Source organism: uncultured Parabacteroides sp., from assembly GCF_902493135.1.
Lineage (GTDB): Bacteria > Bacteroidota > Bacteroidia > Bacteroidales > Tannerellaceae > Parabacteroides.
Genome location: NZ_CABUOD010000011.1, coordinates 1 through 57,671 on the forward strand (window position 1 = coordinate 1; position 57,671 = coordinate 57,671).

A 57,671-nucleotide genomic window follows, 5' to 3' on the forward strand; every position below is an offset into this window, starting at 1 on the left:
GTTTGAGCGAAGCGAGTTTCAGACGCGACAGCGAACGAAGGGAACGGAGTAGCGAAGCAGGTTCGGCCTTGATCTTTTGGTTACTTTTGGATCAAGCCAAAAGTAACGGATATGTATATATGAAACGACAGAGTTTGTAATAAATTGCGTTTGTTTCTTATCTTTGTGGCTTCGAAAGAGAGGACTTAGATGAATAAAGATAATAATTTCGGCAGGCTTTTGCTCCTGCTACTGATTGCGTTAGGTATCTGTTTGGGGCTTTATTACTTACCGGACCAGCTGTTCGGAATGAAAATAAAAAAGGTTGATTTGCTTTCCGATCTCAGGGTAAAGCCTGAATCCCTGTCTATGGATTCCTTGCGTATGCAACTGGAACAACCGGATACGGTCCGGATAGATTCGGCCGCCATGCGCGATTCGATCCTGAAAACGACCGGTATCGATTCCGTCGCCCTTGCACTGCGCGATTCGCTCTACAAGGTTATGTACGCGGACAAGGGAGCCGATTCGCTGGGAACGCGTATCGAGGATTACTCCGTCGGCCACATCGGCCTGAAACGGTTCTTTGCCGCTTTGAGGAATAGCAGGCAGGCGGATCGCCCGGTGCGTGTCGCCTTTTTGGGCGATTCGTTTATCGAAGGCGATATCGTGGTGGCCGATTTCCGTTCGGGAATGCAGGAGCGGTTCGGAGGGCGCGGAGTCGGTTTCGTCCCGGTTACGTCGGTAGCCGCCCAGTTCCGTCCGACGGTCGAGCAAAAGGCCGAAGGCTGGACCACCTGGTCCATGCTGACGGACCACCGTCACCGGTTTACGCTTTCCGGGATGACGTTCGAACCGAAAGGCGAGAAGCCGACTATCTCGGTCAAGACGACAGACCGCTATCCGGAATTGAAAACGGTTTCTTCCCTCAAGCTCTTGTATGAAAAGAATACCCGCACCCGGATGACGTTGGTTTGCAACGGCACGCAGGACACGATCCGCGAAACATTGGAGCCGACATCCGTCATCACGCAATATGAACAAACAGGGACCTTTACGGAAGCCGCTTTCAGCTTTGCCGATACGGCCGGTTTCCGGGCTCTCGGAGTCGCGCTCGAAGATAATTCCGGGGTGATCGTGGACAATTATTCGTTGCGCGGCAATTCGGGGATGATCCTTTCGAGGCTGGACAGCGCCCGTAGCCGGGAGTTGAACGCGATACGCCCCTATGACCTGGTCGTTTTGCAGTACGGGTTGAATATCGTCAGCGACAGCATGCTCCAGTACGGCTGGTACGCCAAGCGGATGGAAGAAGCCGTACGCCACGTGCGCGTCTGTTTCCCCGATGCCGATATCCTGATGTTGGGCGTTTCGGACAGGAGCCGGCAGGTGGACGGGACATTCGAAACGATGCCCGCCGTATTGGCCTTGCTGCACGCACAGCGGCAGACAGCCCGCCGTTCGGGCGTCGCGTTCTGGAATGTCTTCGGGGCGATGGGAGGAGAGAACAGCATGGTCCGCTTCGTGGAGAACAACTGGGCCAGTAAAGATTATACGCATTTGAGTTTCAGGGGAGGAAAAGAGATCGCTTCTGCCTTGTTGAAAGCAATATTATTAGAAAAGGAGTTTTATGATGAAGCAGACAAAGTGGCTCGTTAGCCTATCGGCTTACCTGGTTTTGATAGGCATCAGCGCCGCCGGTGCCAAAGGAAAGCTACCCGGTTCTGCGTTAAACGTGGAATTGCAGGGGAACCGGCTTTATCAGGATAAAGATAGTTCTTTGGCGAATCCGCGCCAGGCGCGGGAACCGGCCGGTTTCGACACGATCCCGCTCCCTTCCCGCACTTATTCGATCGGGAAGGAGATCGACTCGATCCTGTCGCCCTCGTCGTTGCAGCCCTTCTTTGCCGGACTGGATTCGCTCAGGGCGGGAAAGGACACCGTATTGACGATCGTCCATTTAGGCGATTCCCACATACAGGCCGGTTATTTTTCCGGCAAGATGATGCGTCTCTTGCAGGCGCAGTTCGGGAATGCCGGACGCGGATGGATCGCTCCGTTCAAATTGAGTAAGACGAATGAGCCGGACGACTATTTCATCTCTTCTTCCGTCCGCGAATGGGTGGCGGGACGTTGCATCCAGAGTAATAAAAAATGCCCGGTCGGGATCGGCGGGATCGGCATCCAGTCTGTTTCCCCCTCTATCAATTTGGATGTCCGGATAGCGCCTAACAACGGAGCCGGCTATTCCTTCAACCAGGCGATCCTCTACCGGGGGGAGAAAGCCATGCCGATGTTGCCGGCAGGCCCGCTCAAAGATTCCGTAAAGACCTCGTTGGCCACGGCTCCGGCTGTCGCAGGTGTCCTGGCCGATACGTTCCGTATCGCTTATCCGGTAGATACGTTGCAGTTGCACAGTACCCGGCGTAAACAGGGAACGGATCAGCTGCTTCCGGCCTCTTCCTTCAGGAATGTCTATTACGGTTTCAGCCTGACAAACGGCCGTCCGGGCGTCCTCTATCATTCGGTCGGTGTGAACGGGGCGATGTATGTCAATTACACGGATGAGTCCTACGTGCGCCAGCTGGCTTTGCTGAAGCCTTCCCTGCTGATCATCTCGATGGGAACGAACGAGACTTTCGGCCGCCGTTTTAACTCGGAAGAGTTTGGCGGGCAGGTACGCTCGTTTGTCTCTCTCGTCAAGAAATATATGCCTGGTACGGCCATCCTGCTCACCACTCCGCCGGAATGTTACAAACGGACGTATGTCAACAAGAAACGGACGTATGTCCGTAACGCGAACACCCAGCTTGCCGCCAGGACAATCGTGAGAGCGGCCCGTGAGGAAGGCGTTGCCTGCTGGGATTTGTTTGCCGCCACAGGAGGGAAAAGCTCTTGTGCCAAATGGCAGAAAGAAAAGTTGATGGGCCGCGACCGCATCCATTTCACAAAGGAAGGCTATCGCGAGCAGGGAATCTTGTTATACCGTGCCCTGATGCAGGGCAAATTGAAAAGTGAGAATTGAAAATTGAATAATAAAATGGACGGATTTATAAATATAAATATGTGGACGGGATTATTGGCGGATTGGAAAGTAATGGACATTCACTTTTCACTTTTCACTTCTCACTTTTCAGTTGATAAATTGAAAGACCTTTTAATTTATCAGCAAAATGCCCCGATATTATTCAGCAGCGGATTGTTTTTCTTTCTTTTCATCGGTTTCCTGATCATTTATATGTCGCTCAGGAAACATCTGTTGGCACGCATCATCTATGTCACGTTGTTTTCCATCTATTTCTATTATAAGAGCAGCGGATTGTTTTTCTTTCTCCTGCTGTTTGTCGCGACATCCGATTTTTGCATCGCGCGGTGCATGGCCGCGACGGCTTCCCGGTGGAGGCGCAAGGCGTGGGTCGTCCTGAGCCTGTGTATCGACCTGGGGCTGTTAGGCTATTTCAAATACTTCAATTTCCTCCGCGAGATCGTGGCTGCCGCCGCCCACGAATTAGGATACCAGTTAGGAAATACGTCGTTGCAGAGCATCACCTATCAACCCTTGGATATCTTCCTGCCGGTCGGCATCTCCTTCTTTACGTTCCAGACCATCAGTTATGTGATCGACGTCTATCGGGGAAGGATCGAACCCCTCCGGCGTTGGATCGACTATGTCTTCTACGTCTCTTTCTTCCCGCAACTGGTAGCCGGTCCGATTGTCCGGGCACGTGATTTCATCCCGCAGATTTACAAGACGCCGGTCGTCACGCGGGCGGAGTTCGGCGAAGGGCTTTTCCTCGTCTTGTGCGGGCTTTTCAAGAAGACGGTCATCTCCGATTATATCAGCCTGAACTTCGTCGACCGTATCTTCGATGCCCCTTTGCTCTACACCGGGGTGGAAAACCTGTTGGGCGTGTATGGCTATGCTTTGCAGATCTATTGCGACTTTTCCGGCTATTCGGATATGGCGATCGGGATCGCGTTGCTGTTGGGGTTCCGCTTTAACATGAACTTCGATTCGCCTTACCAGTCGGCGACCATCACGGAGTTCTGGCGGCGTTGGCATATCTCGCTTTCTTCGTGGTTGAAAGATTATCTGTATATATCGCTCGGAGGCAACAGGAAGGGGAAAATACGAACGTATCTGAACCTGCTGATTACGATGCTGCTGGGCGGTCTGTGGCACGGGGCTTCCGTCAGCTTCATCCTTTGGGGCGCCCTGCATGGGGTCGCGCTGGCCGTCCATAAGTTCATGATGAACCATTTCAGCAGCTTCAAGCCGTTGGGATCGGAAATGAAGCCCTGGAGAAGAGTGTTGGGCGTCCTGGTCACTTTCCATCTGGTTTGCTTCGGCTGGATCCTGTTCCGTGCCGACTCGATGCAGGCGGTAGGCGAGATGCTGACGCAGATTTTCACGAACTTCCATCCGGAGGTCTTCACGCAGTTCGTGATGGGCTATAAAGGCGTATTCGTTTTGATGGTGGTGGGGTATGTCCTGCATTTCATGCCGAAATCGGCGGAAAACGGCTTGCAGGCAGTCGTGACCCGTTCCCCTTTGCTTGTGCAGGCGGTGATGCTGGCGATTGCGATCTTCGTGGTCGTGCAGTTCAAGAGTGCCGGCGTGCAGCCGTTCATCTATTTCCAATTCTGAAAAGGGAGGATACCGATAGTTGGTTTTAAGGTGACGAAGGTGGGTTGGAAACATTCGGCATGAAAGAAAAAGAGAGTACATTTGTAGTTAAGTTATAATGATATGAAATTGAAATTTGTTTCATTCCTTTTGATCTCATTGTTGGCAACATCCGTCTGTGGGCAGGATAAAATGCCCGCAGATAATTGTTGTTGTGGCATGACGGAACAGACTGTTTCTGGTGTTTCGGATATCTCAGCGACGTTTGATCATCCTCAAATCCAACAGTCCGTCTATTGGAAAAGGCATAAACTCTTCAAGACCTTGGGATGGACCTCTTTGTTGGCCGGGGTTGGCGGAGTGGGGTATGGGCTTTTTTCAGATATGTCTCAGGACAAAGCGATAGGAGCGCTGATTGGTGGAGGCTGTCTGGTGTTAGCCAGTGTCCCGATGTTCGGTTTGGCCCGTTCCAACAAGCAGAAAGCCCGTTCGCTTTCTTTGCAAGGCCGGAGCCTCGTTTCGCCGTTGCCAAACGGTTCTGTTTCTTATCGTCCGGGACTTTCATTGTGCTTGAATTTTTAACGCTTTGTGTAAGAACGGTTGTAAGCATCCGTGCGCGTGAAACGGCAGCGGATTCAAAAAGTATATGATTTCCCTCTGTATTCCTGTGGCGTCATCCCTACATGTTGGCGGAAAAACTTATTAAAGAACGACAGGTTGCTGAACCCCAATCCGATCGCAATCTTTTTGATTTCGAGGTTCGTGCCTTTTAATTCGGCTTTGGCATCCGTGATGATGATTTGGACGATGATTTCCAACGGAGTCCTGCCAATCGCCTTTTTTACGGATGTACAGAAATAGGAAAGTGTCAGCCCTAACTTCTCCGCATAAAAAGAAACGTTATGCTGGGTGGTGTAAAATTTTAGCGCCAAGTCTAAAAAGTTCTGGAAGATCTCGGTATAACGGTTCAACTCATGTTCATCCAATGGCTCGTTTTTTTTGTATAGTCCCACGCTTCCCTGGCTGCAGATCATGAAAATTGCTTTTGTCATCTCTTTGTTGACCACCGTATGGAGACGGGTGGTATATCCTGATAGAACGTCATAAAAGTCTTTGAACAGACAAGCCGTGCTTGCAGGAACAGGCATGATCGGTTTCCGGTATATGTACGTTATGCAATTCATCGTGCTTCTTATGTAATTGACGCACCCCATGAAATCGGAAGAAAAAGCGACTAAATAGAGTTCGATATCCGGAGAAATCGTATGTACTTCTACAAAACTGTTCGGCACAAGCGTTATGACATTGTATTGTTTGACGATACATTCGGATGAATTTACGGAGCATTCTATGGTGCCTCCCATGCAGAGGATAAAAACGGCGGATCTGATTTTAAAGAAGGAACCGATATAGGGTCTAAGCTCACTGGCGGAAGTGTACTTGCTAACCATAATATCCGTAGGTGAATCGAGCCAGGTAATGTGCTTATCCATGTTTGAAATTTCTTTTTGGCGTCAAATATAGATATTATTTGATATCCCGGAAGTAAATGAAAAGAATGGAACATATAATGCCAAAAATGAATTTTGCATCTTATTGCCGATAATCCTTCCTTTGCAGAAGGATAAGAATCATAATTTCTTATGAGCTATTAATGGTGTGGTCAGAGGGATGTTCCCAAATACTTTATTAACTTATTTTATATGACAAGCGAATACAAACAAGAACTGGTCGGTGTGGGGGTCGATGTCGATAAAGCGTTAGATCGCTTTATGGGGAATGAAGCGTTATATGAAAAATTTCTGTTGAAATTTATTCAGGATCGTTCTTTTCAAAGAATGATCGGGTTTATAAATGCAGGAGATATTTCGCAAGCATTTATGCAGGCTCATACGATGAAAGGCATTGCTGCCAATCTTGAACTCGGATATTTATTGGAAGTCCTGGTCCCGATCACGGAACAGCTCAGGCATGGGGAATTGGGAAGGATACCGGAAGAACAAGAGGATTTGGAAATCCGTTATAACAAACTGTGTACTATAATCAGAAAATATCGTTGAATCATGCAATCGGAAACAAATCTCGAATATAGCCTGCTGATGGGGCTCACAGGTGTCAGTGTCAGCAAGCATCTGTTGGACGAACACTTCACCCTTTTGTGGGCGAATGATTTTTATTATGATCTGATAAAGTATTCCAAAGAAGAATATGAAACTCTTTTTCACAACAGGCCGGATTTATATTATAAGGAACATCAGGATCTCTGGAACATATTAGCCGGAAAAGTTTATGAAACGATTGAAAATAAAGCGGAAGGCTATGAACTTGTCACCCGGATGCCGGTGAAGGGCGGACTGAGATGGATCAAATTGACTTCGACCTTCACCGATCAGCTTCAGGACGGTATCCCGATGTCCTATACGGTCATGACCGATGTGGAAGACATCATGCAGGCGCGGCTGGAACAAACGATTGCCTACGAGAATCTTCCCGGTTTCATAGCCAAGCATAGGATCAGAAAAGACGGTGGTTTTACGCTGATGGAAGCAAATGACAAGTATAAGCATTTTGCGGGTGTAGACGAGGGATCTTTCTCCTCCTTTACGCCTTTTTCGAGGTTGGATAGGAAAAGCCGTAAGTTGCTGAATAAGTATGTCCCGCGTATGCAGAAAGGTGAATCCGTCCACTTTGTCATCCGATCGGAAAGCTGTTGCGGGAATGATGTCTGGTTGCAATTGAACGGGGAGTGCATCGGGTGGGAAGGGGAAGAACCGGTGTATCTGATCGTGTATATCGATATCACGGATATCACCGAACAGCGTGAGCTGCAGAAAAAGCTGGAAGAGCAGTCGATGCAATTGAAAGAGGCGCTTATTGCGGCAGAAAAAGCCAATCAGGCTAAATCCGATTTCCTGGCGCGTATGAGCCATGATATCCGTACTCCGATGAATGCGATAGTGGGGATGACGGCAATATCCGCTGCTCATATCGATGATAAGGAGCGGGTTTTAGATTGTCTGAATAAGATCACGGGCGCTTCCAAACTGCTGCTTAGCCTGATCAACGAGGTGCTGGATATGTCTAAGATCGAAAGTGGAAGGTTAAATCTGTCTGCCGATGAGTTAAACATCGGGGAACTGCTGCAAGACCTGATTGTCATGATGCAACCGGAAATTAAAAGCAAGCGGCATAAACTGGATATTCATGTGATGGGAATACAACATGAGAATGTAATCGGTGACACGCAGCGGATTAAGCAGGTACTGATGAATATTCTCTCCAATGCTGTTAAGTACACTCCGGATGGAGGAAGGATCCTGATAAGCATCGACGAGCATCCTTCGCAAGATGGAACGGGGAACTATGAGTTTGTGTTTGAGGACAACGGGAGAGGGATGGAGCCCGAATTTCTCGAAAAGATTTTCCAACCGTTTGAACGGGCCGATGACCGGTTGATCAAAGGCATACAAGGGACAGGACTTGGGATGTCTATCAGCCATAAGATCATACAATTGATGGGTGGAGAGATCCGGGTCGAAAGCGAATATGGAAAAGGTTCCCGTTTCACGGTCAAGATGCCTTTACGACTTCAGGAACAAGCTACAGCCGAGACAATAAAGATCCGGGGATTGTCCGTCCTCGTGGTGGATGATGACCGGATCGCTTGCGAGAGCACTTGCAATTGCTTGGAGGAAATCGGTATAGATAGCGAATGGGTTTGTTCCGGCCGGGAGGCGATCGCTATGGCTGAGAAGCGGCAAAAGATGAACGACGAATACTTTATCGTTATCATGGACCTGAAGATGCCGGACATGAATGGCATTGAAGCCACTCGCCTGCTTAGAAGAGCGATAGGCCCGGACGTACCGATCATCATTTTGTCTGCTTATGACATAGAAGAATATGAGGCTGATGCCAGGGAAGCGGGAGCCGACGGTTTCATCTCCAAACCGCTGTTCAAATCAAAATTGCTTCAGGTGCTGAATAAGTTTACGAGGAATGAGGAGATGAAATCCGTGGCAAGCCCCAGGAAACTGTCTGTTGCCGACTACACCGGCAAACGGATCCTGCTGGTGGAAGACAACGAATTGAACCGGGAGATCGCAGTCGAAATAATCGGAAGCACAGGTGTCACAATCGATACGGCGGTAAACGGGCTTGAAGCCGTAAACAGCGTATCCCGATCGGCAGAAGGCTACTATCAAATGATTCTGATGGATATCCAGATGCCGGTCATGGATGGCTACGAGTCGACTCGCCGTATCCGGACGCTTGCCCGCTCGGATGTCGCTAACATACCTATTGTTGCCATGACGGCGAATGCCTTCTCCGAAGATGTGATGAACGCCATCGAAGCAGGGATGAATTACCATCTGGCTAAACCGATCGATATCGCAACTCTGATGAAGGTGCTGGATAAATACTTATGAACCTTCTTGTGGCTTAAGGGCCTTTTTATTCTCTTCATTGACCGGGTTCTTTCCCTCCGGCGTGCGGTTCATGCCGCGGAACGTGTTCGGAAGGGCAAACGGCGTGCGGTTCATGCCTCGGAACAGGTTCGGGAGGGCAAACGGCGTGCGGTTCATGCCTCGGAACAGGTTCGGAAGGGCAAACGGCATGCGGTTCGTGCCGCGGAACGTGTTCGGAAGGGCAAACGGCGTGCGGTTCATGCTCCGAACCCCGGTTCGAGGTTAACCCCGCTCGATTGTCCGGACTTTTTCTATCTCATCGAGGTAGCCGCAGGCCGCCTCCACCGTCGGTACGTTCTTGATCACGATACTGCGTTTTCCGTTTTGTTCGCGAAGCGTGCATTCACGCGGATGCTTCTGGATGAAGCCGAGCAGTTTGTCGAAAGCTTCGCTCTCATAATAGGGACTTTCGGGATTGGTGACGAGGAAGATGCTCATCTGCCCTTTTTTCAGAATGATTTTTTCCATGCCTAACGCTTTTGCCATGCGGCGGAGGCGAACGACACGGATCAGCTCTTTCCCTTCTCTCGGCACTTTCCCGAAACGGTCTTTCAGACGCTCGGTGAAAGCAAGGATATCACGTTCTTCTTCCATCTTGTCCAATTCGCGATAGAGGGAGACGCGCTCGGAATCGTTCGGGATATAGGTCGGCGGGAACATCAGTTCCAAATCGCTTTCAATATAGGTCTCGCGGACATATTCGCTACCGGTGTCGGGCCGCTTTTCGGTGGCATCGGAATACAGGTCGGCAAATTCTTCCGCTTTCAGTTCGTCAACGGCTTCTTCCAGGATCTTCTGGTACGTCTCGTAGCCCAGATCGGCGATGAAACCGCTTTGTTCGGCTCCTAACATATTGCCGGCTCCCCGGATGTCGAGGTCCTGCATGGCGATATGAATGCCGCTTCCTAATTCCGAGAAGTTCTCGATCGCCTGCAAACGGCGGCGGGCTTCCTGCGTCAGGCTTGACAGGGGCGGAGAGAGGAGGTAGCAGAAGGCTTTCCGGTTGCTTCGCCCGACACGGCCGCGTAATTGATGCAGGTCGCTGAGTCCGAACTGTTGCGCGTTATTGATGATGATCGTATTGGCATTCGGCACGTCGATGCCGCTCTCCACGATGCTCGTGGCGATCAGCACGTCGTATTCGTAATTCACGAAATCCAGAATGATCTTTTCCAGCTTGTCCGGCTCCATCTGCCCGTGCCCGACGGCGATACGGGCATCCGGCACTTCGCGTTTGACGAGCGCCTCCATTTCATAGATATTCTGGATGCGGTTGTTGATGAAGAAAACCTGCCCGTTACGGCTCATCTCGAAGTTGATGGCTTCGCGGATGATGTCCGGGTTAAAACGTTCCACCTCCGTTTGGACCGGGTAGCGGTTGGGCGGGGGGGTCGTGATGCTCGACAGGTCGCGGGCTCCCATCAGCGAGAATTGCAGGGTACGGGGAATCGGCGTGGCGGTCATGGTGAGCGTATCGACGTTGGCTTTCAGCTGGCGCAGTTTCTCTTTGACGGACACGCCGAACTTCTGCTCCTCGTCGATGATCAGCAGGCCGAGGTCTTTGAATGTGACGTCTTTGCCGACGATGCGATGGGTACCGATGATGATGTTGACCTCTCCCTCCTTCAGGCCTTTCAAGGTTTCCCTTATCTCTTTCGCCGTACGTGCCCGGCTGATATATTCGATCCGGCAGGGAAAATCTTTCAACCGTTCGGAGAAGGTCTGGTAATGCTGGAACGCCAGCACCGTAGTGGGGACCAGCACGGCCACTTGCTTGTTGTCCGAAACGGCTTTGAAAGCGGCGCGGATGGCTACCTCCGTTTTTCCGAAGCCCACGTCTCCGCAGATCAGGCGGTCCATCGGGCGGTCGTTCTCCATGTCGGTTTTGACATCGGCTGTCGCTTTCATCTGGTCCGGGGTGTCTTCGTAGATGAAGCTGGCTTCCAGTTCGTGTTGCATGAAGCTGTCCGGGCTGTAGGCGAACCCTTTTTCCTGTTTCCGTTTGGAGTAGAGGAGGATCAGGTCGCGGGCGATATCCTTTACTTTCGACTTGGTGCGTTCCTTCATCTTCTCCCAGGCTCCCGTTCCGAGCTTGCTCAGCTTGGGCGGTTCCCCGCTGTCCTTGCCTTTATACTTGGACAGCTTATGGAGGGAGTGGATGCTGACGAATATGATGTCGTTGTTCTGATAGATCAGCTTGATGGCTTCCTGCATCTTGCCGTTCACTTCCGTGCGGACCAATCCGCCGAACTGTCCGACGCCATGGTCGATATGTACGATGTAATCGCCGGTCGTGAATTGGTTCAACTCTTTCAACGACAGGGAAAGCTTCCCGCTTCTTGCCTTGTCGCTTTTCAGGTTGAATTTATGGAAGCGGTCGAACAACTGGTGATCCGTGAAAAGGCAGACGCGCAAAGTCTCGTCGGCGAAGCCTTCATGGATGGTCTTGTTGACAGAGGTAAAGGGGAGATCGTCTCCCCGGTCCTCGAAGATGGCCCGGATGCGGGCGGCTTGCTTTTCTACGTCGCTCAGTATATATAGTGTATAGCCGTCTTCTAAATATTTGTGGAAAGATTCGCTTACCAAGTCGAAGTTTTTGTGATAGATCGGTTGTGCCTCCATTGAGAAAGCCAGGGTGGCATCGGCTACTCCCGTTGGCCGCGTACCGAAATGGAGCCGGCGGAAACCGAGCGCCGCACGCAGGAAATCTTCTCCGGTAATCAACTTGGCCCGTAGTTGTTCGATGTCGGCAAACGATTCTTCGTCCCCGATGACCGGCTCTTCATTCCAGATACTGCCGATGCGCTCTTTTACCCATGCCAGGTCTTTGCCGGCGAGCAGTGTCTCGGACGGCAATGAATCCAGCAGGGACGAGTTGGTCCGGTTCCCTTTTGTCATTTCGGGCACGATATGGATACTGTCCAGTTTTTCTTTGGATAGCTGCGTCTCCACATCGAACGAACGGATCGTCTCTACCTCGTTTCCAAAGAAGTCGATACGGTAGGGAAATTCATACGAGAACGAGAAGACATCCAAGATACTGCCGCGCATCGCGTATTGCCCCGGTTCATAAACGTAATCTACCTGCTCGAAGCCGTATTCGTCCAGTACGTCGGAAACAAACATATTGTCCAACTTCTCGCCGACACTGATCTTCAGCGTGTTTTCTTTCAAGACCTCCCGTGAAATCACTTTCTCCGCCAATGCTTCCGGATAGGTGACAATGACGAAGGGGACAGTCGGATCCTGCAATGTACTGAGAACTTCCGTCCGCAGGATCTCGTTGGCCGGGTCCACATGCCCGTACTTGATGGCACGCCGGTAGGCAGAGGGGAAGAAATAGATTCCGTCGCCTCCGGTGAGCTGCACCAGATCATGATAAAAGTAGCCGGCTTCCTCCAGGTCGTTCAACACGCACACATAGCTCCCCCTTCTTTTTGAAAAAAGAGAAGCTATTGTCATTGCGGCCCCTGAACCGTTCAGTCCTTTCAGAAATATATTGCGGGACGTTTCGCTTTTTAACAGGGTATTCAATGCCGCCACCTGCGGATGAGCGGCATATTGTTTTAGTAAATCTTGTACCTCCAATGTGATATGTTCTTTTCGCAAAGGTAGAGTTTTTGTTTAAAATAGTAGATATGTGCAGTCTTAAATCGATTAAAATATGCACTTCACCCAAGATACTGTTTCGGCATCTCGCGCTCCGCCTGCAACGGATTGACGTGGCGAAATGAAAAAATATCAGAGGTCGGTGAACAATATAAAAAACAAGACTGTTTATCTGGGTATATCAAGTAATGTAAATTCGAATAATCTAAAAAAACATGAAAAGTATGATATCGTACACAGACGCTGAAAACGGAAAGGTTGCTTTGATACAGGAGATATTGGGTGTTAAAGACATACAGGATATTGATTTGCTCTACGAATTGCATCAGGAGTTTATGGAGGCGCAAAAGAAGGCGGGAAATAGTGAAGAGCAGAATGAACTTTCATGATGCCTCAAAAAACAAGAAAAGAGAATGCTAATTGGTAACATTCTCTTTTTTTTGTGACCGCGACAGGATTCAAACCTGTAACCGGCTGATCCGTAGTCAGCTACTCTATTCAGTTGAGCTACGCGGCCAATCTTTATATTTTCGTTTAAACTTCATCTGAATGGTGACCGCGACAGGATTCAAACCTGTAACCGGCTGATCCGTAGTCAGCTACTCTATTCAGTTGAGCTACGCGGCCAATCTTTATATTTTCGTTTAAACTTCATCTGAATGGTGACCGCGACAGGATTCAAACCTGTAACCGGCTGATCCGTAGTCAGCTACTCTATTCAGTTGAGCTACGCGGCCATTATTTCGTGATTGCGAGTGCAAAGGTAGCACTTTCTTTTATATTTGCAAGCCTTTTTGATATCTTTTTTTTAACTAATCAAGCATCTTCGGGTTAAATATCAGATAACCAATATTCAAGCCGAAATTGAAATTTTTCGCCGGATAACTGTATCCGTTTGCGTACAGGCTGATGCTGGCGAAGGGCAATTGCAAAACAAGGGCTGCTTCTCCCATATACTTAAAAGAATGAAGGAATTTCCCGTAATAGGGGATGGCCGTGTATGTGCTGTTGTTCCATACTTCTTCTTTCTTTATCTCGTATAACGGCGCGAAACCGTACATGTCGAGGCGGAAGTGCAGCAGTTTGCTGAATTTCCAGATCGGCGATAATCCGAATGCCACGTACTGGTTGGCACGGAACGCTTCGTTGAAGACAATCTGGCTATGCGGCGTCGGCGTGAAGGCGGGCGCTTGCAAAACGGAAGCCGTGTAGTTGTTCATCAGGTTCTTGCTGGAGAGCACGAGCTCACTCATAAAACCGAGGTTGAAATGCGGGCTGATCGTCTTGTACTGTTCCCATTCGCCTTTCATTTGCAGCCAGCTATGGACTTTCCGGTCGAATGAGCCCATATCCGTAATGGGGGACGGCATATACTTTTCTGTGCCGGTTACATATTGCGCCACTAAGAATTGTTTTCGCCCGGAGATCGGATATTGTTTGTAGTCCAACGAGTTACGTTCGATGCTGAGAGAGCCGGCAAACAGATCGTACCAGCTGTGATCGGTGGTCGCGTTCGGAAATGTCATGTTGGAAGTCTGGAAATAGTAATCGTTCAGCCGGCCGTATGCAAAACCGATCTCCGCTTTGGCACGGTTCAGGAACGGGAATCCTAACTTGACCTTCGTGTACAATTCTTTCTGGTGGATGAAAGCCGGCAACACGTCTTCGTAGAACAAAGACTGGCTTTCGGAGTATTTCTTGTCCGAGAATACGCCTTGCCAGTTCAGGTAGGTCGGTATCCTCGTCTGCAAATAGATACGGCCGTTCAGCATCACGCCGCTGAAAGAATTGCCGACCTGGAAATTGGCATTCACATCGGCGGCATACCGTCTCAAATACTGGTATCCCAGTCCGAGGAACAGCTGGTTGGCCTGATAGGAGGAGATGTTGCCTCCGAATCCGACTGTGATCTCTTCCTTCATCTTGACATCGAGATACAGGTCGAACTTCTTTTCCTTCCGGTTATAAACGGCGTGGGGTAATATCTCTTTGATCTTTGAATAGGTCAGCATCTTGAAATAGGCCCGCTTGAATTCTTCCATCGAGAACTCATGGTTGATGTCGCGATGTAGTTGGGATTCAATGTACTTCTTCTGCGATTCATTCACCCCTGTCACATATATATTCTGGAAAATCAGCGGAGGGAGGCCTTGCTTATAAGCCTCGCGGCGTTTGTTGACTTCGTTTAGTTCCACACGCCGGGGGACACGCGCTTTGATGGAGTCGATCATCGCCATCGTCCGCTTGTAGCCGATATCCATCAAATCCCGCGCTTTTTGGAAATCGAGCAGGGAGACGGTAGGGAAGCTGAACTTGATCATCATCCCTTCGTCTTCCGGAACGTCGTATTCCGTCTTCTGCATGATCATCGTTTCAAGCTGGTTATAAGGATTGGACGAAGGTTTGTTGTCGCCGCCTGCCACTGTCGAACCGAAGATGAAGTCCGGGTGGAAAGCCTCTTTCATCGGGCCGACCGGGAAGTTGTCGTAGATGCCGCCGTCGAAAATGGGAACGCTGTCTTTCCAGATCGGCTGGAAAAAGAAAGGGAATGTCATCGATGCACGGACGGCGTCTCCGAGGTCTCCATTCTTGAAGATAATGGCTTTCTTGCTGTAAATATCCGAGGCCACGCAACGGAACGGGACGAAAAGATTGTCGAAATTCCAGCCGGCTTTTGCCGTAGCCTGCGAGAACAGGGCCATAAACGCCTGGTTCATCTGGATCGGGTTGATCAGGCTTTGCGGGAAGAAACTGGCTTTCACCTGCAACGAGTCGGTCATGTCGATGGAGAAATGTCCGAATTCCGGTGTCGGGTCGGGGCGTTTGAAATAGTATTTGTATTCGTTTTCCACCGTACCGGTCTGCCAGTAGCTGAACTCCTCGGAGAGCATCAGGTCTACCATTTCTTCGGGCGTATATCCCATCGCATAGAGGCTGCCGACGATCGCACCGGCAGATGTCCCCGTTATGTAATCAATTGGTATTCCGTTTTCTTCCAGTGCTTTGATCACTCCGATATGGGCGGCTCCTTTCGCACCGCCGCCGCTCAGAACCAATCCCACTTTCTGGGCATATCCTATTTGTAAGGCCGCGAACAACAGGGCTGTCAGTACAGCTATTCTTTTCATACTTGTATCTTCTCTGCTTAATGAATTCAAATGTAGTCGTTATTTCTCAGACTACAAGAGTTTGAGATATATAAAATACAACATAAAATGGGTCCGTTTTGTTAATCATGCGGATAAACTTGATTCCGGTTGCCGGCCGGAATAAAAAAGGGTGTCCGACTTCCCCTTCCCATATCAAGTGCGGAAATGGGGATTTTGACACCCTTTTGTTATTATTTTCCGGCTTCGGTTTAACCGATCATCTGAACGCTGCGTTTGATGAACCGGCTCAATGCCTCGCCTTTCAACATGCCGTTTGCCAACAAGGCAAGGTCGATCAACTGGCTGACCAGTTTGTTTTCACCGGCATATTCGGACAGGATGCTGTTGCGTTGTTCTACCAGTTCGTCGATCTTTTTGTTCGTATTCGTCATGTCTTCTTTTTCTTCGGAAGTGATTTCTTCTTCTTTCTTTTTGCTTTGAGCCTCACGCAGGTCGGACTGACGTGTCTTCCAGCCTTTCAGGTCCGAAAGAATCGGATTCAGTTTTTCGGCACAGGCCGCTTCTTCTTCGGTCAGGATTTTCTTAACCAGTTCATGGTCTGTGTTCACTACCAAGTTGTAGTTGTCCGGCAATTCGCCATAGAACGACATGCCGGGCTGCATGGCTGACATTTCACGCATACGGCGCATATACTCGCTTTGTGTCAGCATGACCGGGTTGGAACTTTCGCCCAATGCTTCGAATGTGACAATAAAGTCCGTCTTCTCGATCTTCGGCAGCTGGCTCTTGAACATCTCTTGCAGGGCATTCTTTTCGTCCTCGTTCAGCGTCACCTTGTTGACATCGTCCTTGCGGATCAGATTGTCGATCGTGTCACTATCCACACGGACGAAGCGTGTCTTTTCGAACTTCTGTTCCATCTGGCTGATGGCATGGACATCCAGCTGACCGTCCATGATCAGCACGCTGTAGGCTTTGTCTTTTGCAGCCTGGATATAGCTGTACTGGTCATTGGCATTTGTTGTGTACAGGTAGATCAGGTTGCCTTCCTTGTCTGTCTGGTTGGCTTCCGTCAGCGCTTTGTACTCTTCGAATGTATAATATTTGCCGTCTACATCCTTCAAGAGGGCGAATTTGGCTGCGCGATCGTAGAATTTTTCTTCGCTCAACATTCCGTACTGGATGAAGAGTTTCAGGCTGTCCCACTTTTCTTCGAATTGCGGACGGTCGTTCTTGAACATTTCTTCCAGGCGATCTGCCACCTTTTTCATTATGTGGTTGGAGATCTTTTTCACGTTCTGATCGCTCTGCAAGTAAGAACGGGACACGTTCAGCGGGATATCCGGAGAATCGAGCACGCCGTGCAGCAATGTCAGGAATTCAGGGACGATGCCTTCAACCGAATCGGTGACGAACACTTGATTGCTGTATAACTGGATTTTGTTGCGATGCAGGTCGATGTTGCTCTTGATGCGCGGGAAATACAGGATACCGGTCAGGTGGAACGGATAATCCACGTTCAGGTGAATCCAGAACAAAGGTTCATCGGACATCGGATACAGGTCCTGATAGAATTTCTTATAGTCTTCATCCGTCATATCAGTCGGCTTGCGAACCCATGCCGGCTGGATATCGTTGATGATATTGTCTTCGTCGGTATCGACATATTTGCCGTCTTTCCATTCCTGCTTCTTCCCGAATGCGATGGGAACCGGCAGGTAACGGCAGTATTTGGTCAAGAGGCTGTTGATCTTGTCTTTGTTCAGGAAATCTTTGTTCTCGTCGTCGATATACAGGATGATATCCGTACCGCGATCTTCTTTTTCAGTCTCTTCCAATGTATATTCGGGTGTGCCGTCGCAACTCCATTTCATAGGAACGGCTCCTTCTTTATACGATTTGGTGACGATCTCCACTTTCTTGGCAACCATGAAAGAAGAATAGAAACCAAGTCCGAAGTGGCCGATGATGGCGGCTGCGTCGTTCTTGTATTTTTCAACGAACTCTTCAGCGCCGGAGAAGGCGATCTGGTTGATATATTTGTCGATCTCTTCGGCAGTCATACCGATACCGCGGTCGGAGATTTTGATCGTATCGCTATCGAAGCTGACATGTACAGTCAAATCTCCCAGTTCTCCTTTGAACTCGCCGACAGAAGCCAGTGTCTTCAACTTCTGCGTTGCATCAACTGCGTTAGATACCAGTTCACGAAGAAAAATTTCGTGATCACTATACAAAAACTTTTTGATGATAGGGAAGATGTTCTCACTCGTAACACCGATGTTTCCTTGTTTTGCCATAATCCGATATAAAATATTTTGATGTTATACTTATTGTTACCTATAACTATAATTGTTCACGCAATGTTTAGTTACAAAAACAATGCCAAACGAACAAAATGACATTTTGACTGACAAGTTATCAGGGGTGGAGGGGAAAAGGGAAGGCATGTATATAAAAAATTAAAGGCTGTCTCACGACAACCCCTAACCAACTTTGTTAACCTTAAATCTAATACTATTATGAAAAAACCACATTGCAAATGTACGGATACTCCTGTAATTGTCAATAGGTAAAGTATTAAATTTTGTTCTTCCGATTTTAATAAAATCTAATATCTTCAAATATCTTGCTTTTTATATGTTATCAGGCTTACGAGAACCATCGCAAGGGTGGATAAAGGCAATGCGAACAGGATCGGATCGATGGCGAACCAGGGATAAACGTCGATCAGGACATCACGCCCAAACAGCATATTGCATAAACCGACCGCCCCGGCTTCCGCCTTGTGGAGGAACAGCATGGCGAACAAACTTGCCAGCGCTCCCGTCCATAAACTTGCCAGCGCTCCTTCCTTGGTCGCTTTCTTCCAGAAAAGGGAACAGAAGTAGGCCGGGAGGAAAGTGGCGGCACAAATCCCCATGAACAGGGCCGTTCCGCGTGCTATGACTCCTGCGCTCAGCGTATAGCAGATTATGTAGCTGACAAGGATGGAGCAAAGCACTCCGATACGTACGCCTATCGTCGAGTTGGCATTCTTCCTATGTCCCAGCTTGGGGAACATGTCTGCCCCGAAAGAGGCCCCCATCGTGTGGAACTGGGCACTGAGCGTAGACATACTTGCCGACAGGATGCAGAGCATGAAAACGGCACTGAACCATTCCGGCATTGCCCGGTCGATGAACAGCGGTATAATCTTGTCCATGTCCTTGATGGCTTCCGATGCAACCACGCCTTCCGTTTTCAGGAAAAAGAGGTTCGATAACGCTCCGACATGATAAATGGCTCCGACGGTCACGATCAGGAAAACACAACCGATCAGTACGCCCCGGTTCAATTGCTTGGTACTTTCCACCATCATGAAGCGTACGACCAACTGAGGTTGGGCAAGGCAGCCGATGCCGACTCCCAAGATCAGCGAGGTTACGAGGGTGTACCATTGCGGAGACCCGGTTACCGGCATGGCTGTCCATCCCTGGTGTCCTACCTCCTTGAACCGTTCAGGGACAAGCGGGGCGATTTCCGTCAGTTTCCGGTTGGCTTCGATAAAGCCCATATCCATCACCCGATAGAACCAGAATAGCAGGAACAGCATGCAGGCGAACATGATGACGGCTTGCAAAGCATCCGTATATAACACGCCTTTAATACCTCCCGTGATGACATAGGCCGCTACTATAAGCGTGAAAATAAGCAGTGCCAGATGCAGGTCTATATGGAACATCTGTTCGATGAACACCGCACCTCCTTTCATCACGACTGCTGCATACAGCGGCATGCCGATAAAGATGATGGCGGCAATGAATATCTGTATGGCACGCGAATTGTAGTGCAATCCCAATAATTGCGGGAATGTGCGGGCATTGTACTTTTCGCCTAACTTACGGGTGTTCCGCCCGAATATGATAAAAGCGATGACGACGCCCATAAACATATTCAATAAGCAAAGCCATTGGATTCCCATACCGAACGTGGCCGCAACCCCTCCGAAACCGACAATGGCCGATGCGGAGATAAAGGTCGCCCCGTAGGAAAGGGCCATGATGATGGGATTCACTTTCCGTCCCCCCAGCAGATAGTCGCTGGCATTTTTCGTCTGTTTGTATCCGATGTATCCCAGCCAGGCCAGGATGAACATATAGATGATTACTACGATACCTAAAGTCAGTGTGTTCATTTTTCCGGCTGTTGTGGGTTAGTACTATCCTCGTCGCCTTTATTCCAATGGGTTACACCGAACCAAATGGAATAGAACAGGCAGACGAGGGCTAACAGGTAGGCCAGCCATATGCCGGGATCGCTTATTCCGAACATGTATTGTTGCTTTTTATAATTTGATCAAATCACTTTCATTAATATATTCCAGATTCTGACGACGGATCACTTCGCGGGCGGCTTCCCGGTTGTTCGTCCGTAAGATCAGGATCGATTTCTCATTGGCTGAGAAGCAATACATATATTCGATACTGACGCCGGCTTTCGTGAAACAGGACAATGTCTGGGCAAAACTGCCTGCACAGGAGTTTGTGACGATTGCCAGCACATCGGTCAGGTTCGCGCTGACATTGTTGCTCTTCAGGATTTTATAAGCCTTTTGCGGATCGCTGACTATAATGCGCAGGATTCCGTATTCGGACGTGTCTGCTACCGTTGCGGCAATAATCCGTATCTTCTCTTCGGCCAGTAAAGCGAGGATTTCGCTTAACTTACCGTATTTGTTTTCCAGAAAAATGGAGATCTGATTGACTGTCATGTTGATTTATGATTTTAGATGTATGATGTATGATGTATGAGTTCAGCAAAGTTTACGCAAGTCTTTTACCCGGACGGCTTTTCCTTCCTGTACCGGCAGGGACCCTTTGGCCACCAGTTTGAGATGGGGAGTCAGAAGCAGCTCGTCTTTCAACTGGCGGGTGATTTCCTTTGTCAGACGTTGCAAAACGCTGTAATCATCGGTAAACAGGTCGCTCAATTCCACTTCGATCAGCATCTCGTCATTGTTTCCTACCGTTTCGATTGTAATCAGATAATTGCTGCCCAGTTCTTTAAACTGCATCAGTATCTTTTCGATCTGGATAGGGAAGAGGTTGACCCCTTTCAATATGATCATATCGTCGCTGCGGCCTTTGAAACGTGCCAGGCGTTTGTGCGTCCGTCCGCAGGGGCATTCGCCCGGAAGGACACAGGTCAGGTCGCGGGTACGGTAGCGGAGCAAAGGCATAGCCTCGCGATTGATGGTCGTCAGGACCATTTCGCCGACTTCACCTTCTTTTACCGGTTGCAGTGTGACCGGATCGATAATTTCTACGATTACATTATCTTCCCAGATATGGAGTCCGTTCTGTTCCGTACATTCGAATGCGACGCCGGGACCGTTCATCTCCGACATCCCGAAACAGTTGTATGCTTTTACGCCTAACAACTGCTCGATCCGGCGGCGTTGTTCTTCCGAGTGGGGTTCGGCGCCGATACAAACGGTGTGCAGTTTGGTGTCGCGTCGGGGATCGAGGCCCATTTCATACATCACTTCCGCCAGGCGGGTAGCATAGCTGGGAATGATGTGGAGGCAGGTCGTCCCGAAATCCGTGATGAACTTGATCTGCCGTTTGGTATTTCCTGCTGCAGCCGGTACGGTCAGGCAGCCTAATTTTTCAGCTCCGTATTGAAACCCTAATCCGCCGGTGAACATTCCGTAGCCGGAAGTGTTCTGGAATACGTCCGTGTCGCGAATGCCTACCATATACATACAGCGTGCCACCTGATTGGCCCATTGGTCCAGGTCTTTGGCCGAGTGCAACACGACTGTCGGGTTTCCGGTCGTGCCGCTCGACGAGTGGATGCGGACGCAGTCCTTGATAGGAATAGCCGCCATGCCGTACGGATAATTGTTGCGAAGGTCGTCTTTCGTCGTGAAAGGGATCTTTTGCAAATCGTCCAGTGATTGGATACTGTCGGCTGTTATGCCGTTTTCCTTGAAAACTTTGTTGTAGAAAGGAGAATTTCCGGCTGCTTCAATTGTCTTTTTTAATCGCTCCAACTGTAGTTTCTCCAAGTCTTCGCGATTCATGGTTTCAATATCTTTCTGCCAATATTCCATCGTTTTTTGCATTATAATGTGTTTGATTCATGTTATTAGGATGCAAATATATTGTTAATTTCGGAGAAAATCCATATTATTGGGATAATAGTTGAAGGAAGTTTGAAATATGAAACGTAAGCTTAACAAAAGCGACATCAAAATTTGTCAAACTTACGTTTCTACAAAAAGCTCTCTTGTTAATTGTCAAATCTCTTCACCATTGTCTGATGCCAATGTTGTGCATTTACGACTCCGCAAACCAATATCATCGTGATAAACAGTATTCCTGTTTTCTATTTTCTCGTTGTACACATAGTTATTGTTATTTCGTTATACATTCATGTTCCACGAACCTTTTTATGAACTCATTCGTATGGGCGTTCTATATAAAAGACTTTGCAAAGGAATAAAAGTAAAATGGAATAAATGATTTTTTTCAATTCACTCTATGAAAATTATCATCACATGAAGTTTTTCTTTTTGACATATTATTTTTTTAGAATGTCAGGCTACTTTCACTGTCTCTGAAAGAATTTCCATCCTCTACCTACAATTTTATTCCCCTATTCTCCATGATTCTCAAATTACAAACTTTCCAGCAGTTCTATCATTTTATAGATGGTAGTTGACGGATTATTATATGTCTCCAACACCTTGGCTCTTGCCGTTGCTTCTGATGTTTTTTCGGACAGTTGCTGTTTCTCATTTAATGCCAAAATTCCCTTTACATAGTGTTCAAGATGTCTTTTCAGTTTCTTGATGCAAGCGTTTTGAGTTAGTTCGGCATGACACTCCTCAAAGTGTAGCAAATACCACAACTCAATACATGGATTCGACACCAGCAATACTGCATCTGGAATACTTTGCAGGTGTTCCAGCATCCTGTCCACATCAAGGTCATACATTAGAAATGTTTTATCATTTTCGGTTACAATATATTCCCGCTTGCAATTCTCTATATACCGAACGGATATGTTTGAATCGCTCTTTCTTGGGATAATCTGAATAGGTGCACGGTATTGTGAACGGAGGTGACTGATATAAGCAACCTCAGACTCTCCTTCACAGAAAACAAAGAAGTTTGGCTTCATTGTTTTGCCTTTGGATTTTCTTATTTGTCGTCCCATATCAGTTTCTATTTTATAAAACTATCCGTCTGTTCGTCAATATACGGGATGGCATCGAAACGACCTTGCAGATATGCCTTCTCTGCATCCAGCCCGTCGCGGAAATCTTTGTAATCAAACAGCGAATACAAATCCGAGGACCCGTCATCCCGTTTGTTGACAAAATATATCTGATCCTTGCGCAACTTGTTGGTATTAAGCAGGTATGTATTGTGCGTAGTATATATCAGCTGCGCCGATTCGCTTTTATTGAACAAACCGATAATATACTCTACCAATTTTATATGCAGCTGCGTTTCGATTTCATCTATCAACAATATTTTATTATTCTTTACGATATCCAGAATTGTCAGCATCATACTGAATAAACGTTGTGTTCCATCAGACTCTTCTGCAAAAAAGTTGAAAGGAACATCTGGGTTATTCCTGTGATAGGTCGTAATGACCAGCTGTGGTTTCTGAATATCTTCTACTGACAATATTTGATTGTCTGCAGGGTCAATCACTGCAGTAGACAGGACTTTATTCTCGTGCCGGCTGTCGATTTTGACAATGTCGCTGTCGGCAATTCGCAGCACATTAAGGAACTGCTCTTTGTTCTCATTCAACAAGCGCTCGACAGAGAACGAATTATATCCGAAATAATTCAGAATAAAACGTTCATTGAAATATCGAAAAACATCTTTTGCAACATCACGATCCATCTGGCTGGCACGCGATACGAAAAGCGTTTTCTTGGACGTATTGGCAGCAACATCCAAAGGGCGGCGAATCACTGAACGGAATTCATAGATATCCTTTTTGGCGGGTCCCTTTGTCTCATCACGAGAAAATACCAGCGAACGCCGGCCATTCGGATAATAGTACAGTGCCTCTTTCAGTATCTCAACTTTATTGAGTTCAAAAGAATATTCATATTCGATACCGTCAAGAAGGAATCGAATGGAGAATGTACTTGGCTTCCCAATACCCCCGAATTTGAACGGAGTAAAGGCAAATATCGTATTCTCGTTGTAATTGTGAGATGAGAATATCATTCCCACGCAAGCGCGAATAGCCTTGATAATACTGCTCTTTCCGGAGGCATTTGCACCATAAATGGCAACAGTTTTAAGCAACCGCTCACCACCGCATACAAATGTATTATCTTCAAGTTCCTTTGCCTTTTTAGTCTGGATGCTTGCTGCCTGCATATCCAGCACCACCTCATCTTTAATTGAGAAGAAGTTGCTCAAACGAATTTCAAGTACCATTTTATTCTCAAAATTTGTAATTCATTTGCAAATATAACAAATTAAATGACAAAATCATAATTCGGACAACTTTTTTATGGATTAAAGGTAGCCTGCATAAAGTATTGTTATATAGGGATCGTTCGACAACCCAAAGAATGATGTTTCTATATCTGTGTGTCTATTCACTGCTTGCAACTCATAAACCTTTGAATTGGCTGACGCAATTTGACACACTTACAGTAGTTTATTATCTGCCATTTGCATGGTCGATACACGCTTGTCCGCTATACAGCCCGATAGCCTTTGGGGTAGCTAATACCCTGACTGTCATTTGTCATAGAGAGTAATGTCCATACAAGCAGCAGGCTGAAACATGAAAGATTGTCCGAAACAATACAAAATAGTATGGCAAATAGAAACACTTTAAATGCGACCAAGTGCAATGGATGAAACTAAGTGAAATGTGAAAAGCGGAGATTCGCCTAAAATATTGATTTTGTTCCTGTTTTCGTACTCGGTTTGTTCTTCACTTTTGTGGCTTTTGCCGAATCTTAGAACCAAATTGTTAAAAAGTACAATATCCCCTATTGCAACATCTTTCTAATTTGAATGAAATTTTGAATGATTTATGTATGACGTTTTTATTTTCTTTATAGAAATTCGTTGGCAATTAGTAGAATAAGATCGGCAAGAAATTGAGAAACAAAGAATATTTGTTACTGAAAAGCAAGGACTGCTAACATTGTGAAAAAGCTAAACTTCCGGAGAATCGTCTGTAGCAAACAAAAGGTGGACATGAGCCTGAATATCCAAAAAGCGATGTACCGCTTTTTTTGCCACGAAGACCGTCTTCATGCCTATGACGACCGTTCTTATCGCCGTGACGACCGTCTTCGTGGTACATGGTCTCGGCATCTCACGGCAACGACGACCGTCTTCAAGGTGAAAAACTGCGCAACTCATGGCAAAAAATCCTTTCTGTTGCAGAAAAAACCGGAAATGACGGCTATTCCTAAATAATATGTTTCGTTGTTAAAGAAACGATAATATACAATAAGTCCATCCGGATTAGTCACGAAGATAGCCACTCTGACAGTTTTTGGACAGAGGGTATCACTCCTGTACTTTCGCTCCCCGCATACGGAAAATAACGGGAAGGGAGAAACCGGTTCGTACCGCTTTTTTGTCAATAGTTCCCGGATGCCATTTCGGGAAAGAACTGATGACACGAATCGCCTCCTTGTCCAAAGAAGGGTAGAGGCTGTCTCTTTCTTGAATATGAATATCGGATAAGCGGCCGTCTTTTTCAACCACGAACCGGCAAATCACTTTTCCTTGTTTCTCGATCTTCCACGCATCTTTTGGATATCGGATGTTGTCGGATATGAATTTCATGATTGCTTCTACATCTTTAGCGTAATTTTCTTCCGATCCTCCGTATAGATAATAAGGCATGTGATCCACGCGAAGATACACTTTGTCATCTCCTTCCGTATCGCCTTTTTGAGCAAACAAATTCAGAAGGGTAACGAATGAAAAGATAAACAGGCCGAATGAAATACGCCAACACGACTTTCTTGCTTTTTTTGTTTCCATGCGATTTCTATTTTTTATTGTTTTTTCTTTCTGCAAAGGATGATCAGTTCATTGGTCCCGTAATTGAAATATTCGAACTGTTTGGCAAGTGCCGGAGACAACGATGGGTAAAGTCTCTTTTTCACGTCTTCGGACAATTCCGTCCACTCACACGTCCATATATAATAATCCTGTGTGATGAAACGGGGCCAGATCGCTGATCCGCCCAAGAGATCATCTTCCAGCATCTTTCCATGATTGCCTTTTACGGTGAACTCGGTTTTCGTTGTTTTGTCATATACAAGGTAACGCTTGTCATCGTCATCAAAATCATGTTTCCCCCTTCGTTTGGCCAGAAAAAACACATAACGGTCATCTTCCGCCACCGATACAATACCCCAGTAATTACCCCCATACCGATCGTTGTCTTCCGCGGAATACCAATACTCATATTCCAAAGGCAATTTGTATTTTCCCATGTCGAATGCCATATAAGGCGTTTTTTTCACTCCATCCAGACGAAATACGGTATCGTTCGATATTCTGTTTTTCAGATAAAGATTGCCATTGTAATGATAAAATTCTCTCTCCCAACGGGAATGGGAGAAATACACACCGTCAGTGTTTTTTATTTTTATCCCATAATTGGGATTCAGGTACACCGATAAGGTGTCATTGTGGCGATTAAAAGCATGTGCCAGATACTTTTCTTGATGGATACCCAAAGCTGTTGTCCAAAACACCGTGTCGGAAACTGCGATGTTGTAAAAGAATTCATCCTCAATCTTTATGTTGCGCAGATAATTGCCATTCAGGTCATAAAACAAAATCTGATGCCAATCGGCAATAAGGACCTCTTTATGAATCGGGTCATAGTCGAACCCGTGAAGCGATATATATTCTCCCGGCCCTTGTCCCTTTTTGCCGATCTGCATGATCCATTCCCCATCTAAAGTAAACTTGCTGATTCCCGATATCGAGCGGACAAGCCAGCAATCTTCTGCCTGGACGACATCCCAAATACGACTGATTATCAAATCTTCAGGTGTTTTCAACTCTAAGTATTCCACTGTATCTGCAACTTCGGATATATTCATTCCTTGCTCTTTGCTGAAGCCGGATTCTATATCGACCGTAAACAGACGATCCGTTCTTTGTGTTTTTTCAGAACAAGAAAAAAGAGTCAGACACAAACAAATTGATAAAAGACAGTTCATAAAAGTCGCGTACATCTCATAAAGGTATTATTCTTCAAATATACGTTTTTTTCTTTATTACCCATAAATATCATTTTGAAAACTCCTTATTCGAGTAGTGCAAGTTGTCTTATCTCTTGTTCCGGCTGTATTTGCGAGGATAATTGAACGCGATGGCTAATAAAGCTCCGGCACCCAATAAATAAGGATAATACAGATACTGCATGATCTCGATGGGAGAGACGTGCCCTAAGCCTGCCGCTATCAACAATTGTGCGCCGTAAGGTATGATGCCTTGTACGAAGCAGGAAAAAATGTCCAACAGGCTGGCGCTGCGGCGCGGATCTATCTTGAAACGGTCGGCGATGTCTTTGGCGATCGGGCCGGCCATGATCAAGGCGATAGTATTGTTTGCGGTACAGAGATTGGCGAAACTGATTAATGCGGCAATGCTTAATTCGGCTCCTTTGGAGGAACGGATGCGGGATGTGAGTTTCAGGATGATCCAGTCGATGCCTCCGTTATACCGTATCATTTCCAGCATTCCGCCGGCCAGCAAAGTTACGATGATCAGTTCGCCCATATTCGTGATACCCAGCCCCATCGAGGCATTCCATCCCCAGATATCGAACCCGCCTGTCAGCAATCCGACGATACCGGAAAGGATAATCCCGACTATCAGGACCATCATGACATTCACGCCGCAAATAGCTGTTACGAGGACAACCAGATAGGGCAGGACCTTGATCCATTCGATCGGCCCTGTTTCATATCCGCTCCCGACTCCGCTTCCGATCAACACATAGATAATGCCGGTTAACAGGGCGATCGGAAGGGCGATTCGAATATTCACCTTGAACTTGTCATTCATATTACAACCTTGCGTGCGGGTAGCGACGATAGTGGTATCCGATATGAAAGACAGGTTGTCCCCGAACATGGCCCCGCTTACGACAACGCCCAACATGAGCGCATCGGGCATTCCGGTTTTGCCGGCGATCCCTACGGCAACAGGAGCCAGGGCAACGATTGTCCCGACCGATGTCCCGACCGAAATGGAAATGAAACAGGCGGCAAGGAAGATTCCGGCTGCCAACAAATTGCCCGGCAGGATGGACATGGCCAGATTCACGGTCGCATCGACAGCCCCCATCGCTTTGGCTGTTTGGGCAAAAGCTCCGGCAAGAATGAAGATCAATACCATCAGCATAATATTGCCGTTGGCCGCTCCCCGGCAGAATTGTTCGATCCGGTTGCTGAGTTTGCCCCCTTTGGACATGGCGATGGCAACTACCGAGGCGATAACAAAGGCCACGGTAATAGGCATCTTGTAGAAATCGCCTGCGATAATGGACACTACAAGGTAAGATAATAAAAAAACAACCAGAGGTGTCAGCGCCCAGGGGTTAGGGGCATGATGTAAACGTGAACTATTCGGATCTGTCATTTTTAATTAAGCCACATGTTAGAACGTGAATCTCAACGCAATACGGATGCCTCCCTTTTTGATATCAGGATGATTCAGATAGGTTAAGCGTCTGTAGTAATCGATGCGCAGGATCTTGAATATATTTTCCAAACCGACGCTGCATTCCATATATGGAGTGTTGCCCAACGGCTGTGTCCCTTCCGGTAACAGGAAAAGTCCCGGCGTCAAGGTCGGATTGTTTTTATCCGTCAGTCCGCCATAAATCATATTAAAGGAAAGAACTTCACGCAGACGCAGCCATTTGATGCCCGGAATGCGGTTCAGGATCCAGCCCTTCATATAATAAGTAGCATTGAACGATACATATTGGTCGGTCACAAACTCCAACGCGTTCATCATGTGGAAGGCTTCCGGCTGGATCGTGATGGATTGGTTCGTATTCGGCAAAATCAACAGGGGGAAAGGCACTTTGTCCCAAACCTTGCCCGCTTTAACCTGTGCATCGATATGCCCGAACGAGGAAAGCCAGATACGTTTCTCGGCACTGATCTCCGTATGGTTATAATTGTAGTCACCGCCTAACACGCCTTTGATGCCTAACTGATGGGAGAGCTTGAATACGGGTGCGTCTTTGGACAGGTTGAATACGGATTCTTTACCCGAACGCCCGTTGTAGGCGCGTTCACCCGGAGCGAAACGCAGCTGCGTCCCGATTTCGGATGTCGTAAAATCTTTTATAAGGTACAAATTCCCGGATTCGTCCCGCTTGATGTATTGAAGCGTCCCTGCCGCCTCGTTGTTCTGGTTCATCATCCAGGACTTCCATGTCAGGCCGTTCAACCATTCTTTTTCGTATTGCAATACGCTTTTGCGGATGTACTGCATCTTGGTCACCGGTTCACCGACTTTCCAGGCAACGAAAATGTTATCCTTGCTTGTGAAAAGGAAATCCTGGCCTGGGGTGTACACGTCATATTCCTGGATAAACGACAGGTTATTGACCGGATTTTCACCTTCGTGGTATTCTTTTTTGGTGAAGCTGTGCGTCAATTTCAGGTTGTATTTGATCTTGCGGTCGTTCGTGCCGTAAGCCAGATAGCCGCTTGCAAACCAATACGGATTGAGGTTGGCGGTCGTCATTCCTCCCACACGCATACGGAAACCTTCCAGATGGTTCGCGCTGAAGGTCGTATTCATCGGACCGAAGTCGAATTTGGTCACTTTCTTGTCGTTTGCTGTCGGGATATAGCCCGTTATCAGGATTTCCGCGGTTTTGATAATGGCATTGAAGGCCGGAACTTTCCGCAACTGCCCCAATAAATCTTTTAGCGCATCTTCCTTCTCTTTCAGTGGAATAGGGCGGTTGTGCATCCAGAACGTATCCGGCTGTACCGTCGCTTCCGGCAAGACATGCAACGCCCCTAAGAGGCCGAAAACGGAGTCTGCATTTTGCACGTTGAAATTATAATTGTCGTAATTCCTGAGCTGGTGCGCATAGAGTTGTTGCGCTCCCTTTACCACATAGAAATTGACAAAGGTATTCTCTTGGTCGAGTACCCAGGTACTATCCGGCATCTGCTTGAATTCCTGTTCGATACGGAGCTTGTCCACCCAGTTCAGGTTGATATTCGCGGGTGTGTTCAACAATACTTTCTTGACCGCATAATTACCGTCAAGCGTTATATAAAGCCGTCCCGTAAACCCGTAGCTTTCACTGTTTGCCGGAACGAAAGCCAGATCCACACATTTATCTCCTCCCACATCGAGCGTATCCATGATGTAGTAATGGTAATATGTGGTCGCCAGTGTCGATGATAACGGGCTGACGAACCGGTTCAATAGAATAGGGATATTGTTGTCGAAAATATTGATGCTCTTGAATATCTCTTCCAGGTTGGAGGTTATGCCTCCACCGTCGTCCAACGTCTTATCGATCCCCTGCATGCGTTTGGCCCTGACAATTGTCTTTTCCGCTTTGGGGCTTTTCCGGTAGTAGAAGTCCGATAGGTTTTCGCGCACGGAAACGGTCAGGATCGGTTTGCCGTTAAATTCGGACGTGTCCAGATAGTTTTTGATGAATTTGAACTTTTTCAGAAATTTGTTCTTGTCGAGATTCGGATTGAAATTATCCAGCGACAAGCTTAGTTTTTCGTATATTTCCGTTTGATATTCCGGCTTTGCCTCGATCCGGTTGTCATTCTTGTGTGCAATTACTTTTTTAATAAGCTCCACAGCCGGATTATCCTTGCGGGTATATTTCTCTCTTTTGGGTTTGACCACGACTTCCGAAATCTCGAATGCGGTCGGTTTCAACAGCAATTCCAGATTGTCATTCTTTTTACCGGGCTTGAGGTCGATGAATTTGGTATCGTAGCCCAAGGAGGCGGCGGCCAGTTTGGTGTAGCCCTGGTTGTTTTGGAGGGTGAATGCTCCATTGTCGTCTGTCATAGCCCCGATAGTCGATCCGTCAAAATAGACGGATACAAACGGGAGCGGTTCACCGGTAATCGAGTCCTTGACTATACCGGATGCCGAGGTGAAATTCTGAGCGTATGATAGAAAAGTTCCTGCTACTGATTGCAGCAGAGCTATTAATATTATATAACGAATAAATCTTACCATGTATTTAACGTTGTTCCTTCTCGGATATAGACAACAAAGGTAAGATTTTTATTGGTTACAGTCCTACAGGCGATATTAATAATCTTTAATCGAAAGATAGTCTGCCGCTTAAATAGGGCTTGCTCTTTTGCATACAGTTAAAATGTTTTTTAATTGACGGACAGAAATAGGAAAGTGCATTCGTGTATGTTTCGACTTTTCTATTGCACGTATAATTTCCCCTTTCTTTGTTCTTGCTTCAATAGAATGTTCTTTGATAGCAAAATGTTGATGCCGTAAAGAATACAGCAATCTGTCAAACTTTTCCAAAACAAGATACTATTTCTTTATTACTTCATAAAAGAAATCTGCCATTTCACTATAAGTATGTTCACGTCCTTCCTTTAATTTAGATAATATAGATTTCTCGGAATTTTCAATTGCTATATCAAAATTTCCTCCATTGGCAAGCAAAAAATTATGTAATCCTTTGCATTTTCTACTAAAAAAATCCTCGGTCTTTTCATAATTACAAATACGCTCCAATTCCTTGGCTAATTCATTAGAGCTATTAAATTGTTGTGTTGTATATTTAAAATGATACAAGAACCATATTTCCAAACAGCGATCGTTCTCAAAAAAACGTATTAGACTTTCTGTTCCTTGCTGCTTCTTGATGATCGTTTTTTGATGATATTTTGTTTTTAGCCTTAAATAGTTCTCTCGATTACGCCCTTCTTTCTTATTATCCATATCAATTAGACAGAATATCATATTATAACCATCATCGATGCATTGTTCTATTCGGCGTTCCAATTCAGCCATGCTGGTGGCATGGTTCGGAACAACAGGTTTCACTTGTGCATGAATAACACCTTCTAAAGATTTCAAATAATACTTTTCAGTCGGTCCTTCACCAATAACAGCTATTGTCGTTTTTGTTTTCCGCGTTTTCATATCACTTCCTTAAAAAATGGAGCCTAATTCCGGTTTTGCACCAAGTTTTCCTGTTCTATATGCCTTATAAAGAGATAGATTTTTGTGCAATCCAAATTCAGAAGCACAATAAAGTTCAGTAGAGGCATCTTCCTTTGATTTCTCAGTAAACCAAACCATATCCCGACGTATAAATTCTTCATCCAATAACTGCTGGTCTTGTGTCGTGAACAATATTTGCGAATTGGCTGTATTCATCATAAAAGTCGTCAGAAAATGGAGCAAAAGATCATAATGCAAATTACTTTCTATTTCATCAAAACTATATATATGATCTTCACGCAACATATTGAACATACATTCCTGTAACTGAAAATAGCGTAATGTCCCCAATGATTGGTCAATAGAAGATAAAGTAAAATCAGATCCGTCTATGGTGTGATGTGTAAAAAACACATCTTTGCCACTTTGCATTCTTGCTTCATTGTCAATACTTATATTAGAAATATTAAAATCAGCCTTTCGCATAGCCGATATAAAATAATTTTTCTTCTCTTTATTATCGATCAACTGCTGGGCAATATCCAAAAGAGTATTTCCCTTCATGCCATGCACATACCGAACAATCCAGTTATAGGTATCACGGAATATCTTTGCATCTTCATTTAAAGATACTTTTGCAAAAGTAGACAGTACAGTATGGTTATTCAAAGTATTGTCTACAATTGTTTTCTTACTTTTCAAATGCAAACCGACTGTACGACCAAATTCAATATCCGGTACTACATCTTCATGGACAAACTTCCTACTATAAAATAAAGATAATACTCCATTAGGAGCATATTCCATCTTCTCAGAAATGATATAGCGGTTATTATACTCCACTGAATAGTCGTATCGTACTCGCCCTATATAAAAAGACATGGACAATCGGGTATTTTTATCCTTATCCAAAGCAAACGGATAAAAAGGTATGGCCTGCAGCTTATTAGTATATGGAGAAACCAACATTCTCCATATTGTCTCATAGGCATAGAGAATATTACTCTTCCCGGAAGCATTAGCCCCATAAAGTATAAGCATACGATTTAACCGCATCCCCGGTTTGATTTCGACGGTCAATAACTCATGAGAGGTCTTGTCTTTGGTAGCCTCGAAAGATAATACCTGTTCTTTTCGTATTGACATGAAATTTTCTATACTAAGTTCTCTAATCATGCATTCATCCTTTTATTTTGTAACTTTCCTACAAAAATAACAAATCATCTGCGCGAAAGATACTTTTCTTGGTATTATTTCACTTTTTTATCTTTTGGGGTAATTTCTTATCATCCCAGTTGGTTAATTCCATTCTTTATGAAAAGAGTTGACTTTCTGTGACAGATTTTCTATAAGCTGGAAGATGTAGAGGCATTATCAATGTCGTCAAACGAAATGCAGTAAGGAAGAACGGCGTGCTATCAACGTTGTGTGAAAAAGCCATCTGGATTTACCCTAAATAAAAGTAATAGATTATTAAAAAATATTACCCTTGCTACTAATTTGCGCTAAATGGGGTAGAAAATCGAATTAGATGCGGAAGTTGTTTCGAATTGGACCAATGTTTTTTGCTATCGTGAGATTTTTGTTTCATCCGGATGAAACTTTTTATACTTTTGCGTCGTTCTTAAAAATGAAATAAAAAATGGAACACACTCCTAAGATTAACAAAGTAGAGGTCCGTACTTTGCAGATGGCGGACTACCGACAATTATCCCAATCTTTTACAAGAGTTTATTCAGACGGCTCGGATGTGTTTTGGACACGTGAGCAAATCAAGAAGTTAATCACCATTTTCCCGGAAGGGCAGGTGGTTACGGTTGTGGACGATAAGATCGTGGGCTGCGCCTTGTCTATCATCGTTGATTACGACAAGGTGAAGAACGACCATACCTACGCTTTCGTCACCGGAAACGAGACTTTCAATACGCATAACCCGAAAGGCAATATCCTCTATGGCATCGAAGTTTTTATCCATCCCGATTATCGGGGGTTGCGCTTGGCGCGGCGTATGTATGATTACCGGAAGGAATTGTGCGAAAGCTTGAACTTGAAAGCGATTATGTTTGGCGGACGTATTCCGAATTATCATAAATATGCGGATACGATGCGCCCGAAGGAATATATCGATCAGGTTCGTAAAAGAGAAATTTATGATCCGGTACTGACTTTCCAGATATCGAACGATTTCCACGTTCGCAAGGTGATGACGAATTACTTGCCGAACGACGAGGAATCCAAACATTATGCAACCCTGCTGCAATGGGACAATATCTATTACCAGCCGACTCCGGAAATCGTTTCGACCAAGACGACCGTCCGCGTCGGTCTTGTCCAGTGGCAGATGCGACCTTACAAGGGGCTCGACGACGTGTTCGAGCAGGTGGAGTTTTTCGTGGATGCCGTGTCTGACTATAAGAGTGACTTCATCCTTTTCCCCGAATACTTCAATGCCCCTCTGATGGCCAAGTTCAACCACATGAGCGAGTCGGAGGCGATCCGCGAGCTGGCGAAATATACGGACGAGATGCTGAACCGCTTCATCAACCTGGCGATCAGCTACAACATCAATATCATTACCGGGAGCATGCCGTTGATCAAGGACGACGGGTTGTACAACGTCGGTTTCCTTTGTCGCCGCGACGGCAGTTATGAGACGTACGAGAAAGTGCATATCACGCCCGATGAAGCGAAGAGCTGGGGACTTTCCGGCGGCAAGATGGTGCAGACTTTCGAAACGGACTGTGCCAAGATCGGTGTCCTGATCTGCTACGATGTCGAATTTCCGGAACTGTCGCGTATCATGGCGGACCAGGGGATGCAGATCCTGTTTGTGCCCTTTCTGACCGATACGCAGAACGCCTATTCGCGTGTCCGTGTTTGTGCGCAGGCACGTGCGATCGAAAACGAATGCTTTGTCGTCATTGCCGGTAGTGTCGGCAACTTGCCCCGCGTCCATAACATGGATATCCAGTATGCGCAGTCCGGTGTCTTCACCCCGTGTGATTTTGCTTTCCCGACAGACGGGAAAAGGGCGGAGGCGACCCCGAATACGGAAATGATCTTGGTGTCGGATGTGGATCTCGATTTGCTGAACGAATTGCACACGTACGGAAGTGTCCGCAACTTGAAAGACCGCCGGCATGACCTGTATGAAGTGAAGATGAAGCGGAAGTAGCAGAAAGGTGGCGAATAGGTGCCGCTCTTGTCATTTTGTTGTGATTCGCAAGACTTTTAAGATGTTTTATAAGTAGCACGCTTTTGATGGTGGGAGAAAAATGTTATATTTGTAGACAAATGACTTCAAAATAACATTCAATAATCCTTCCTAAAAAGTATTTGCTTATGATTAAAAGAAGATTACTATCGTACGACATTCCGCAATTGACAAAAGCATTTAAAAAAGATTTTCCCCAACTGGCAACGATGGCGGAAGAGAGTGAGAGCGCAGCGCTTTTTAAAGAAGCCTTGCGCTCTTTCGTTTCTTCCCGCATCGACAGGACGGTTGGCGGGAGCAATATGGGAAATGCCGTGGCGAAGCGTATTCTTCTGTTGATCGAACATGACGACACGACGGTCTCCGAGCTTTCGACAGGCGAGGAGATACCGGTACGGACGATTACCTGCCTGTGGCAGTTCCTGGCCGGGAAGCTGGAGGAAGATGTTTCGCCGGACTTCTTTATCGACCTGTACCGGCAATTCGAATTGCTGGAGAAGCCGGAGGAGATCGTTCCGGACCGTTCGCTTGTCAAACGGCAGATGAACCGTTGGCCGACCGGACTGGACGAGGAGGTGATGGCAATCCGCCGTTCCAACAAGGAGCGGATCATTGCCGGGCTGATACGCAAGATCGAACGGCGCCACGCCCCGACCTCCCGCTTCCAGTTTACGGAAGGGATGAGCTATGCCGAGAAATACATCAAAGTGCAGGAATGGTGGAATACCGGCCGTTTCCATCTTGCGATGGCTTTCAAAAGCCCGACGGAACTGAACTATTTCCTTGGCGGTTCCCTGTCGGCTGGAACGATGGATCTGTTGGCACGTGCCCGTAAGAAAGGCATGCCGTTCTTTGTGACTCCTTACTACCTTTCCCTGCTGAACACGAATACAAGCGGATATGACGACGCTGCCATCCGCTCTTATATCCTTTATTCGGAAGAATTGGTCGATACATACGGCCGGATCAAGGCGTGGGAGAAAGAAGACATTGTCGTGGCCGGACAGCCGAATGCCGCCGGGTGGTTGTTGCCGGAAGGGCACAACATACACCGCCGGTATCCGGAGGTGGCGATCCTGATCCCCGATTCGATGGGGCGTGCCTGTGGCGGGCTATGCGCTTCTTGCCAACGGATGTACGATTTCCAGAGCGAACGCTTGAATTTTGATTTCGAATCCCTGAAACCGAAGGAAACATGGGATAAGAAACTGCGCCGGTTGATGCGCTATTTCGAAGAAGACGCACAGCTCAGGGATATCCTGATCACCGGTGGCGACGCGTTGATGAGCCAGAACGCGACGCTCCGCAACATACTCGATGCCGTCTACAAGATGGCGGTACGGAAACGGAAAGCCAACGAGGACCGGCCCGAAGGAGAGAAGTACGCCGAACTGCAACGGGTCCGCCTGGGTTCGCGCCTGCTTGCCTACCTGCCTCTGAGGATCACGGACGAACTGGTCGGTATCTTGAGGGATTTCAAAGAAAAAGCTTCGCGCATCGGTGTCACGCAATTTATCGTCCAGACCCATTTCCAATCTCCGTTGGAGGTCACGCCGGAAGCGAAGAGGGCGATCGAGGCGATCCTCTCCGCCGGATGGATCATCACCAACCAGTTGGTCTACACCGTTGCCGCTTCCCGGCGCGGGCATACGGCAAAGCTTCGGCAGACGTTGAATGCGATGGGAGTGGTGTGCTATTATACTTTTTCGGTCAAGGGTTTCCACGAGAACTATGCCGTGTTCACCCCCAACAGCCGCTCCTTGCAGGAACGGCGGGAGGAGAAAGTCTTCGGCCTTATTCCCAAAGAGAAGCAGAAGGAATTGTACCGGCTGATCCGCTATGAGCGGCCCTTAGGAAAGAAACTGTCCGGTTTCCTGAAAGAGAACCATCTCCTTTTTGCCGCTACCGACCGCAGTGTGTTGAACCTCCCGGCCATTGGCAAAAGCATGACGTTCCGGACGGTCGGCATGACGGCCGAGGGTAAGCGCATCCTGAAATTCGACCACGACGCCGGACGCCGCCACAGCCCGATTATCGACCGGATGGGAGAGGTCTACATCGCCGAAAGCAAATCCGTAGCTGCCTACCTGCGCCAGCTACAGGATATGGGCGAGGACGTGCGGGAGTATATCAGCATCTGGAACTATTCCGAAGGTGTGACCGAACCCCGTTTCAGTATTTACGAATATCCCGTTTATCCGTTTGATGTTACAGAAAAGATGACAAATCTTGAACTATAAAACGAGTAATTATTATCTTTGTTCGTGCTAAACCAATATTAAAATGATACAGAACGAAAGAGAAATACGACACGAGCATGTGTTACAGGCTGTTCGTCAGATGATGACAGCCGCCCGGACAGCCCCGAAAGGAAAAGGGATCGATATTATAGAAGTGGCGATGGTGACGGACGAAGATATCAAACGTCTTTCCGAGGAGCTTGTCGTCCTGTCCGGTGAAACCGGTTTGAAATTCTTTCTACGCGATGCCGACAATATCCTTCAGGCCGAAGCCGTCATGATTGCCGGTACGCGTCAGCAGGTGCAGGGTTTGAATTGTGCGCACTGCGGGTTCCCGACCTGCGTGGAGAAGCCGGAAGCCGTTCCCTGCGCGATCAATTCGGTGGACTTGGGCATTGCGATCGGTTCGGCCTGTGCCACGGCATCGGATTGGCGCCTGGACACGCGCGTGATGTTCAGCGCCGGTCTGGCTGCTCAGCGTTTGGGGATGCTGGGCGACTGCAAATGCGTGATGGCGATTCCGGTGAGCGCGTCCTCCAAGAACCCGTTCTTCGATCGAAAACCCAAAACAGAGTAAGTCATGATAAAGTTTGATAACAAACTCGAACTGCGATACTACTTCAATGATAAGTCCAACTACATGGATGCCCTGATCAAACACCGTTCGGAGAAGGAGGTGCTCTCGCTTCTCAGGACCTTGGCAGACATGCTGGACATCAAGATGACTATTTACTGCGAGTCGTTTGCCCAGCAGGAGGGATTCCGTGAAATCTGGTCGGTGGCAGGTGAGAACAGCCGCCTGATCTCCGTCCTTCTCAACCTGTTTATGCAAGTGTGGACGCGTCCGTCCCTTTTGGTCGGCGGACAGCCGGTAGTGGACCGTTCGGCGGCCGACGAGGAAAAGATGCAGCGCGAAATCGCCTTGTTGCGCAGTAACCTGAGAAAGAAAGCGCCCGGCATTACGGTGACGCGTGAATTGGTGGGACTGCTCAGCGCCTCGCCCCGTTTCTGCAAATGCAAATCGAATTTTTACGAAGCCGTACGCGGCTATCCGAAGGTGACGAAGTTCACCCTCCGCGAACTGAACGCCGGCAACCGCAGCCGTTCCGGATCGTTGGAAGTCAAGCGCGAACAGTTCGACTATTATATCCTCCGTTCCGACGAATTACCCCCTGTCAAGGATCAGAAAGCGACGATAGAGATCATCTCGCCTGTGCTGAAAGACGCCCGTTACCGTTGGAAGGGCATCTACAACAAAGGGGGCGAGACGATCGACTTTTACATGTGCGATGAAGACTTCAAGAAAGACATGTTCGATGAAAAGATCGTTTTCAAGAGCGGCATGTGCATCGACTGTGTGCTGGATATCCAACGGAAGATGAGCGAACTGGGTGAAGTGGTCAACATCAGCTATACGGTCGAAACCGTGATCCGTACCCGTTTCGACAAGATGGAAATCATCACGCCGCAGGGCAAACGCCATCTACGAAAGTTAGAAGCAGAGAAAAAGCAGTTGACGCTCGATCTTTTCGGGTGATAAATATTCGTTGACACATACACCGAAAGGCTCTTTTGAGAGCTTTACGGCTCCATTGTGTTGAGACAATTAATAAAAAGAGAGGTATGGCTAAGACAAAAACAGTATATGTCTGCTCCAACTGTGGGGCCGATTCCCCGAAATGGATCGGGAAATGTCCTTCGTGCGGGGAGTGGAACACGTATGTCGAAGAGGTCGTGGCAAAGGAATCGGCGGGAAAGCGTGCCGCAGCGGGATTTATCCGTCCTGACGGGGCAGGCCCTGTGCGTCCCGTCCTGCTTCGTGACATTACTTCCGAAGAGGAGACGCGCATCGACCTCGGCGACCAGGAGCTGAACCGTGTCCTCGGTGGCGGCTTGGTGAAAGGATCGCTGGTCCTGATCGGCGGCGAGCCGGGAATCGGGAAGTCTACTCTTGTCCTGCAAACCGTCTTGGGGTTGAAAGGGCTTCGTACGCTTTACGTCTCCGGCGAAGAGAGCAGCCGTCAGTTGAAACTTCGTGCCGACCGCATCGCGCATGAGAATCCGGACTGCTTCATCCTCTGCGAGACCAATCTCGAACAGATATTTGTCCAGACCAAGAACGTACAGCCCGACCTCTTGATCATCGACTCGATACAAACCATTTATACCGAGCTTGTCGAGTCTTCCCCCGGAAGCGTCTCGCAGGTGCGCGAGTGCAGTGCGGCGATCCTGAAATATGCGAAGGAGAGCGGTACTCCCGTCCTCCTGATCGGCCATATCAATAAGGAAGGGAGCATTGCCGGGCCGAAGGTGCTTGAACATATCGTCGATACCGTCCTCCAGTTCGAAGGCGACCAACATTATATGTACCGCATCCTCCGAAGCATCAAGAACCGTTTCGGAAGTACGGCTGAATTGGGTATCTACGAGATGCGCCAGGACGGCCTCCGCGAAGTCAGCAACCCTTCCGAACTGCTGTTGACACAGAACCATGAGGGATTGAGTGGCGTGGCGATCGCGGCGGCGATCGAGGGCATCCGTCCTTTCCTGATCGAGACGCAGGCGCTGGTAAGTTCCGCCGTCTACGGGACGCCCCAGCGCAGCGCGACGGGTTTCGACCTGAGGCGTATGAACATGCTGCTCGCGGTGCTCGAAAAGCGTGCCGGGTTCAAGCTGGTCCAGAAAGATGTCTTTTTGAATATTGCCGGCGGACTGAAGGTGAATGATCCGGCGATCGATCTGGCGGTGATCAGTGCGGTTCTTTCTTCGAGCCTCGACATTTCGATCGAGCCGGGTATCTGCATGTGCGGCGAGGTGGGGCTTTCGGGCGAGATCCGTCCGGTGAACCGCATCGAGCAGCGCATCCTGGAAGCGGAAAAATTAGGTTTCTCGCGCATTATCATCCCGCACAATAACCTGAAAGGCTTCGACACGTCCAAGTGCAAGATGCAAATCGTGCAAGTGCGCAAGGTGGAAGAGGCTTTCCGGCAATTGTTCGGATAAGTTTATATGTATATGAAAAAAAGTGTTGTTTATCTATTTGTGAGTGTTTTCTTCCTGTTTACAAGCTGTGAGTACCGGCTGGGGGAGAATTTTGTGGAAATGGAAAGGCATCCGGCCGATTCGGTTTTGATGGATGTGTATTTGAATCTTTCCGAAGAATATGGAGGCGGGTATTATGTCGACAAAACCTGTCTGGCAAGTTTCACGGTTTATCCTTTTCCGGGATATAAAGTGGAGAAATGTGTGATCCGACTTGGCAAGATGGAGTGGGAGAGCGATGATTCCAGAGGTGATTTCTTCATAGATGTAGACCGGATCCCGAATGGGACCTATGAGTTGACCTGTGAAGTGCAGGCCAGTACGAACAATGGTACTGTTGCCGGACAGGTGGGAGCCGGACATTATGTGGAAACGCGTGGCTGGCCTGTCAAGGTGAAAGCACGCAACGAGAGCGATCATCTTTTGGAATGCCGGATGACTGAAGAAGGCTATCCTGAAATATTCTGGGAAGTGGACGAGTCGCTTCGTGCCGGGTTTGACCATTATACGATAGAATATAATTACGATCATATGACTTATATCCGGAGAAGCCTGGATTTCGATCAACGTTCTTTTGTGGACAAGACTTACGACGGTGTCGGTGGCACGTACACGGTCTATATTTATTTCAAAGATGAAACGATCCGCCCTTATTCCCTCGGCAAGGTCGTCTTGGAATTTCCCGATACGTTTAACCCTGAAAATAACCCGGAGAAATGAAACGGACCTTTTTCTTAATCTGCCTCCTGTTCGCTTTCGTGCGGGTAGGACAGGCCCAGTCGTTGACAATCGAGTATAACATCGGTCACGGCGCATACCGGATGTCCGATATGAAAGACCTGTTGAAAGCGGCAATACTTCCTGTGACCAATGCGCAGGTCACGGATAACTTTCCCGGTTATATGACAGAGGAAACCCGTATCGGGATCGAATGGCGCAGCCATCAGGCAGGCGCTCTTTTCAACTATATGAATACGGCGGGGAAAAGAGGCGTGGCCGATTATTCCGGTTCATGCTACTACGAACTGCGTAATAAAGGATATAAACTCGGAGCTTTTTATCGTTTCCGTCTGGTGAAAGAAGAAATTAGTATCTTTACATTCGAACCGTATGTAGGGCTCTCGACGGGTGTCGTGCTGAACAAGGTGAACGAGGCGGACCGCCTGCTCGTCGAGTCTGATCCGGAAGCCGGATATCGGAAGGAAAATGCTTTTTCCGGCAGGAATTTCTTCGTGGAGCCTGCTTTCGGCATCAAGTTCGGCTTGTGCCGTTATGCCGCGTTGAACCTGAGCATCGCGTATGAATGGGATGCCGTGAAACAAGAACATTCGATTGAAAAGGCAGGGTCCCCGTCGAATTTCAAAGTGGACTGGAGCGGGTACAGGGCACAAGCCGGTTTGATTTTTTATTTGAATTTAAAGAAGTAACGATGATACAAGAATTACAACTCCGTATATTGCCCGAAGAGGCAGCCAACGAACAGACGTTGAAGCAGGTGGTAGCCCGCGAGACAGGGACATCCGTCCCGCATATTCACACTGTCCGGGTGCTGAAACGTTCCATCGATGCGCGTCAGCGTACGATCTATCTGAATGTCAAGTTGCGTGCTTTCATCGATGAGGAACCGGACGAACCGGAATTCCAGTCGGTCGAATATAAAGATGTGTCGGCCGGGAAGCCTGTCGTGGTGGTAGGAGCGGGGCCGGGCGGTTTGTTTGCCGCCCTCCGCCTGATAGAGCTTGGCCTGCGTCCGATCGTGATCGAACGTGGGAAGAACGTGCGCGAACGTAAAAAGGATATCGCCCTGATCAGCCGCGAACATAAGGTGGACGAAGAATCCAACTACAGCTTCGGCGAAGGGGGAGCCGGCGCCTATTCCGACGGCAAACTTTACACCCGCAGCAAGAAACGGGGGTCGGTCGATAAGATTCTGAATGTCTTTTGCCAGTTCGGGGCGAGCACTTCGATCTTGGCGGACGCCCATCCGCACATCGGTACGGACAAGCTGCCGCGCGTGATCGAGAATATCCGCGAACAGATCATCCGTTGTGGCGGGGAAGTCCGTTTCGAGACACGAATGGACGCCTTGGTCATCCGGGGCGGGGAAGTCATAGGTGTCGAAACGAATACCGGCGAGCACTTTCTGGGGCCGGTCATCCTGGCAACAGGCCATTCCGCCCGCGATGTGTATCGCTATCTCCATGACCGGCAAATCCCGATCGAAGCCAAAGGCATTGCTGTCGGTGTCCGCCTGGAACATCCGCAGATGCTGATCGACCAGATACAATATCACCGCAAGGAGGGCAGAGGCAACTATCTGCCGGCAGCCGAATATAGCTTTGTGGCGCAGGCCGGCGGGCGTGGAGTCTATTCTTTCTGCATGTGTCCAGGTGGTTTCGTCGTCCCGGCGGCAAGCGGTCCCCGTCAGGTGGTGGTCAACGGGATGTCTCCTTCCAACCGTGGTTCCCGATGGGCGAACTCCGGCATGGTGGTGGAGGTACGCCCGGAAGACTATGCTTCGCTAATGAATAATGAAGAATTAAGAATGAATAATGGAGAGAGGGTGGAGCCGGATTCTCCATTAGCGTTGATGGCTTTCCAGGAACGGCTGGAAGAACTCTGCTGGCTGAACGGCGGGATGAAGCAAACCGCCCCTGCACAGCGGATGGTTGATTTCGTGAATAAGAAAAACTCTTTCGATCTTCCCGAATCCTCTTATACGCCCGGTTTGCTGGCTTCCCCGTTGCATTTCTGGATGCCGGAGTTCGTCACCGGCCGCCTGCGTGAGGGCTTCCGCCATTTCGGTAAAGTCTCCAGAGGCTTCCTGACCAACGACGCGGTGATGATCGGGGTGGAAACCCGGACCTCTTCGCCCGTCCGTATCCTGCGCGACAAGGAAAGTTACCAGCATATAACCCTGAAAGGCCTTTTCCCTTGCGGCGAAGGAGCCGGCTATGCAGGCGGAATCGTCTCTGCCGCTATCGACGGGGAGCGGTGTGCGGAAGGGGTGGCCGGATATTTATCCCTCGTTTAAAACAGATATGCTTTGAAATGGTTGCCTGCCGCCGTTATCCAAGCCGTATTAACGGTAGGCAACCACTCCAATCTCCCCATTTTTCAAATAAAACCGCTCGTCCTGTTCGACCAGGAAGCGGATGGCGGTGACGATTTTTTCTTCGGGGAAAGGCAAAGAAGGAACCACGGTGGTGAAAGGGAGCGGTTGCCGACCCGACAGCAGTCTGAGCAACAGGTCGCGTATGGCGTTGAAATCCCGGTTGTTCAGGCCGGAATCGTTCTTGGAGAGGCAGATGTCACAACACCCGCAATCTTCTGTATCCTTTTCCCCGAAATAGGAGAGTAGCAGACGGCTCCGGCAGATATGTTCCCCGTCCATGTATTCCACCACTTTCGCGATGCGCTTTTTCATCCTTTCGCGACGCTCCTCATAAGCGGAGGGAGGGAGAATAAGAGTCTCCTTTTCCATCCGTGGATGCGTATAGGTAATTCGGGAGGCTGTTGGAGAAGATGATTCATCCGCCGCTTCGGAATATTCGATGTAACCGGACAGTTCCAGCAGTTTCAGCGCATGATGCACCTGTAACGGGGGAAGCTGGCAGGCGGAACAGAAATCAGCCAATGCGAATCCGTGTATGATGCCCTTCCCGTGCCCTTCCTGTATTTGGTAGTAATCTCCCAATGCCTCGTACACTTGCCCGATCAGTCTTTTTTCCGGAAACTCGTCATCTATCCGTTTTTTTAGCTGGAAGCTGTCCGTATCCGTACAGAGAGACACCGCAAAGGCTTTCCGGCTGTCCCGTCCGGCACGGCCTGCCTCCTGGAAATATTCTTCCAATGATCCCGGCATATCCAGATGGACGACCAACCGCACGTCCGGCTTGTCGATCCCCATCCCGAAGGCGTTTGTCGCAACTATAACCCGGCATTCGTTGTTTTTCCAGCGGTGCTGCCGGATCGCCTTCTCTTCCCGGTTCAGCCCGGCATGAAAGAAATCGGCAGATATTCCGGCTTGTTGCAGGAAGAGAGCCGCCTCTTTTGTCTGTTTCCGGCTCCGGGTATAGACGATAGCCGTGCCGGGCACTTTTCCGAGTATGTAGGCCAGTGTGCTCAGCTTGTCTTCCGTACGGCGCACGATGTAGGCAAGGTTCGGACGGACAAAGCTTGTCCGGAACACATTCTTCTCCTTGAAAAGCAATCGTTCCTGTATGTCGTCCACGACTTCGGGCGTGGCCGTCGCCGTCAGTGCCAGTACCGGCACGCCGGGCAGTTGCTCCCGAATGTCGGCGATATGGAGATAGGAAGGGCGGAAGTCATAGCCCCATTGCGAGATACAATGGCTTTCATCCACCACTAACAGGCAGACGTCCATGGCCTGCAGCTTTTCCCTGAATAATCCGGTGGCAAGCCGTTCGGGCGAAACGTACAGGAACTTGTATTGTCCGGAAACGCAATCCTCCAATTCCGCAACGATTTCCTGCCGGCCCATGCCCGAATATACAGCCGTAGCTTTGATCCCGGCCCGGCGCAGATTGTCGACCTGGTCGCGCATCAAAGCGATAAGCGGGGTAATGACAAGGCAAATCCCTTCCATTGCCAATGCCGGAACCTGGAAGGTGACTGATTTGCCGCCTCCCGTCGGCATCAGGCCGAGTGTGTCTTTCCCGCTACAGACGGAATGGATAATATCCTCCTGTAGGGGACGGAAAGCAGGGTATCCCCAATACTTCCCTAAGATCTTATGGTAGACATCCACCGCATCCCTTCATATATCGTTCTCCTTGATGTCCTTCACCATCAGTTGCAACGACGTGTTGCCGTTGTAGGTGTTCTCCTCGATGGTGTAGCAGATATTGAAAGGCTTCATGTTCTTGATATGCGTATTGTGCTGGTGCATGCCGAAAGCGATGCCGTGTATCGGTGTGTTCGACTTGTCGTCGATCAGTTCCAGTTTGATATGTTCCAGGTCTTTCCCTACCAGCTTGCTGGTCCCGTAATCCTTGACTCCGAGCGAGCAGAACACGGGTTTCTGGTTGTCCGGGCCGAACGGATTCATCTTTTTCAACTCGCTCATGAACTTGGCGTTGATATCTTGCAGGTCCAGCACGGCATCTATATCGATCTGCGGCGTCATCTGTTCGGGGATGATCTCGTCGGCGGCCAGCTTGAGGAACCGCTGGGTGAAAGCGTCCAGGTTTTCCTCTTTCAGGGAGAGGCCGGCGGCATACGTGTGCCCGCCGAAGTTTTCCAACAGGTCGCGGCAGCTTTCGATCGCTTTGTATATGTCGAATCCCGTGACCGAACGGGCGGAACCGGTGATCAGTTCGGACGATTTCGTCAGGACGACTGCCGGGCGGTAGTATTTTTCCGTCAGGCGGGAAGCGACGATGCCGATCACCCCTTTGTGCCATCCCGGATTGTAGACGATGATCGCCTTGCGGTCTTCCATGTTCTGGAATTCGTCGATGATGGCGTTCGCCTCGTCTGTGATCTTCTTGTCCAGTTCGCGGCGTTCTTCGTTATACTGGTTGATGCTCTCGCTCTTTTCGCGGGCCACGTCGACATCCTTCGCCAGGAGCAGTTCGACCGCTTCCTTTCCGTTCATCATACGGCCGGAAGCATTGATGCGCGGTCCGATCTTGAAGACGATGTCGCTGATCGTGATCTCTTTGCCCGACAGGCCGCAGATATCGATGATCCCTTTCAGGCCGAGGCTCGGATTGCTGTTAAGCTGCTTCAAACCGTAGTAAGCCAATATGCGGTTTTCGCCGGTGATGGGGACGATGTCCGAGGCGATGCTGACCGCCGTCAGCTCCAGCAGCTTCTCCAGGTCGGCGAACGGGAAGTTGTTGCTTTTGGCGAATGCCTGCATGAACTTGAACCCGACGCCGCATCCCGACAGGTGTTCGTACGGATAGACCGAGTCCACCCGCTTGGCATCCAGCACGGCGACGGCATCGGGCAATGTGTCGTCCGGCATGTGATGGTCGCAGATAATAAAATCGATCCCCAACTGCTTGGCATATTCGATCTTTTCGATGGCCTTGATGCCGCAGTCGAGCGAGATCACCAGCGTGATCCCGTTTTCCCGGGCGTAATTGATCCCTTTGTACGAAATCCCGTATCCTTCGTCATACCGGTCCGGAATATAATAATCCAATGCCGATGAATAAGGACGCAAATACTTGTAGACCAATGAGACGGCAGTCGTACCGTCTACATCGTAGTCTCCGTAAATCAAAATCTTTTCTTTATTACCCAGTGCCTTATTCAAGCGTTTGACCGCCTTCTCCATATCCGGCATGAGGAATGGATCATGCAGGTCGTTCAAGCTGGGTTTAAAGAATTTCTTCACCTCTTCAACAGTGGTGAGTCCTCGCTGAACGAGCAAAAGACATACGACCGGACTGAGTCCCAGTTGGCTTGCCAGCCTGTCTCTCTTATGTAACTCTTCTTCTGTTGGGGTTTGAAAGTTCCATTTTGTAATCATTATATATTGTTTTTTCTTTTTTTCGTCTCTGATATATCGGATATGCAGGTTTATGGTGATAAAACCTCCAATATATTTGAATCCGTAAAGTTAGATAATATAAATGGATATTTTTGTTTGGCCGCTTGCTTTTTTGTTAATTTATAATTTCCGGGGAATTTGCCCTCGTCTCTTCGGCATGGTAATCGATCTCTCTCCTCTTGAATCCGCAATCGGATGCAAGTGTAATTTGTTTTCGACAATGTCGTGTATATAAATGACGTTGTCAAGAATATATCCGGCATTGTCGAAAACATCTTTGACAATGTCGTGCATAAATTACATCGGCATTTAATTTTTATTTCATTTGTTTCCAAGTCCGCGAATCATTTGTACATTTGTGACATTATTTAAAAAACGATGACAGAAGATATTCAAAAAGCCTGCGAGATCATGCAGGCGGGAGGCATAATACTCTATCCTACAGATACGATCTGGGGGATCGGTTGTGATGCGACCAACGAGAAAGCCGTACAGAAAGTGTACGCGCTGAAAAAGAGAATGGACAATAAGGCTATGCTGGTATTGACCGACAGTTCGGCAAAACTGAGCATGTACGTGTCGGATATGCCCGATATAGCCTGGGATCTGATCGAGGTGGCCGATAAACCGCTCACGATTATCTATCCTCATGCGAAGAACCTGGCGGGCAATCTCTTGGGTGAAGACGGAAGTGTCGGTATCCGGGTGACGAACGAAGAGTTTTCCCGTAGACTGTGCGAACGTTTCCGCAAGCCGTTGGTCTCTACCTCTGCGAATGTGAGCGGCGAACCTTCTCCGGGCAATTTCAGCGAGGTCTCGGACAGCATTAAGAACGGGGTCGATTATATTGTGAAATATCGCCAGGACGATATGGGCAAGGCCAAGCCTTCCAATATCATCAAATTAGGAGACGGTGGCGTTATCCAGGTAATCAGATAAAAATGAAGAAGAGCAAGCAGGCAGGTAAATATATATTGTCGGATTTCATATCGGCTTCGGTTGCGTGGTTGCTATTCAATATCCTTCGTTATGAGGTGTTTGCCATCAATGAGGGAGCGTATAGCCTGCTTGATTATTTGCAATATCCGGGTGTGGTTACCGGCCAGGTGGTGATTCCTTTTTTCTGGCTGGTGCTTTACTATTTTTCGGGATATTATAACAAGCCGTTCGGGAAGTCTCGCCTTACCGAACTTTTCTCGACATTCATTACCGTGCTGATCGGGACGGTTTTCGTCTTCTTTGTTTTGCTGCTCGACGATATTCCCCGTTCGATCAATATCTATTATAAACTGTTCTTCGGAATGCTCGGATTGCAGTTTTTCATTACCTATATCCCGCGTTTGCTGATTACGCAGAGCGGGGTAAGGAAAATAAAGAACCGGGAATGGGCGATGAACGTGCTGATTATCGGTGCGGGAGGGAAGGCCGTCCGTATCGCTCACGATTTGTATTGCCTGGGTTATGGCATTTGCGGGTTTGTCTCGGAAGACGAGAGGACGCCGGTCAAGGCCGATCGGAATCAGGTGCTGGGGACGGTGGAAGATATCCCGGTTTTGATGGAAAAGGAAAATGTGGATGAGATCGTCCTGGCCGTCGAGTCGGAGAATAACAAGGTGCTCCTGGGAGTGCTCTATTCGCTTTACCGGTATAAGCGTCCGATAAAAGTGCTGGCGGACCGGTTCAATATGCTTTCGAAAATCCAGCTCCGGACGATACGGGGGATCCCGTTGGTCGATGTGACGGATAACAACTTTTCACCGGCCGAACAGAACATAAAGCTTTTTCTTGATAAGGTCTGTTCGGCTGTTGCATTGCTGCTGCTTTCTCCTTTATTCGTCTATATGGCATGGCGGGTGAAGAAAGACTCTCCGGGACCTGTGTTTTTCCGCCAGGAACGGATCGGCTATCTCGGACAGCCGTTTTGGATGTACAAGTTCCGTACCATGTATGTCAATGCCGAAGAGAAGGGGCCGTCGCTCTCTTCGGAAGACGATCCGCGTGTAACGCCGTTCGGACGTATCATGCGGAAATACCGGCTGGACGAATTGCCGCAGTTCTGGAACGTGCTGAAAGGGGATATGTCGCTCGTCGGGCCGCGCCCCGAACGGAAATATTTTATCGACGAGATCGTGAAGGCGGCTCCCTACTATTACCTGTTGCACAATGTCCGTCCGGGCATTACCTCGTTGGGGATGGTGAAGTACGGCTATGCGGCAAGCGTGGACAAAATGGTGGAGCGCATGGAATATGATATATTGTATTACGAAAATATGTCGTTGACACTGGATCTGACAATCCTGATCTATACAGTTAAGACAGTACTTACAGGTAAAGGCGTTTGAGAAATTAAAAATTAAGAATTAAGAATTAAAAAATAGAGGTGTTGATTATGAAGGATAATTTTCAATTTTCAATTTTCAATTTTCAACTTTTCTATCGGTTCCTGTTGTGGCGGGACAAGCATATAAAAGAGAAGCATTTCATACTGATCGTCAGTTTTCTGGTCGGTATTTGTACGGCGACGGCAGCTATTATCCTGAAGTCGATCATTCATTTTATACAACATCTTCTGACCGGCAATTTCAATCAGGATGGGGCGAATTACCTGTATCTGCTTTATCCGGTGATCGGTATCCTGCTTGCCGGTTTGTTTGTGAAATATATCGTACGGGATGATATCAGCCACGGGGTGACGAAGATACTCTATGCCATTTCCCAGCGGAAGAGCCGCATCAAGCCTCATAATACCTGGACTTCCATTGTCGCCAGTTCCGTCACCATCGGTTTCGGCGGATCGGTCGGGGCGGAGGCGCCTATCGTGTTGACGGGGGCGGCGATCGGGTCCAACTTGGGCCGCCTGTTCCGCATGGAGCAAAAGACTTTGATGTTGCTGGTCGGCTGTGGAGCTGCCGGGGCGATTGCCGGTATTTTCAAAGCTCCGATTGCCGGGGTGGTGTTTGTGGTGGAAGTGCTGTTGCTGGACTTGACGATGACATCCGTACTGCCTTTGCTTATCACTTCGGTGACGGCCGCGACCGTTTCCTATATCTTTACGGGTACGGAAGCGATGTTCCCGTTTTCGCAGACTGAAGTGTTTGTGATCGAGCGTATTCCATACGTGTTGCTGCTCGGTGTCTTCTGTGGTCTGGTGTCACTCTATTTTACCAAGGTCATGAACCGGGTCGAGGGAATGTACCGGAACTTGAATAATTACTGGAAGAAATTCGTTGTCGGGGGGATCATGTTGAGTGTGCTGATCTTCATATTCCCGCCGCTCTACGGTGAAGGCTACGATACGATTTCGTCTTTGTTGAACGGGCAGTTTACCCATATCATGGATAAGAGTATGTTCTATAGCCTGAACGATACCTACTGGGGATTGCAGATCTTCCTTACGTTGATCCTGTTGTTTAAGGTTTTTGCTTCGAGTGCGACGAATGCAGGGGGCGGTTGCGGTGGTATATTTGCTCCCAGTTTGTATTTAGGATGCATTGCCGGATTCGTGTTTGCGCATGCGTCCAACTATTTCCCCTTTACGATGTATCTGTCGGAGAAAAACTTCGCCTTGTTGGGAATGGCGGGTATCATGTCCGGTGTCATGCATGCGCCGCTGACCGGCGTCTTCCTGATTGCCGAGCTGACCGGGGGATACGCCCTTTTCCTTCCGCTGATGATCGTATCCGTGAGTTCCTATATCACGATCAAGATGTTTCTTCCGCACAGTATCTATTCGATGCGCCTGGCCCAGAAAGGAGAGTTGCTTACCCATCATAAGGACCGTGCCGTGCTGACGTTGCTGAATACCGACAGTGTGATCGAGCGCGACTTCCTGACCGTCTCTCCCGAAATGTCCTTGGGAGATATGGTGAAGGTGATTGCCAAGAGCGGGCGAAATACGTTCCCCGTTATCGACGAACGGGGCATCCTGTTGGGGCTTGTTCTGTTGGACAATATCCGGAACATCATGTTCCGCCCTGAGTTATATAACCGGTTCCACGTCTCCAAGTTCATGGTTTCGGCGCCTGCCAAGATCCAGGTAGGGACGCCGATGGAGCAGATCATGCGTATCTTTGACGATACGAAGGCCTGGAACTTGCCGGTTGTAGACGAGGAAGGGCGGTATATCGGCTTTATGTCCAAATCGAAGATATTTAATTCATACCGCGAAGTGCTGGTTGAAAACTTTTCAGGAGATTAAAAAATGAAGAAAGAAGATTTACGAATCGTTTATATGGGCACTCCCGATTTTGCGGTGGAGAGCCTGCGTGCCTTGGTTGAAGGCGGATACAATATAGTAGGGGTGATTACGATGCCGGACAAGCCGGTCGGCCGTCATGGCAGCGTCTTACAGGCAAGCCCGGTGAAGCAATATGCCCTGTCGAAGGGATTGCCGGTACTCCAGCCCGAAAAGTTGAAAGATGAGGCTTTCCTTTCCGAGCTGCGGGCTTTGAAAGCGGACTTGCAGATCGTCGTCGCTTTCCGTATGCTGCCGGAGGTGGTCTGGAATATGCCACGTCTGGGAACGTTTAACCTCCATGCCTCTTTGCTTCCCCAATACAGGGGGGCGGCGCCTATCAACTGGGCGGTGATCAACGGAGATACGGAAACCGGTGCGACCACCTTTTTCCTGACTCACGAGATCGACACAGGCAAGATCATCCGCCAGAAGCATTTGCCCATAGCCGATACGGATGATGTGGGGATCGTCCATGACGGCTTGATGACGATGGGAGCCGGGCTGGTGCTGGAAACCGTCGATTTGCTGTTGGAAGGAAAAACAGATGCCGTCCCCCAGGAAGAATTCTATAAAGACCCTTCCGAACTCCGTCCCGCCCCGAAGATTTTCAAAGAAACTTGCCGTATCGACTGGCATCAGCCGGTGAAAAGGATTTATGACTTCATCCGCGGCCTGTCTCCTTATCCGGCTGCCTGGACTGAAATCGTTTCTCCGGAGGGCGTGCGCACCGCGCTGAAAATCTATCAGGCAGAGAAGCGCCCTGCCGCACATGAACTTCCCGTCGGAACCATCCGGACCGACCGTAAAAGCTATATCGATATCGCGGTGGAAGACGGGTACCTGCGCCTGTTGTCGGTTCAGTTGGCAGGTAAGAAACGTTTGTCTATAGCCGATTTTTTGAATGGCTTCAAGCAAATAGGGGAATATAAAGTCGATTGATAAAAGAAGGGAGATGTGTCGAAAGCCCCTTTGTTCCCGCGCTTGACGGCTATGCCCTCAATGTGGGAACAAAGGGTGAATTCGACCATCTCCCTCTGTTCGGTGTTACCTGTATCCCGGCTTATTTCTGTTTCCGGCTGAATTTGTCCAATACCTTTTCCTGGAATAATTGCATCAACTCGTAGAAGCTGGGGATAAACATCGTGGCAAAAATGGTGTTTACCGCCATGCCGAATACGACCGCCGCTCCTAAGGACAGACGGCTTCCCGCTCCGGCTCCTGTTGCAAACAGCAGAGGCATCACCCCTAAGACGAATGCGAATGAAGTCATCAGGATCGGACGCAGACGGACATGGCCGGCTTCGAGTGCGGATTCGCGTATCGGATTGCCGGCTTTATGGTAGTCACGGGCAAATTCGACAATCAGGATACCGTTCTTCGCAGAGAGGGCGATCAGCAGGATGATACCGATTTGCGTATAGATGCTGACCGGCACGCCCATGACGAAACAACCCAAAATGGCCCCTAACAGGGCGATCGGAAGTCCCATGATGGCGGCGATCGGGCTTGTCCAACTTTCATACTGGGCCGAAAGAACCAGGAAGGCGACCAAAAGAGCCATTGCAAAGACGAGCATGGTGGTCGAGCCTGCTTTCGTTTCCTGGTAAGCGACGGATGTCCATTCATATCCGAAATTATCGCCTAACTGCTCCTGTACGAGTTCTTCCATTGCCTGGATCGCTTCGCCGGAACTATATTTCGGATTGGCTATGCAGGTGATGGATGCCGACTTATACATATTGTACAGGTTGATCTGATCCAGTCCCAACTGCTCCTTCACCTCCGTAAAGGCGGAGAAAGGAACCATTTTGCCGGAATTGTTTTCGAGGCTCAGGTGCAACACGTCGTCTATAACCTTTTGAGCCTGGTCGTTGGCTTCGATCTTGACCTGGTAGATACGCCCGAACTCGACGAAATCGTTTACATAGGCGGCTCCCATATAGTAGCTTAGAGTCGCGAAAACTTGGTTGAGCTGAAGGCCGAGCAATTGCACCTTGTCGCGGTCGATTTCCAGTTTGTATTGAGGGACGTTGGCTTGGTACATGCTGGAAAGGCTGAGCAGTTGCGGTTTGCTCCGGTACGTGGCTTGCAATGTTTCGATGGCATGCTGCATCTCCGTCGGTCCCAGATTCTTACGGTCTTCCAATTGGAGTTGCAGGCCTCCCGAAGCTCCCAATCCGGGGATGGCAGGGGGGACCATGGCGAATATCTGTGCTTCCTGGATGCCGTAGGCTTCGCGGTTGAAACGGTTTACGACGGCCGAGGCGGTATGCTCTTTGCCTTTTCGTTCGTTCCAGTTTTTCAGGATCACGAAATAGGTCCCTGCGTTCGAGAGTTCGCCTCCTCCCATGATCGAGAAACCGTTTACCCCGATATAGGTCTTGATTTCGGGATAGCTGTCGAGGATCTTGTCGATCTGCTTTCCGACCGCTTCCGTACGGTTCAGGCTGGCTGCCGGCGGGAGCTGGGTGGATACCAGGAAATAGCCGTCATCCTCTTCCGGGATGAAAGTAGTCGGCCAGCGCATAAACATGACGATGGCAATGACCGTTATGATCCCGAATATCGCCATCGTGACAAACGGGCTTTTCAGCATGCGGCCGACAATGTCGTCATATATTTTCTGGGTTTTGCCGAACACCTTGTTGAAGGCTTTGAATACAAAGAATTTCGGTTCTTTGTTCGCTTGCAGGAACAGGGCGCACAGGGCCGGCGTAAGCGTCAGCGAGTTGAACCCGCTTAAGACGGTGGCGGCTGCGATTGTCAGGGCAAATTGTTTGTATAACTGGCCGGAGATACCGCTGATGAAGGTCGTCGGGATAAAGACCGCCAGCAACACCAGCACGACGCCTACGATCGGGCCGACAATTTCACCCATCGCTTCCGTCACGGCCTCACGGGCGGTATATTTCCCCGTATCCATCAGCCGCGACGAGTTTTCCACCACCACGATCGCATCATCCACCACGATCGCGATGGCCAGGATCAACCCGAACAAAGTCAACGTATTGATCGAGAAGCCCAAAGCCGACATGACCGCCAGTGTCCCGATCAGGGAGACGGGGATGGTGATACAGGGGATGATGACGGCACGGAAGTTCTGGAGGAACAGGAAGATGACCAGTATGACGAGGGCCGTCGTCTCCAGGAAAGTGACGAGCACTTCGTCGATGGAGGCATTGATTACCTGTGTCGTGTCCAGCGTCACATCATAGACGACTCCTTCCGGCAGGTTCGCAGCCAGCTGTTCCATTTTGGCCCGTACCCCTTTGGCCACTTCCAGCGAATTGGAACCGGGAAGCTGGTAAATGGCTATGGCGGCACTCGGCCGGCCTTTCAGTTTGGAGGTGACATTGTAGGAAGAACTGCCCAGTTCGATATGGGCGACATCCTTCAAGCGGAGTATCTTGCCGCCCTCTTCCGTACGGAGGATGATGTCTCCGAATTCTTCCGGAGTCGTCAGACGGCCTTTAACCGTCAGTGTGTACTGGAACGGGTTGTCCGCTTTGGCTATCGGTTGCCCGACGTAACCGGCCGAAACCTGTGTGTTCTGTGTCGAGATCGCCTGGAAGATCATATCCGGCGTGAGGTTGCGGATGCGCATGGCATTCGGGTCGAGCCATATACGCATGCTGTAGCTTCCGGCTCCCATGACACTGACGGAGCCGACACCCGGCAGACGCGTCAGCTCGTCCGTCATATTGAGGCTGGCGTAGTTGCTCAGGTACAGCCCGCTGTAAGTGGAGTCGCGGGCGCTTAGCGTCAGCATCATGACGATGTTGGACGACTGCTTCTTGGTCGTGATGCCTTGTACGATCACGGCTTCCGGCAGGCTGCTTTGTGCAATGCTGACACGGTTCTGCACCATGACGGTCGCCATGTCGATATCGGTCCCGACTGCGAACGTGATGGTAAGTGAATAGGCTCCGGAACTGGATGAATTGGAACTCATATAAAGCATTCCATCCACACCGTTTACCTGTTGTTCGATGGGCAATCCTACGGTCTGCGCCACGGTTTCCGCATCCGCACCCGGGTAGAAAGCCGATACCTGTACGGTCGGCGGCGTGATTTCCGGATATTGCGCGATGGGAAGTATGTGTAGCGTGACCAATCCGGCTACCACCAGGATCAGGGCGAGGACGGTAGCGAATATCGGTCTGTTTATGAAGAATTTTACCATAGCTATTTATTTTATAGGCTGAATACTCATACCATCCCTGACTTTCAGCAGGGCGGTTGTCACATACCGTTCGTCGGGGCGGATACCGCTGATGACCTGCCGGAGCGTATCGTCCACCAACTGCCCGGGTTCGATATGGCGGTATCGTACGACATTCGAGTCGTTCACGATATACAGGTATTTCCCCAACTGGTCGGTCCCGATAGAGGCGTCGCGCACGAGGACTGCGCCTTTCTGTTCGCTGTAGGGCAAGGTGATCGTAACATACAACCCGCTTTTCAACTCGCCGTCCTTGTTTTCGAGATTGGCACGGACGTTCAGCGTACCGGTCGACAGGTCGACGTTGGGAGAGAGGTAGTCGAGTGTCCCGGTATAACTTTGCCGTCCGTCCTGTCCGAGGCGTATGGAAACATGGGTAGGCATCTTGACGTTCGGATCGTTCTGGGCGGCAATCATTTTCATCCGCATGAACTGGTTGTCTTCGATATTGAAATTGGCGTACATGATGTCGTCTTTGTATAATGTAGCCAAAGTGACGGGTTGGACGGCACCGTTGATATAGTTGCCCACATCATAGCTTGCCCGGGTGACACGCCCGTCGTAGGGAGCCCGGATATAGCAATAGCCCAGATTGGTCCGGGCCGTTTTCAAAGCCGCTTCGGCGTTGCGTACGGATGCTTCCATTTCCGCAGCGGTCGATTCGGCCTGCAAGACCTGTATTTGGCTGACGGCTCCGCTCTTGGCCGCCTCTTTCATGCGTTCGTAATTACTACGGGCATATTCTACCTGGGCCTTTGCCGTGTTTAGCGCGGCTTCCGCCTGGGTGACATTGTTTTGGTAGACTTCCGGTTCGATCACGAATATCAGGTCGCCTTTCTTCACTTTGGCGCCCGGCACGAGTTGCGAGGATTGCAGATATCCGTTCACGCGTGCTACCAGGTTGACCATGCGGTCGGAACTCAAATAGCCCGGATAGTCTTTTGTCAGCGTGATATCTTGCACGACCGGCATCGCGACGCTTATGGAAGGAGCCGGCATCTCCGTCTGGTGACTTTTCTCTTTACACCCGGCAAGCAGGACGATGGACAATCCCATCATCCCTATTTTAATAGCAGTCTTCATCTCTCTTATTTTTTAATTCTTAATTTTTAATTTTTAATTCTCCATCTCCCAACCGCCTCCTAAAGCCTGGTAAAGCTGGATCAGGCTCAAGAGGGACGATCCTCTGGCTTGTGTCAGTTCGTTCTCGTAGGAGAGGAGAGAACGTTGTGCGTCCAGGACATTCTGGAAAGGTGTAAGTCCTTGTTTATAGAGGTCGAGCGAAAGTTCCAACGTTTGTTTCCCTTGGTTGACGACTTCCCGGAGCGCGACGATCTGCTTGATCGAGTTCTTATAGGAATTCATGGCATTGTCCACTTCCTGGACGGCAGTCAGTACATCCTGGTTGAATTGCCGGATCGACTCGTCGAGCTGGGCTTTAGCCAGCCGTGTCGCCTGTGCCAACTTCGTCCCCTGGAAGAAGTTCCAGGAGATAGCCGGGGCGATCTCGTAGGTCAAACTGTTATGGTTTACCAGTTTGTCCAAATCATGGGAAGCGAAGCCCACCGATCCTTTGACGAAAACCTTCGGCCACCAGTCTGATTTGGAGGCTCCGAGCGATGCGGCCTGTGCATTCACCAGGCGTTCGGCTGCCCGGATGTCCGGACGGCGTAGCAGCAGGTTGGCGGGAATGCCGATACCGACAGGCTCGATATATTCCGGCAGCGGTTTCCGCGTTTCCATGATTTTCCGTACGTCCCAGGGATAGAGTCCCATCAGTACGCCCAAAGCGTTCGTGTACTGGATGATCCCGGCTTCCAGCATGGGGAGGGAGGCTTTTGTGTCGTAGTAGACGGATAAGGCCTGTGCGACATCCAATTTCGAGACAAGCCCTGTCTCGTATCTTTTTTCCGTGATCTTGACGACCGCTTGTTGCGACAGGCAGTTCTTTTTGACGACTTCCACTTCCTGTTGCAGTTCCCGCAGGTTGATATAGGCGGATGCCACTTGTGCGCAGAGGGAGACCATCACGGCGTTATAGTCCTCTTTGGAAGCTGCAAAGTTCTCCTTTTGGGCCTTTACGCGGTTGCGGATGCTTCCGAACACATCGATCTCCCAGTTCATGGACAGGGCGGCGTCGCCGTATTGGGTCGTTGTCTGCGGCAGGCTGCTCGTA

The 57,671-nt window shown here is 48.8% G+C and carries 42 protein-coding genes and 3 tRNA genes (1 of these 45 running past the window's edge); 20 read left to right on the plus strand and 25 right to left on the minus strand.

Annotated features, from left to right (window positions below):
- Nucleotides 1-189: 189 nt before the first annotated feature.
- From RDN79_RS06860 to RDN79_RS06875, 4 genes are all read left to right on the plus strand, one after another.
- Nucleotides 190-1,638, plus strand: coding sequence for a hypothetical protein (locus RDN79_RS06860; protein ID WP_298553332.1), 1,449 nt, complete (start codon nt 190-192; stop codon nt 1,636-1,638).
- Nucleotides 1,610-3,004, plus strand: coding sequence for a GDSL-type esterase/lipase family protein (locus RDN79_RS06865; protein ID WP_298553334.1), 1,395 nt, complete (start codon nt 1,610-1,612; stop codon nt 3,002-3,004). Before RDN79_RS06860 ends, RDN79_RS06865 begins: the two co-directional genes overlap by 29 nt.
- A 72-nt stretch (nt 3,005-3,076) precedes the next feature.
- Nucleotides 3,077-4,627: an MBOAT family protein gene (locus RDN79_RS06870; RefSeq protein ID WP_298553358.1), complete on the plus strand. Its 1,551-nt coding sequence runs from the start codon at nt 3,077-3,079 to the stop codon at nt 4,625-4,627.
- A 102-nt stretch (nt 4,628-4,729) separates the two neighbouring features.
- Nucleotides 4,730-5,188, plus strand: coding sequence for a hypothetical protein (locus tag RDN79_RS06875; RefSeq protein ID WP_298553336.1), 459 nt, complete (start codon nt 4,730-4,732; stop codon nt 5,186-5,188).
- A 53-nt stretch (nt 5,189-5,241) separates the two neighbouring features.
- On the opposite strand, the gene RDN79_RS06880 is transcribed toward RDN79_RS06875, so the two are convergent.
- Nucleotides 5,242-6,099, minus strand: coding sequence for an AraC family transcriptional regulator (locus tag RDN79_RS06880; RefSeq protein WP_298553338.1), 858 nt, complete (start codon nt 6,097-6,099; stop codon nt 5,242-5,244).
- Nucleotides 6,100-6,309: 210 nt separating this feature from the next.
- On the opposite strand from RDN79_RS06880, the gene RDN79_RS06885 reads away from it, so the two are divergent.
- Both RDN79_RS06885 and RDN79_RS06890 read left to right on the plus strand, forming a co-directional pair.
- Nucleotides 6,310-6,666 (plus strand): Hpt domain-containing protein, encoded by a 357-nt coding sequence (locus RDN79_RS06885; protein ID WP_298553340.1) that lies wholly within the window; start codon nt 6,310-6,312, stop codon nt 6,664-6,666.
- 3 nt (nt 6,667-6,669) lie between these two features.
- Nucleotides 6,670-9,036, plus strand: a complete 2,367-nt coding sequence (locus RDN79_RS06890; protein WP_366139643.1) for a response regulator — start codon at nt 6,670-6,672, stop codon at nt 9,034-9,036.
- Here the strand turns inward: RDN79_RS06890 and RDN79_RS06895 are convergent.
- Nucleotides 9,031-9,276 (minus strand): hypothetical protein, encoded by a 246-nt coding sequence (locus RDN79_RS06895; protein WP_298553342.1) that lies wholly within the window; start codon nt 9,274-9,276, stop codon nt 9,031-9,033. The two genes, RDN79_RS06890 and RDN79_RS06895, sit on opposite strands and share 6 nt — an antisense overlap.
- Nucleotides 9,277-9,297: 21 nt before the next feature.
- Nucleotides 9,298-12,663: a transcription-repair coupling factor gene (gene mfd, locus RDN79_RS06900; RefSeq protein WP_298553362.1), complete on the minus strand. Its 3,366-nt coding sequence runs from the start codon at nt 12,661-12,663 to the stop codon at nt 9,298-9,300.
- Nucleotides 12,664-12,908: 245 nt separating this feature from the next.
- Between mfd and RDN79_RS06905 the strand changes: the two genes are divergently transcribed.
- Entirely contained in the window at nt 12,909-13,073 is a 165-nt protein-coding gene (locus RDN79_RS06905; RefSeq protein WP_308573023.1) for a hypothetical protein, read from the plus strand.
- Between the two features lie 54 nt (nt 13,074-13,127).
- Here the strand turns inward: RDN79_RS06905 and RDN79_RS06910 are convergent.
- The 11 genes from RDN79_RS06910 to RDN79_RS06960 all read right to left on the minus strand — a co-directional run bounded on the left by RDN79_RS06910 (nt 13,128) and on the right by RDN79_RS06960 (nt 24,253).
- Nucleotides 13,128-13,201, minus strand: a tRNA-Arg gene (locus RDN79_RS06910).
- A gap of 33 nt (nt 13,202-13,234) precedes the next feature.
- Nucleotides 13,235-13,311 (minus strand) — tRNA-Arg (locus RDN79_RS06915).
- Nucleotides 13,312-13,344: 33 nt separating this feature from the next.
- A tRNA-Arg gene (locus tag RDN79_RS06920) sits at nt 13,345-13,421 on the minus strand.
- A 75-nt stretch (nt 13,422-13,496) separates the two neighbouring features.
- Nucleotides 13,497-15,812, minus strand: coding sequence for a patatin-like phospholipase family protein (locus tag RDN79_RS06925; RefSeq protein ID WP_298553346.1), 2,316 nt, complete (start codon nt 15,810-15,812; stop codon nt 13,497-13,499).
- 230 nt (nt 15,813-16,042) lie between these two features.
- Complete coding sequence (htpG, locus tag RDN79_RS06930; protein WP_298553348.1) at nt 16,043-18,094, minus strand: molecular chaperone HtpG; 2,052 nt, start codon at nt 18,092-18,094, stop codon at nt 16,043-16,045.
- A 320-nt stretch (nt 18,095-18,414) separates the two neighbouring features.
- On the minus strand, nt 18,415-19,971 hold the full coding sequence (locus tag RDN79_RS06935; RefSeq protein WP_298553350.1) for a sodium:solute symporter: 1,557 nt from the start codon (nt 19,969-19,971) through the stop codon (nt 18,415-18,417).
- Nucleotides 19,968-20,108 (minus strand): symporter small accessory protein, encoded by a 141-nt coding sequence (locus RDN79_RS06940; RefSeq protein ID WP_298553352.1) that lies wholly within the window; start codon nt 20,106-20,108, stop codon nt 19,968-19,970. Before RDN79_RS06940 ends, RDN79_RS06935 begins: the two co-directional genes overlap by 4 nt.
- 13 nt (nt 20,109-20,121) lie before the next feature.
- Entirely contained in the window at nt 20,122-20,547 is a 426-nt protein-coding gene (locus tag RDN79_RS06945) for an acetolactate synthase (protein ID WP_298553354.1), read from the minus strand.
- A gap of 42 nt (nt 20,548-20,589) precedes the next feature.
- Nucleotides 20,590-21,891, minus strand: a complete 1,302-nt coding sequence (locus tag RDN79_RS06950) for a phenylacetate--CoA ligase family protein (protein WP_298553364.1) — start codon at nt 21,889-21,891, stop codon at nt 20,590-20,592.
- Between the two features lie 566 nt (nt 21,892-22,457).
- The gene (locus tag RDN79_RS06955; protein WP_308573024.1) at nt 22,458-23,000 is read right to left on the minus strand and encodes an RloB family protein; all 543 of its coding nucleotides are present in this window, start codon (nt 22,998-23,000) and stop codon (nt 22,458-22,460) included.
- A gap of 8 nt (nt 23,001-23,008) precedes the next feature.
- Nucleotides 23,009-24,253 carry an ATP-binding protein gene (locus tag RDN79_RS06960; RefSeq protein ID WP_308573025.1) on the minus strand — a complete coding sequence of 415 codons (1,245 nt, stop codon included), beginning with the start codon at nt 24,251-24,253 and terminating at the stop codon, nt 23,009-23,011.
- 726 nt (nt 24,254-24,979) lie between these two features.
- Here RDN79_RS06960 and RDN79_RS06965 point away from each other — a divergent pair.
- The gene (locus RDN79_RS06965) at nt 24,980-25,255 is read left to right on the plus strand and encodes a hypothetical protein (protein WP_308573027.1); all 276 of its coding nucleotides are present in this window, start codon (nt 24,980-24,982) and stop codon (nt 25,253-25,255) included.
- 93 nt (nt 25,256-25,348) lie between these two features.
- On the opposite strand, the gene RDN79_RS06970 is transcribed toward RDN79_RS06965, so the two are convergent.
- From RDN79_RS06970 to RDN79_RS06995, 6 genes are all read right to left on the minus strand, one after another.
- Nucleotides 25,349-25,831 carry an energy transducer TonB gene (locus RDN79_RS06970; RefSeq protein WP_298548498.1) on the minus strand — a complete coding sequence of 161 codons (483 nt, stop codon included), beginning with the start codon at nt 25,829-25,831 and terminating at the stop codon, nt 25,349-25,351.
- 14 nt (nt 25,832-25,845) lie between these two features.
- Entirely contained in the window at nt 25,846-27,042 is a 1,197-nt protein-coding gene (locus RDN79_RS06975) for a 6-bladed beta-propeller (protein ID WP_308573031.1), read from the minus strand.
- Between the two features lie 94 nt (nt 27,043-27,136).
- Entirely contained in the window at nt 27,137-28,453 is a 1,317-nt protein-coding gene (locus tag RDN79_RS06980; protein ID WP_298548492.1) for a Na+/H+ antiporter NhaC family protein, read from the minus strand.
- Nucleotides 28,454-28,471: 18 nt separating this feature from the next.
- Nucleotides 28,472-31,057: a DUF5686 and carboxypeptidase-like regulatory domain-containing protein gene (locus RDN79_RS06985; protein WP_298548491.1), complete on the minus strand. Its 2,586-nt coding sequence runs from the start codon at nt 31,055-31,057 to the stop codon at nt 28,472-28,474.
- A 318-nt stretch (nt 31,058-31,375) separates the two neighbouring features.
- A complete protein-coding gene (locus RDN79_RS06990) occupies nt 31,376-31,993 on the minus strand; it encodes an RloB family protein (protein ID WP_298548489.1) in 618 nt (205 codons plus the stop codon).
- A gap of 9 nt (nt 31,994-32,002) precedes the next feature.
- A complete protein-coding gene (locus RDN79_RS06995; protein ID WP_298548487.1) occupies nt 32,003-33,190 on the minus strand; it encodes an ATP/GTP-binding protein in 1,188 nt (395 codons plus the stop codon).
- 466 nt (nt 33,191-33,656) lie between these two features.
- Here RDN79_RS06995 and RDN79_RS07000 point away from each other — a divergent pair, with 466 nt between their 5' ends.
- From RDN79_RS07000 to RDN79_RS07035, 8 genes are all read left to right on the plus strand, one after another.
- Entirely contained in the window at nt 33,657-35,189 is a 1,533-nt protein-coding gene (locus tag RDN79_RS07000) for a carbon-nitrogen hydrolase family protein (RefSeq protein WP_298548484.1), read from the plus strand.
- A 167-nt stretch (nt 35,190-35,356) separates the two neighbouring features.
- Entirely contained in the window at nt 35,357-37,468 is a 2,112-nt protein-coding gene (locus tag RDN79_RS07005; RefSeq protein ID WP_298548482.1) for a KamA family radical SAM protein, read from the plus strand.
- 43 nt (nt 37,469-37,511) lie between these two features.
- Entirely contained in the window at nt 37,512-38,045 is a 534-nt protein-coding gene (locus tag RDN79_RS07010) for a ferredoxin domain-containing protein (protein ID WP_298548479.1), read from the plus strand.
- A 3-nt stretch (nt 38,046-38,048) separates the two neighbouring features.
- Nucleotides 38,049-39,005, plus strand: coding sequence for a hypothetical protein (locus tag RDN79_RS07015; RefSeq protein WP_298548476.1), 957 nt, complete (start codon nt 38,049-38,051; stop codon nt 39,003-39,005).
- An 86-nt stretch (nt 39,006-39,091) separates the two neighbouring features.
- Nucleotides 39,092-40,471 (plus strand): DNA repair protein RadA, encoded by a 1,380-nt coding sequence (gene radA, locus RDN79_RS07020; protein WP_298548474.1) that lies wholly within the window; start codon nt 39,092-39,094, stop codon nt 40,469-40,471.
- A gap of 12 nt (nt 40,472-40,483) precedes the next feature.
- Nucleotides 40,484-41,230, plus strand: a complete 747-nt coding sequence (locus RDN79_RS07025; protein WP_298548471.1) for a hypothetical protein — start codon at nt 40,484-40,486, stop codon at nt 41,228-41,230.
- Nucleotides 41,227-41,937 carry a hypothetical protein gene (locus tag RDN79_RS07030; RefSeq protein ID WP_298548469.1) on the plus strand — a complete coding sequence of 237 codons (711 nt, stop codon included), beginning with the start codon at nt 41,227-41,229 and terminating at the stop codon, nt 41,935-41,937. Before RDN79_RS07025 ends, RDN79_RS07030 begins: the two co-directional genes overlap by 4 nt.
- A gap of 2 nt (nt 41,938-41,939) precedes the next feature.
- On the plus strand, nt 41,940-43,544 hold the full coding sequence (locus RDN79_RS07035; RefSeq protein WP_298548467.1) for an NAD(P)/FAD-dependent oxidoreductase: 1,605 nt from the start codon (nt 41,940-41,942) through the stop codon (nt 43,542-43,544).
- 48 nt (nt 43,545-43,592) lie between these two features.
- Here the strand turns inward: RDN79_RS07035 and RDN79_RS07040 are convergent, their stop codons facing one another.
- Together RDN79_RS07040 and recJ are read right to left on the minus strand one after the other, a co-directional pair.
- On the minus strand, nt 43,593-45,281 hold the full coding sequence (locus RDN79_RS07040) for an ATP-dependent DNA helicase RecQ (RefSeq protein WP_298548465.1): 1,689 nt from the start codon (nt 45,279-45,281) through the stop codon (nt 43,593-43,595).
- Between the two features lie 9 nt (nt 45,282-45,290).
- Nucleotides 45,291-47,015 carry a single-stranded-DNA-specific exonuclease RecJ gene (gene recJ / locus RDN79_RS07045; RefSeq protein ID WP_005639311.1) on the minus strand — a complete coding sequence of 575 codons (1,725 nt, stop codon included), beginning with the start codon at nt 47,013-47,015 and terminating at the stop codon, nt 45,291-45,293.
- Between the two features lie 399 nt (nt 47,016-47,414).
- Here recJ and RDN79_RS07050 point away from each other — a divergent pair, with 399 nt between their 5' ends.
- From RDN79_RS07050 to fmt, 4 genes are read left to right on the plus strand one after another with little or no spacing between them, the layout of a single operon-like run.
- Nucleotides 47,415-47,975: an L-threonylcarbamoyladenylate synthase gene (locus tag RDN79_RS07050; protein WP_298548461.1), complete on the plus strand. Its 561-nt coding sequence runs from the start codon at nt 47,415-47,417 to the stop codon at nt 47,973-47,975.
- A 2-nt stretch (nt 47,976-47,977) separates the two neighbouring features.
- Complete coding sequence (locus RDN79_RS07055) at nt 47,978-49,378, plus strand: sugar transferase (protein WP_298548457.1); 1,401 nt, start codon at nt 47,978-47,980, stop codon at nt 49,376-49,378.
- 47 nt (nt 49,379-49,425) lie between these two features.
- Nucleotides 49,426-51,234 (plus strand): chloride channel protein, encoded by a 1,809-nt coding sequence (locus RDN79_RS07060; protein WP_298548455.1) that lies wholly within the window; start codon nt 49,426-49,428, stop codon nt 51,232-51,234.
- 3 nt (nt 51,235-51,237) lie between these two features.
- Entirely contained in the window at nt 51,238-52,212 is a 975-nt protein-coding gene (fmt, locus tag RDN79_RS07065) for a methionyl-tRNA formyltransferase (protein ID WP_298548452.1), read from the plus strand.
- 121 nt (nt 52,213-52,333) lie between these two features.
- Here the strand turns inward: fmt and RDN79_RS07070 are convergent, their stop codons facing one another.
- The 3 genes in view from RDN79_RS07070 to RDN79_RS07080 are tightly spaced (at most 33 nt apart) and all read right to left on the minus strand, a layout consistent with a single transcriptional unit that may run on beyond the window.
- Nucleotides 52,334-55,456 (minus strand): efflux RND transporter permease subunit, encoded by a 3,123-nt coding sequence (locus tag RDN79_RS07070; RefSeq protein ID WP_298548451.1) that lies wholly within the window; start codon nt 55,454-55,456, stop codon nt 52,334-52,336.
- 6 nt (nt 55,457-55,462) lie between these two features.
- Nucleotides 55,463-56,578 carry an efflux RND transporter periplasmic adaptor subunit gene (locus RDN79_RS07075; protein ID WP_298548447.1) on the minus strand — a complete coding sequence of 372 codons (1,116 nt, stop codon included), beginning with the start codon at nt 56,576-56,578 and terminating at the stop codon, nt 55,463-55,465.
- Nucleotides 56,579-56,611: 33 nt separating this feature from the next.
- Nucleotides 56,612-57,671 carry the 3' portion of an efflux transporter outer membrane subunit gene (locus RDN79_RS07080; RefSeq protein ID WP_298548445.1) on the minus strand. The gene runs 344 nt beyond the window's last position, so only the last 1,060 of its 1,404 coding nucleotides appear in the window; its start codon lies off the right edge, out of view — the gene reads right to left on this strand; it ends in the stop codon at nt 56,612-56,614.

Bases quoted from the DNA above. Each gene is read 5' to 3' on its own strand.
- RDN79_RS07005 (WP_298548482.1), top strand. From the start codon at position 35,357: ATGATTAAAAGAAGATTACTATCGTACGACATTCCGCAATTGACAAAA.
- RDN79_RS07050 (WP_298548461.1), top strand. From the start codon at position 47,415: ATGACAGAAGATATTCAAAAAGCCTGCGAGATCATGCAGGCGGGAGGC.
- RDN79_RS06940 (WP_298553352.1), bottom strand. From the start codon at position 20,108: ATGTTCGGAATAAGCGATCCCGGCATATGGCTGGCCTACCTGTTAGCC.
- htpG (WP_298553348.1), bottom strand. From the start codon at position 18,094: ATGGCAAAACAAGGAAACATCGGTGTTACGAGTGAGAACATCTTCCCT.
- RDN79_RS06935 (WP_298553350.1), bottom strand. From the start codon at position 19,971: ATGAACACACTGACTTTAGGTATCGTAGTAATCATCTATATGTTCATC.
- RDN79_RS06985 (WP_298548491.1), bottom strand. From the start codon at position 31,057: ATGGTAAGATTTATTCGTTATATAATATTAATAGCTCTGCTGCAATCA.
- RDN79_RS06860 (WP_298553332.1), top strand. From the start codon at position 190: ATGAATAAAGATAATAATTTCGGCAGGCTTTTGCTCCTGCTACTGATT.
- RDN79_RS06895 (WP_298553342.1), bottom strand. From the start codon at position 9,276: ATGAACCGCACGCCGTTTGCCCTTCCGAACACGTTCCGCGGCACGAAC.
- radA (WP_298548474.1), top strand. From the start codon at position 39,092: ATGGCTAAGACAAAAACAGTATATGTCTGCTCCAACTGTGGGGCCGAT.
- RDN79_RS06995 (WP_298548487.1), bottom strand. From the start codon at position 33,190: ATGATTAGAGAACTTAGTATAGAAAATTTCATGTCAATACGAAAAGAA.
- RDN79_RS07060 (WP_298548455.1), top strand. From the start codon at position 49,426: ATGAAGGATAATTTTCAATTTTCAATTTTCAATTTTCAACTTTTCTAT.
- RDN79_RS06885 (WP_298553340.1), top strand. From the start codon at position 6,310: ATGACAAGCGAATACAAACAAGAACTGGTCGGTGTGGGGGTCGATGTC.
- RDN79_RS07055 (WP_298548457.1), top strand. From the start codon at position 47,978: ATGAAGAAGAGCAAGCAGGCAGGTAAATATATATTGTCGGATTTCATA.
- RDN79_RS06980 (WP_298548492.1), bottom strand. From the start codon at position 28,453: ATGACAGATCCGAATAGTTCACGTTTACATCATGCCCCTAACCCCTGG.
- RDN79_RS06925 (WP_298553346.1), bottom strand. From the start codon at position 15,812: ATGAAAAGAATAGCTGTACTGACAGCCCTGTTGTTCGCGGCCTTACAA.
- RDN79_RS06955 (WP_308573024.1), bottom strand. From the start codon at position 23,000: ATGGGACGACAAATAAGAAAATCCAAAGGCAAAACAATGAAGCCAAAC.
- RDN79_RS06990 (WP_298548489.1), bottom strand. From the start codon at position 31,993: ATGAAAACGCGGAAAACAAAAACGACAATAGCTGTTATTGGTGAAGGA.
- RDN79_RS06970 (WP_298548498.1), bottom strand. From the start codon at position 25,831: ATGGAAACAAAAAAAGCAAGAAAGTCGTGTTGGCGTATTTCATTCGGC.
- RDN79_RS06945 (WP_298553354.1), bottom strand. From the start codon at position 20,547: ATGACAGTCAATCAGATCTCCATTTTTCTGGAAAACAAATACGGTAAG.
- RDN79_RS06960 (WP_308573025.1), bottom strand. From the start codon at position 24,253: ATGGTACTTGAAATTCGTTTGAGCAACTTCTTCTCAATTAAAGATGAG.
- RDN79_RS06870 (WP_298553358.1), top strand. From the start codon at position 3,077: ATGGACATTCACTTTTCACTTTTCACTTCTCACTTTTCAGTTGATAAA.
- RDN79_RS06950 (WP_298553364.1), bottom strand. From the start codon at position 21,891: ATGGAATATTGGCAGAAAGATATTGAAACCATGAATCGCGAAGACTTG.
- RDN79_RS07030 (WP_298548469.1), top strand. From the start codon at position 41,227: ATGAAACGGACCTTTTTCTTAATCTGCCTCCTGTTCGCTTTCGTGCGG.
- fmt (WP_298548452.1), top strand. From the start codon at position 51,238: ATGAAGAAAGAAGATTTACGAATCGTTTATATGGGCACTCCCGATTTT.
- RDN79_RS06905 (WP_308573023.1), top strand. From the start codon at position 12,909: ATGATATCGTACACAGACGCTGAAAACGGAAAGGTTGCTTTGATACAG.
- RDN79_RS07010 (WP_298548479.1), top strand. From the start codon at position 37,512: ATGATACAGAACGAAAGAGAAATACGACACGAGCATGTGTTACAGGCT.
- RDN79_RS07035 (WP_298548467.1), top strand. From the start codon at position 41,940: ATGATACAAGAATTACAACTCCGTATATTGCCCGAAGAGGCAGCCAAC.
- RDN79_RS06865 (WP_298553334.1), top strand. From the start codon at position 1,610: ATGATGAAGCAGACAAAGTGGCTCGTTAGCCTATCGGCTTACCTGGTT.
- RDN79_RS06890 (WP_366139643.1), top strand. From the start codon at position 6,670: ATGCAATCGGAAACAAATCTCGAATATAGCCTGCTGATGGGGCTCACA.
- RDN79_RS07000 (WP_298548484.1), top strand. From the start codon at position 33,657: ATGGAACACACTCCTAAGATTAACAAAGTAGAGGTCCGTACTTTGCAG.
- recJ (WP_005639311.1), bottom strand. From the start codon at position 47,015: ATGATTACAAAATGGAACTTTCAAACCCCAACAGAAGAAGAGTTACAT.
- RDN79_RS06875 (WP_298553336.1), top strand. From the start codon at position 4,730: ATGAAATTGAAATTTGTTTCATTCCTTTTGATCTCATTGTTGGCAACA.
- RDN79_RS06975 (WP_308573031.1), bottom strand. From the start codon at position 27,042: ATGTACGCGACTTTTATGAACTGTCTTTTATCAATTTGTTTGTGTCTG.
- RDN79_RS07075 (WP_298548447.1), bottom strand. From the start codon at position 56,578: ATGAAGACTGCTATTAAAATAGGGATGATGGGATTGTCCATCGTCCTG.
- RDN79_RS07015 (WP_298548476.1), top strand. From the start codon at position 38,049: ATGATAAAGTTTGATAACAAACTCGAACTGCGATACTACTTCAATGAT.
- RDN79_RS07070 (WP_298548451.1), bottom strand. From the start codon at position 55,456: ATGGTAAAATTCTTCATAAACAGACCGATATTCGCTACCGTCCTCGCC.
- RDN79_RS06880 (WP_298553338.1), bottom strand. From the start codon at position 6,099: ATGGATAAGCACATTACCTGGCTCGATTCACCTACGGATATTATGGTT.
- RDN79_RS07025 (WP_298548471.1), top strand. From the start codon at position 40,484: ATGAAAAAAAGTGTTGTTTATCTATTTGTGAGTGTTTTCTTCCTGTTT.